The organism is Amycolatopsis sp. NPDC098790 (assembly GCF_044759945.1).
Lineage (GTDB): Bacteria > Actinomycetota > Actinomycetes > Mycobacteriales > Pseudonocardiaceae > Amycolatopsis.
In genome coordinates this window covers 625,044-680,536 of the sequence record NZ_JBIWAI010000005.1, presented here as the reverse complement: position 1 = coordinate 680,536, position 55,493 = coordinate 625,044, and the positions used below count along the sequence as shown (strand labels likewise).

Genomic DNA, 55,493 nt, shown 5'->3' with positions numbered 1-55,493 from the left:
GGCCGAGGAACGGGATGCCGATGACGGTGAGCCCGGCCAGCGCGATGATCACGGTGAGCCCGGCGAACACGACGGCCGAGCCGGCGGTGCCGGTGGCGCGGCCCGCGGCCTCTTCGGGATCGCGGCCGAGGCTCAGCTCGTGCCGGTAGCGCGACACGATGAACAGTGCGTAGTCGATGCCGACGGCCAGCCCGATCATCAGCGCGAGGATCGGCGTGTTCGAGTTCAGCTCCAGGAAGCCGGAGGCGAGGAAGATGCCGCCCATCCCGGTGCCGACGCCGATCAGCGCGGTGAGCAGCGGGATCCCGGCCGCGACCAGCGAGCCGAAGGTGATGATCAGTACGACGGCGGCGACCGCGACGCCCAGGCCCTCGGTCGCGCCGGTTTCGGGGATGCCCTGCACGGCGTCGCCGCCGAACTCGACGGTGAACCCGGCGTCGCGCGCCGCGTTCGCCGTGTTCAGCAGGGCCTGCCGGTCACCGTCGGTGAGCTCGTACGCCTTCGCGCCGTAGCTGACCTGGGCGAGCGCGACGTGCTTGTCGGGCGAGATCGACTGGGCCTGGAACGGGTCGACGACGGCGGCGACCTTCGGTGCCGTCTTCAGCTGCCCGACCAGCGCCTCGACCGCGGCCTTGCCCTTGGCGTCGGTGACCGTGGTGCCCGCGGGCGCCTCGATGACGACGCGCGCGGTCGCGCCACCCGCGTTGGCCTGCGGGAACTTCTCGGTCAGCTGGTCGACGGCCCGCTGCGACTCGGTGCCGGGGATCGTCACCGAGTTGGACAGCTGGCCGGACAGCGTGAGGGCGCCCAGCCCGAGTGCCACGAGGACGGCCGCCCAGACGGCGGCGACCAGCGCTCGCCGTCGGAAGGACAGCCGGCCGAGCCGGTACAGGAAGGTCGCCACGAGTCAGCTCCGTTTCGCCCGAACGGGGTCGGTTCACTCCATCTAGTTACTGACCAAGCTAGCCGATCGGCAAGGAGAGGTCCAAGCCGATCGGCAAGTATGTGACTTGCCGAACAGCAAGGTTTATCCCAGCCGATCGGCTAGTAGTCGGTTTGCCGATCGACAGGGAGTGACGTACGCTCCGACGGCTCGCTGAGGAGGAAGAATGACCGCCGGCCCGGACGGGGACACCCGGACCCGACTGCTGCAGACCGCGCTGCGGCTGTTCACCGAACACGGTGTCGAGGGCACGTCGCTGCAGATGATCGCCGACGCGCTGGGGGTCACCAAGGCCGCGGTCTACTACCACTTCAAGACGAAGGCGGAGATCACCGAGGCGGTGGCCGAGCCCGGCGTCCGCGACCTGGACGAGCTGGTGTTGCGCGCCGCCGCGCAGAAGCGCCGCGGCGCGCAGGTGGACCTGCTGCTGGAGGGGTTCGTCGACCTGGTGATCCGGCACCGCGCGCTGGTGGCGCTGTTCTCGAGCGACCCGGGCCTGGTGCGCGCGATCGAGAAGTCTGCGCACGGCGGCATGGAGGGCTTCGGCCAGGCGCTGCTGGGCATCCTGTCGGGCCCGGACCCGACGCCGTCGGCCCGGGTCAACGCGATGGTGACGCTGACGGGCATCGCGATGGCCGGCGGTTCCCCGGACCTGGCCCGGCTGGGCGACGAAGAGCTGCGCGCGGAGCTGCTGGACGTGGGCCGCCGCCTGCTGGGCCGCCCCCGCCGGCGCGGTCTGGCGCCGGTTTCGACGGCGTAGCCCTCAGCCGACGCGGTAGAGGTACTCCGGCGGCACCGCGGCCGTCAGCCACACGCCGTTCGCGCTGACCTGGAACGCGTGTCCCGCGGCGGCCATCCCCGCGGCGTCGACGCGCAGGATCACCGGCTTCCCGCGCCGGGCGCCGACGACGCGTGCCGTGTCGACCGTCGCCGACAGGTGGACGGCGTGGCGGTTCATCGGACGCAGTCCTTCGCGCAGGATCGCGTCGAGGAACTTCGCGACCGTGCCGTGGTAGAGGACGTCCGGCGGGACGGCGTCCGCCAGCCCGAGGTCGACGTCGACGCTGTGGCCCTGGCTGGCGCGGATGCGCGTACCGGTTTCGTCGAAGGCGAAGCGGCGCTTGTTGTTCGTCTCGACGACTTCGTCGAGCTGCTCGCGGGTGATCTTGAGTGCGCGCAGGAGCTGCTCGACCGGCGCCCAGCCGTCCGGGCTCAGCGTGAGGCCGATGGCGGCGGGATCGTGGCGCAGGTGGCGCGCCAGCCGTTTGGAGATGCGGATCGTTTCTTTCTCGTTCATTTCCTGCCCAGGATCCCGCGGCGGGCAAGCGATTTAGATGCCGCCTTCGACCGCCGGACGCAGTTTGCTCGCCCCCGGCCCGAAGCGGGCCAGCGCGTCGTCGTTGTTGTAGAGGGCGCAGCTGCGCAGCGAGAGGCACCCGCAGCCGACGCAGCCGGTGAGCCGGTCGCGCAGGCGTTGTAAGGCGTCGATCCGGGCGTCGAGCTCGTGCTGCCAGTCGCGGGACAGACGCGCCCAGTCGGCTTTCGTCGGGGCGTGGTCGGCGGGCAGCGTTTTCAGTGCGGAGCTGATGTCCTCCAGCGAGAGCCCGACCCGTTGCGCGGCGCGGATGAACGCGATCCGGCGCAGCACCGAGCGCGGGTAGCGGCGCTGGTTGCCCGCCGACCGCTCCGAGCTGATCAGCCCTTTTTCCTCGTAGAAGCGCAGCGCCGTGTGCGGCACCCCGCTGCGGTCGGCGACCTGTCCGATGCTGAGATGTTCAGCGAGCCTCGTCACCAGCTCAGGCTATCCTTGACTTCGAGTTTAGTCGAGGTTGCATCGTCGAAGACATGACGACTGCGACCGAACCGGGGTACGCGGATCTGCCGCGCCTGATTTCCCTGATGACCGGCGACGACAAGCACCACGCCGCCGCGGAGTCCACTGTGGACGTGTTGTGGGTGCTGTACGACCGCGTGCTCGACATCACCCCGGCGAACTTCCGGTCACCGGACCGCGACCGGTTCCTGCTGTCCAAAGGGCACGGTCCGATGGCCTACTACGCGGTGCTGACGGTGAAGGGGTTCCTGGAGGAGGCGGAGCTGCCGACGTGGTCGAACGCGCTGTCCCGCTTGGGCCACCACCCCGACCGCCGGCGCGTACCGGGCGTCGAGATCTCGAGCGGATCCTTGGGTCACGGCCTCCCAATCGCGCTGGGAACGGCCCTGGGCCTGCGGGCGCGCGGCTTGCGTTCAAAAGTCGTGACCCTGGTGGGCGACGCAGAGCTGGACGAGGGTTCGAACCACGAAGCGATCGTCGTCGCGGCGCGGTCGGGCTTGGAGAACCTGACAACGGTGGTGATCGACAACCAGTCGTCAACGCGAGGCTGGCCGGGAGGAATAGGGCGCCGCTTCGAGGTCGAGGGCTGGGAGACGCGCACGGTGTCCGGTCGCGACCATTCGGCGTTGTATTCGGCTTTTACATCTCCGCATCCGGGCCGGCCGTTGGCCGTGGTCGCCGTCGTCGAGCCGAAGGGTTTGTGATGAGGAAAGCGTTTTTGCGGACCACCGAGGAGATCCTGGACGCGGACCCGGAGGTGGCGGTGGTGCTGGCGGACATTTCGGCGGCCCAGTTGGCTGGTGCTGCCCAGCGTCACCCTGATCGCGTGATCAATGTCGGGATCCGGGAGCAGTTGTTGGTCAGCGCGGGGGCTGGGTTGGCGTTGGCGGGGTTGCGGCCGATTGTGCACACGTTTCCGTCGTTTTTGGTGGAGCGGGCGTTCGAGCAGATCAAGCTGGACTTTTCGCACCAGGAGGTGGGAGGGGTTCTGGTGTCGTACGGGGCTTCGTACGACATGTCGACCGAGGGGAGGACGCACCAGTCTCCGGGTGATGTGGCTTTGATCGATTCGTTGCCAGGATGGACGATCCACGTGCCGGGGCATGCTTCGGAGGCCCGCCGGTTGCTGCTGGAGTCAATCCCTGGGGATGGGCGGGTTTACTTGCGCCTCTCGGCGCAGTCGAATGCTTCGCCGCATCTCGGAGTGGGCTTCACGCGGCTGCGGTTCGGGTCTTCGGGGGTTGTTGTGGCGGTCGGTCCGGTGCTGGACCGGGTGCTGAGGGCGTGCGCTGGTCTGGACGTCACGGTGCTGTATGCGTCGACGATCCGGCCATTCGATTCGGCCGGTCTGCGGTCGGCGGTGCTTTCGGCTTCGCCTTCAGTGGTTCTCGTTGAGCCTTATCTGGCGGGGACTTCGGCACATTGGGTGGCTGAGGCGTTGTCGGATCTGCCGCATCGGTTGAAGTCACTGGGCGTGCGGCGGGATGCGGAGGTGCGGACGTACGGCGGGATCGCCGACCACGACTTGGCGCACGGGTTGGATGCCGGGTCGCTGAGGCTGTCGATCAAGGATTTCCTGGGGGAGTAGGCGACGCAGGGTGCTTGTAGCTCACATTCTCGTGCTTTCCGTTCAGGAGTTCTACAAGCGCGGCGCTATTCCGCTTTTCCTCGGCGGTGCTCACTGGCAGACGAACGTGGAGGCTCTCGTAGAGAGTAAACCTGTTCAGGTCAGTCAAGATCTTGACCGCAGTCGTGTATTCGTCCGCTGCTGCGATCGCTGCTCGATAGGCCAAGTAGGTCAGTGCATAGGGACCTAGAGCGACCAGTAGCCACCAGCCATCCGTAAGCAGGCAAGCGGTCGTCTCGAGCGTGGCCAACAATGAAACGACGCCCAGGCGGACCGTCGTATCGAGTTGCTGACGCGCGTCCTGAACGTGGTCGACGTGTCGTTCAGGAGCGGTGAGGAGTAGGTGCGGAAGCACCTTCAACACGTCGAGCCCGTACTGCTTGCCCACTCGGTCTTCTTCGCGGCGCAGGGCATTGCCGAGTCTCGTGGGCAATATCCGCGAAGGATCCGGAAATCTGCTCGCTGCGTACGCGAACACCTCGGCGTCGACGATCCGGTGAAGGAATTGCTCTCCGTCCTCGGAGTTCAGTAAGAATTTTTTGCGCTTCTCGAAAAGAGTACGTTCCCAGGGGGGAGGGTCTTCTGGTCTGATCGCAGTGAGCGCGGCGACTACCTCGGCCTCCAGAGCCGCGGCAGCCGCGTCGCGCGCATCCACTAACTTCTGTCGCCTCTTGCTGTAGTGTCGGATCCGCAGCAGCGCGGCTTTGCGTCCGAGGAAACTGGTGCCCCAGTAACCTTCGAGCACTTGCGTTGTCGCGAACTGCAGCGGGTGCACAAACAGCCCGGCAACCAGGCTCGCCAGCAAGATCCAGGCTATGCCTGTGGAGGTCCAGTGGGCGAAGGCCGAGAGCTGGCCAACTTTCGGTGCGCCCCGCCAAGCGTCGCTCACCGCGAGGGTGGCCGACCACAGGACCAAGAAGAGCGCGGGCAGCATACTGACAAGCCCGAAATAGCGACCGATCTTGCTGCCGATGGTAAGGGTGCTTTCGGCGAAGGACGGTGCTGTCACCGTTTCCTACCCGCAGGCGGCTCGTCAGGTGAGCGTTTGCACTTCGGGCAGTACTCGTCGCCGTCCGCGTCGAGTTGGAGGATGCCCGTGCAGTTCGGCTGCGGGCAGCGATCGCCGGGGCGGAACTGTCCGCGTCCCGGTCCGCGCAAGTCGCCCTTGTAGCCGAGACGGCCCTGTGTTCGGGTGAGCGCGAGGACGAGCCGAAGTCTTCGCATCCGCGTCACCCCGTCCTCCAGGATCCGACCATGTTAGGCCAGCATTCAGGCTTAGTCGACAAGGTGAGCGAGGTGGTGATGGGCTTCTCGCCCTGGGCGGTGCCCCCAGTGGGGATCGCTGTGGTCGCTGTTGCGGGGGTGTTCGGAGCAGGGTGGGCCTGGCTCGCTGTCGGGGTTCTCGTGGTCGTCGGTGTGGTTTGGCTCGGCTGGGCTGTGCTTCGGGAGCAGCGGTCCGATAGCGTGACCGACATGGGGTCGACTATCCGGCCGATCGCCTTGGGTGTGATCCGGCGCGGTGATGAGCTGCTCGTCTTCGAAGGGCGAGACGAAGTCAAAGGCGAAACCTACTACCGGCCGCTCGGGGGTGGGATCGAGTTCGGCGAGCGAGCAGTGGACGCACTGAAGCGTGAGCTAGTTGAGGAGCTCGATGCCGAGCTCATCGTGGGCGAGCGGCTGGGCGTACTTGAGAACGTCTTCATCTGGCAGGGCAAGCCGGGACACGAGATCGCCTTCGTGTTCGCCGCTGCTTTCAACGAGCACAGCTTCTACGTTCGCGAGGACCTCAAAATCCTCGACGACGACTCGGTAACCGTGCGTTGGATTGCCATGACCGACTTCCGAGCCGGCACAAAAATCCTTTACCCCAACGGGCTCACCGAACTGCTCTCATCGGAGTAACGACCGCGAAGTCGCCTCCAAAGACTCGGCTCCGGGAGACGCCGAACGGCTGAACGACACCGTGAACGGCCCGTCCGTCCGCACCGGCAACTGCGGGAAGTTGTTCGGCGACGGCTCCGTCTCGAACACCGCGAAAGCCGACGGCGACGCCTTCAGCGACACGTACACCCCCGCCCCCGGCGGCGGTGAAGCCAACCCGCGCACGACCGGACGCAGCAGCATTACGTTGTCCGAGTCCACCATCGTCGCGTTGGCCTCGTCCCGGAAACGCCGCCAGACCGGCCCGGAGTAGAACGCGGAAAGCGCATCAGCGCGAGCAGCGAGAGATGAGAACCCCCGCAGCCACACGAACTCGTCCGGGGACGCCGAGGTCCGGAACAGCCCGAACAGGTGCGCCCCCACGGCCTCCTGCGGCGCGACGAACTCGCGCTCGAACAACGAGATCAGCTCGTCACGGCGCCCCGGGTGCAGGGTGTAGCGGCGCAGCTCCAGCACCGTCTCGTACGAAGAAAAGTCCACGATGCAAAAGGTACTGCTCACCACCGACAAAAACGGATCAGCGGAACGCCGCCAGCCCCGTCACCGCCTGGCCGAGGGACAGCGCGTGCATCTCCTCCGTGCCCTCGTACGTCAGCACCGTCTCCAGGTTCGCCATGTGGCGCATCACCGGGTACTCCAGCGAAATCCCGTTCGCGCCCAGCATCGAACGCGCCGAGCGGGCCGCGTCCAAAGCCGACCGCACGTTCGCCATCTTGCCGAAGCTCACGTGGTTGTGGTGCAACGTCCCCGCGTCCTTCAGCCGGCCGATCTGCAGCGCCACCAGGCCGGCTCGGTTGACCTCCACCAGCAGGTCCGCGAGCTTGCGCTGCGTCAGCTGGAACCCGGCCAGTGGCTTGCCGAACTGCGACCGCGACAGCGTGTACTCCAACGCCGCCTCGTAGCACGCGCGCGCGGCGCCGACCACGCCGAACAAGATCCCGTACCGCGCCTCGTTCAAGCAGGACAACGGTCCGCGCAAGCCCCGGACCTCGGGGAACGCCGCCGACGAGGGCAGCCGGACGCCGTCCAGGACCAGTTCCGCCGTCAGCGACGCCCGCAGCGACAGCTTGTGCTTGACCTCGTTCGCCGTGAACCCCGGCGTCGACGTCGGGACGACGAAGCCGCGGATCCCGTCGTCCGTCTGGGCCCAGACCACCGCGACGTCCGCGACCGTTCCGTTCGTGATCCACATCTTCGTGCCCGACAGCACCCAGTCCGAGCCGTCGCGCACCGCGCGCGTCCGCATCGAGCCCGGGTCGCTGCCCGCGTCCGGCTCGGTCAGGCCGAAGCAGCCCAGCGCGTCGCCTGTGGCCATGCGCGGCAGCCACTCCTGCCGCTGCTCCTCGCTGCCCCACTTGTGGATCGCGTACATCGCCAGCGACCCCTGCACCGAGACGAAGCTCCGCAACCCCGAGTCGACGGCTTCGAGCTCCCGGCACGCGATGCCGTACGCGACCGCGCTGGTGCCGGCGCAGCCGTAGCCCTCCAGGTGCATGCCCAGCAGGCCCAGCGAGCCGAAGCCCTTGGCCAGCTCGGCGGCCGGCAGCGAGCCCGATTCGTACCAGTCCGCGACCTGGTCCAGCAGGTTGTCCTTCGCGTACGCGCGGACGGCGTCGCGGATGCCGCGCTCCTCCTCGGCGAGCCCGGCGTCGAGGTCGAGGAAGTCGTGCGGGTCAGGGGTGCGGCTGCTCATGAGGGCTCCCGGGGGACGCGTCGATGCGGCCCCCGCAGGAAACCACAGTCAGGCGTCTGTCCTCCGCGTGGCGTTCGTCACGCGGGCAACAGAAGAACTCGGCGTGCAGCGCGGCCGGACCTGCTGGCGGGGGATCAGCAGCTCGCTGAACTGCGGAAACGGCACGCTCTCGATGTCGTCACGCCAGGCGTGCAGCATCTGGGACAGCAGATCGTCCTCGGCCATCTTCGCCTCCCTGGCGTCCGGTCGCGCAGGCCGTGCCCACACGATCGTGTCGCTTGATACCCAGCGCGCGGGACGCCGAAACGTGCTTCTCCAAGATTCTTCCGGCGCGTGACCGACTTGTGGCAGGATCGCGGAGCCGCCGCCACCGCCTCAACTCCCGAGGAGCGCTTCGCCGCCGTGACGGACGTCTATTCGGTCGAGCGCCGCTGAGCCCTACGGCTACGCTGGGTGGCGTGTCTCGTGTGGTGATCCTCGACTACGGTTCCGGCAACCTCCGCTCCGCCGAACGCGCTGTGGCGCGCGCGGGAGCCGACGTCGAGGTCACCGCCGATCCCCATGCCGCCGTCGAGGCCGACGGCCTGGTCGTGCCCGGCGTCGGCGCCTACTCGGCGTGCATGGCCGGGCTGCTCGACGTCAAGGGCCACCGGATCATCGGCAAGCGGCTCGCCGGCGGCCGTCCGGTGCTCGGCATCTGCGTCGGCATGCAGATCCTCTTCTCCCGCGGCGTCGAACACGGCGAGGAGACCGAGGGCACGGGGGAGTGGCCGGGGGTCGTCGACCGGCTCGACGCCGACGTCCTGCCGCACATGGGCTGGAACACCGTGCGCGCGCCCGCCGATTCGCAGCTGTTCGCCGGGCTCGACCCGGACGAGCGGTTCTACTTCGTCCACTCCTACGCCGCGCGCAAGTGGGAGCTCGAATCCGGCATCGGCCAGGAGCCGAAGGTGACCTGGGCCAACCACGGCGAGGACTTCGTCGCGGCGGTCGAGAACGGGCCGCTCTGGGCCACCCAGTTCCACCCCGAGAAGTCCGGCGACGCCGGCGCGCGGCTGCTGAAGAACTGGCTCGCGACCCTCTGACCGGGTGACGCGCGTCTCCGCCCTAGAGTTACCGGCGTGACTTTCACGCTGCTTCCCGCCGTTGATGTGGCCGATGGCCAGGCCGTGCGACTCGTCCAGGGCGAGGCCGGCACCGAGACCTCCTATGGCAGCCCGCTCGAAGCGGCGCTGGCGTGGCAGCGCGACGGCGCCGAGTGGATCCACCTCGTCGACCTCGACGCCGCGTTCGGCAAGGGCAGCAACCGCGAGCTGCTCGCCGACGTCGTCGGCCGGCTCGACGTCCAGGTGGAACTGTCGGGCGGCATCCGCGACGACGCCTCCCTGAAGGCCGCGCTGGCCACCGGCGCCCGCCGCGTCAACCTCGGCACGGCCGCGCTCGAGGACCCGGAGTGGACCGCGCGCGTGATCGGCGAGTACGGCGACCGCGTGGCGATCGGCCTGGACGTCCGGATCACCGAGGCGGGTCACCGCCTGTCAGCCCGCGGCTGGACCTCCGACGGCGGCGACCTGTGGGAGGTCCTGGAGCGCCTGGACCGCGACGGCGCGTCCCGCTATGTGGTGACGGACGTGAGCAAGGACGGCACGTTGCGCGGCCCGAACCTGGAGCTGCTGCGGGACGTCGTCGCGCGCACGGACGCGCCGGTGATCGCTTCGGGCGGGGTGTCCAGTGTGGACGATCTCGTGGCGTTGGCGGGGTTGGCCGCCGATGGGGTCGAGGGGTCGATCGTGGGTAAGGCGCTTTACGCGGGGGCGTTCACGCTGCCGGAGGCTCTTGCGGCGGTCTCGAAGGTCTGACCGGGCACCCGTTACCTCCGGCGTAATCGACGCCGTACAGCTTCGTCGCCAAGATTCAGGGCATGACGAAGAACGCCTACGGACTAGCCCACCTCCGCCCGCTCGCCGTGCTGCACGAGGATGTTTTCGAGTACCTGGAACGCATCCAGGCGACGCTCGACCCGTACGGTGGCAGGTTCGTCGTGCACGGTGCGCAGCCGCAGGTGATGGAGGGGGAGTGGCCGGGAACGCTGGTGGTCATCGAGTTCCCGAGCCTCGCCGCCGCACACGAGTGGTACGCCTCGCCCGCCTACCGGGAGATCCTCGCCCTGCGAGCGGACCACATCCCGGGCGACCTGGTCATCGTCGAAGGCTGCGGCCCGGACCACGACTCGGCCGCACTCGGGGCCGCGTTGCGCGCGATGGCGTAACCACGCGCAAAAGGGGCTGACACCGAGCCCCGGGAGCCGTAGGTTGCCGCGGGTGGAAGAGATCGTCACCGAGCTCGAAATGACCGCCGCCGGGCAGCTCAACCCCGCGCCGGTCGTCGACGGCGTCACGCTGAGACCCGCCGAGCCCGGCCCGCTCATCCGGGACCTGCACCGAAGGATCGGCACCCCCTACCTCTGGCCGAGCGCGACCCGCAGCGACGAAGACTGGGAACACTGGCTCGCCGAACCACAACGTCAGTACCGACTCATCGAGTACCGCGGCGAAACAGCCGGTGCCGCCGACTTCGAGTCCCAAAACGACACCGACGTCGAAATCACCACCTTCGGCCTCCTGCCCGAATTCGTCGGCAAAGGACTCGGCGGCTACGCGCTCACCCTCGTCGTCGCCGACGCGTGGGCACTCCCCGGCACGGAAAGGGTCTGGCTGCACACCTCGACCCTCGACCACCCGAACGCGCTGCCGAACTACCTGCGCCGCGGGTTCCGCAGCTTCAGCCGTCCAGCTTGACCGCGATGCCAACCGTCCGGTCGGCCGGGCCGCGCAGCTTCGAGAAGAACATCGTGACGCGCCCGATGACGCCGTACTTGCGGGCGATCGCCTTGCGCACCCGCTCGGTCTCCGCGAGGTCCAGCAGCCGCGCCTGACCGCTGACCACCGCGCCGTGCGTCTTCTGCCCGCGCAGGTCGCACGCCTGGACCTCGACGCGCCCGCTGTTGCGGATGCGCTTGACCTTGCCCGCCTTGCGTTCCGACCAGAACACGAGCTCGCCCGCGTCGCCCGCCAGCCAGATCGGGGTCGGCACCGCGCGCCCGTCACGGCGGAACGTGGTCAGCAGGACGTAGCGCTCGGCGGCGAGCCGGTCCGTTTCGGAGGCCATGGCACCACGGTAGTCACGGCGTCCGCCGCCGGAGCGTCGCCGCGCCGAGCACCAGCGCCAGCAGCGCGCAGCACGCCACCACCACGAGGTTGCGCAGGATCACCGCGTCCACCGTCGACGACGCCGTGACGCGCGTCAGCGCCTCGACCGCGTACGACAGCGGCATGACGTCCGAGAGCCACCGCAGCAGCCACCCCATGTCGCCGCGCGGCACGAACAGCCCGCACAGCAGGATCTGCGGCAGCACGAACACCGGCATGAACTGGATCGCCTGGAACTCGGTGCGCGCGAACGCGCTCACGAACAGCCCGAGCGCCATGCCCAGCAGCGCGTCGAGGACGGCGATCACCAGCAGCATCCCGACCGACCCCGCGAGGTCGAGCCCGAGCCACCACAGCGAGACACCGGCCGCCAGCGAAACCTGGACGACGGCGATCGCGCCGAACGCCAGCGCGTAGCCGAAGAGCAGGTCGAGCCGGCCGATCGGCAGCGTCATCAGGCGTTCGAGGGTGGCCGTCGTCCGCTCGCGCAACGTCGTGATCGACGCGATCAGGAACATGATCAGAAACGGGAACACCCCGAGCAGCGCGGGCGCGACGCGGCTGAACACCAGCGTCGAGTTGAAGACGTACCGCAGCAGGATCATCAGCAGCGTCGGCACCAGAATCAGCATCACGACGGTGCGCGGGTCGTGCCGCAGCTGCGTCAGGATGCGCCGCGTGGTCGCGAGCGTCAGTGCCGGGTTCACGATGCCGTCCTCACCAGGTGCAGGAAGGCCCCTTCGAGGTCGGCGGCGCCGGTGCGCTCGCGCAGCACCGCGGGCGCGTCGTCGGCCAGGAGCGTGCCTTCGCGCATCAGCAGGAGCCGGTCGCAGCGCGCGGCTTCGTCCATGACGTGGCTGGACACCAGCAGCGTCGCGCCGCCGTCGGCGAGCCGGCGGAAGAGCGCCCACAGCTCGTCGCGCAGCACCGGGTCGAGCCCGACGGTCGGCTCGTCGAGCACCAGCAGCTCCGGCGTGCCGAGCAGCGCGACGGCCAGGTTCGCCCGGTTGTGCTGCCCACCGGACAGCGAGCCGACGAGCTTGCCGGCGTGGTCTTCCAGGCCGACCTCGGCGATCACTCTGTCCACATCGGACGCGGGCGCGCGCAGCACCGCAGCGAAGTACTTGAGCGCCTCGCGGACGGTCAGGTCGGCGTAGATCGCCGGATTCTGCGTCGCGTAGCCGATCCGCCGCCGCAGCGGCGGGCTGCCGGCGGGCAGACCGAGCACGGTCACCGTGCCACCTTCGACGATCTGAACGCCGACGATCGCGCGCATCAGCGTCGTCTTGCCGCAGCCGCTCGGGCCGAGCAGCCCGGTGACGGCCCCGCGCGGCACCGAAAAGCCCACGTCCCGCACCACGAGCCGGCCACCGCGCCGGACCCGCAGGCCGGTGACTTCGAGCGCTGAATTAGTCATACGTTTAATTCTGCGCGCGATGAGTTTCCGGAGTCAAGGGGCGAAGCGGCGCAACGCGATGGGGCATGACGGCAGAAGCGCGCCAAGCCCCGGTCTTGCGACGATTCATCGGTCGGGCCGCGCGCCCGCGTACTGGAGGGAACGTCGATGACCGTCAAGCACGAAGTCCCCGTTCATCCCCAAGCAGGCTTCTTCGGCGAAGGGCCGTACCCCGCCCGCCGCGCCGCGATCGCCGTCGTCGCGGTCCTGGCCGGCTTCGGGCTGACCGCGATCTGGTCGGCGCCCTTCGTGGACTCCGTGATCGGCGACAGCGTCGCCAACGGGCTCCTCGGCCACGACGCCAAAGCGACGCCGATCAGCGGCGCCCTCGCCGGGACGCTGTTCGCGTTCGTCTCCGGGCTCGCCGGCTCCTTCACCGCGTGCAACATCGCCGCGTTCGGGGCGGTCGCTCCGCTGGTCGGCGGCCAGGCGGGCGAGAAGCGCAGCCCGTTCAAGCCGCTCGGCTGGATCGCCGCCGGCATGCTGACCGTCTCGATCGTCTACGGCGTGATCGTCGCGCTCGTCGGCACGGGCATGCCGCAGTTCTCCACCGCGCAGACGACCGGGCTGAGCCCCCGCAGCATCCAGTCGATGGTCGCGTTCGGGATCGTCGGGCTCGTGTTCCTGCTGATGGGCCTGGTCGCGCTCGGCATCGTCCGCAACCCCTTCGCCGCGTTCGTCCGGCGGCACCCGGCGGCGCCGCACGTCCTGATGGGCGCGCTCATCGGCGGGTTCCTCATCGGGCGGCCCTACCCGCTGTTCCGGATCATGTTCCGCAGCGCCGCCGAGCAGCACAACGTCTTCTACGGCGCCGCCGCGTTCGCCCTGCAGTCGCTCGGCAACATCGTGATCATGGCGGTCCTGTTCCTGATCCTGACCTACGCCACGCGCGGGCGCCTGCAGCGCTGGTTCGCCGCGAAGCCGACCCGGATCGCCGCGGTGACCGGCGCCGCGTTGCTCGTCGGCGGGACGTTCACGCTGCTCTACTGGGACGTCCGCGTGCTCGGCAGGCTCGGGATCATCTGGTTCCCGATGATCAGCTGGTAGCCCGGCCGAGCCACCGGTAGTCGGGCGTGGGGTCGAGCTGGACGCCGTTCGCGACGGCGACCAGCTCGCTCTCCGGCCGCGCGCCCGACACCGTCAGCCAGCGCCCGGACGGCAGCCGCACGGCGACCGTGCCGTTCGCGAAGAACCCCTGGCCGCCGCGGACGGTGACGGGTGCGGCGCCGTTGACGCCGGGGGAGCCCGCGCTCGCCGTGACGCGGACAGCGGATTCCGCCGGCCGCGCCGGGTCGGCGGCGGTCAGCTCGGTGCTCGCGTCGCCCGGCCCGGTGCCCTTGACCGCGGCCGAACGCTCGGTCAGCCCCGCCGGGAGCGGGCCGAACCGCAGCTCACCGCGGACGCCGACCGGCGTGGCGGTGACCCCCTGGGCGATCCACAGCGCCACCACGCGGGCGTCCGGGACCCCGCCGACCCGCGCGGTCAGGACGTGGTCGTCGTCGGCGAGCCAGGTGATCAGCGCGGCCGTCCCGGTGTCGCCGGTGACCATGGCGACGCGGCCGTTCACCAGGACCTGGTCGCGGATCGAGGCGATCCGCAGCTCGGTCTGCGACCACTCGGGGTCGGCGGTCGAGTAGGCCGACAGCGTGACCTCCGCGGCGCCGGCGAACCACCGCCGGACCTGCGGCGTGGTGCCGGGGCCGCCCTCGCGGTACTGCTCGGTGAAGCCGTCCGGCAGCCAGCCGGGGCTGTAGCCGAGCACCGGGCGGCTCGCGGCCGGGGCGAGGTCCGGCCGGGTCAGCAGCTGCGTGCCGGCGACGACGCCGACGACCAGCACGACCACCGCCGCGGCCGCGAGGGCCAGGCGCGCCGACGGGCGCCGTTTCCGGTCGGCGCGCGCGAGCGCGTCGCGCACGGCGTAGCCGTCCGGGGCGCGGGCGGCGAGGCGCTCGAGGCTGTCCCGGATGAGCGTCTCGGTCTCGTGCTCGCTGCGGGTCATCCGTGGTCTCCGGTGGTGAGGACGTCGGTGCGCGGGGCGGCCCGCAGGGTGGTGAGGGCGCGCGAGATCTGGCTGCGCACGGTGGAGGTCCCGCAGCGCAGGACGGCGGCGATCTCGGCGTCGGAGTAGTTCTCGTAGTAGCGAAGGACGATCGCCGCGCGCTGCTTGCGGGGCAGCGTCGCGAGCAGGCCGAGCATGGCGTCCCGCTCGTCGAAGGCGGCCGAGGCGTCGGGTTCGGGCGGGCTCAGCGCGTCGAGGACGTCGTGGCTGCTCGGCACCATCCGCCGCACCGCCCGCCGGCGCCAGGAGAGGTACTCGTTGGTGACCATCCGGCGCACGTAGGTGGGCGGCGAGGCGATGCCGTCCCACCGCTGCTGGGCGCGCAAGAGCACGTCCTGGACGATGTCCTGCGCGAGGTGCGGGTCGTTCGTCAGGACGGTGGCGTAGCGCAGCAGCCCGTCCAGCCGCTCCGCCACGAAGTCTTCGAAACCCACCCCCTATGGACGCACGAGGTGGCCGAGGTGCTGCACGCTGGCGGAAAATCTTTTCCCGGACGAGTTCACCGGTTCGGCCCAGTCCGGGGTCGTCGCGGTCACACCCCGGCTTTCGCCGGCGGGTCGATCGTCGGTGCGGCGGCTCTCCGTTCACCGGTCCGGGTGAGCGTCGGCTCCGGTGCGTTCCCGGTTTTCCCGCGGTCATCCGGTTGCCCGGCGAAACCTGTCGGTGGCCCGTGCTTTCCTGGGATCCGGGAGGAACCGGCCCGGGAGGAGGGACGATGACGAGGGGGAAGGTGACGGCGAGCCTGGCCGTCGTGGCGGTGCTGGTGGCGGCTTTCGCGATCGGCCCGTTCGCGCTGGTCACGGGCGCGGTCTGGGGTCTGGTGGCGGGGTGCCGCGGGTACACGCGGCGGTTCGCGGGCGCCGGTTCGGGGCTGCGCTACCACCTGGCCGCGTTCGGGGTGCTGTACCTCGTGCCGGTCGGCGTGGCCGCGACGGCGTACCTGGGGCTGTCGGCGTACCTGCAGTGGTTCGCGGACACGTCGGACACCGGGTGGCTCATCTCCCTGCAACGGTTCTTCGAAACGGTGTCGCGGTTCTTTTCCGAGCACCTGAAGCTGAGCGAGTTCTCGGTGTTCGCGGTGCTGATCGGCGTGTACCTCCTGACGTGCCTGCTGCTCGCCCGCCGCGAAGACGGCCGGCGCGGGCGGATGGCGGCGGGCCTGGGCCGGACGGCCGACTTCTACACGAAGTACAGCGGGCCCGCGGCCGCCGGGCTCGCCACGCTGGCGTCGGTGTCGCTGTTCGGCATGCAGCTCGGCGTGCCGGCCACCGACCTGCAGGTGAAGTTCAAGGTCGCCCAGCAGGGCTACGCGGACGTGACCCGGAAGATCCAGCAGGACGTGACCCAGCGGGTGGCGGGGCAGCTGTACGGCAAGGTCGAAGCGGCCATGCCGCGGGCGTACCGGGACGCGCTCGCCGTGCGGCGCGGGGAACTGCCGGGGCTGGTCGACGCGGCGCGGAGCCAGGCCGAGACCGCCAGGGTGGGCTACGACGTGGTGGTGCCCGCGGTGGACGACGCCGTCCGCGCCGAAACGCTGCGCGGGGCGCAGGTCGAGGCGCTCCCGGCCGAGGTGCGGGTCGACGGCGCGCGGCCGGCCGAGGTGCCGTCCGGAGTCACCCCGGAACAGGTGGCGGCCGCCGACGCGGTCGTCGGCGCGCGGGGCGCCGAGCCGGGGATCGACCTCGTGTCGGACAGCCGCAAGAAAGTGACCCTGCAACTGGAAAAGGTCGGCAGCGAGCGGATCGTGGCGCTGACGAAGCCGGTGACGGACGCGGTCCCGATCCTGGAACCGCTGGTGCAGGCGTTCGCCGAGGCGGCCGACAAGACCCTGCAGGAGCGACTGGGCCGGCTCTACGACCGGCTGGTCCAGATCGCCCTGCGCACGCCGGCGGACTTCGGCCCGGCCGCCGACCGCGAGGCGGCGCGCCTGGTCGACACGATCGACGTCAGCCGCCCGGTGGCGGCCGCGGCACCCCGTGCGGAGGAAGCGGCCCGCGTGTTCCAGGCATCGGCGTCGGCCCTGCGGGCGGCGCCGGGGCAGCTCGACCGGAAGGTGACGGAGGCGATCGAGGCCAGGAGCCGGGCGGTGCCGCTCGACTCGACGGGCCGGCTCCCGCTGCTCGAGCCGCTGCGCTTGCCCCCGCCCGAGTACTACCGGCTGCCGTCGTACGACGCCTGGCGCTACGGCTACGGCTCACGCGGCTACACCCCACCGGAGCGGTTCTCGGTGCCCCCGGAGATCGCGCGGGTGCCGCGCATCCCGCCACCGCGGGTGAGCGTGCCGCGGGTGTTCTTCTGGTGACAGGACGGCTCGTGCGGCACCCGCGGCGGGTTCGCGGACAGGAACTCGCGCAGGGTCGGGAGTCGGCCGGCGCGGGCTGCGGCGGGTTTCGCGGACAGGAGCTCGCGCAGGGGCGGGAGCCGGCCGGCGCGGGCTGCGGCGGGTTCGTGCGGGTGCAGCCGGTCCGGGGGAGAACTCGCTCATGCGCACTTCGGTGCGCCCCGGCGCGAGCGGAGCTTCTGCCGGCGCGAGCGGGCCTTCCGGTCGGTAAGGGCGCAGGGCACCCTGCAGCCCCCGCCGAGCCGTCCCCTCGGCTCGGCGGATCAGCAGTTCGGCGTCACCCCGTCGAAGCTGGCGCAGTCGTCCTGGTTCCAGGGCTCGTTCTGCCACTGCTCCGGCGTCAAGCTGCGCGAAGTGTCACCCGCCACGAACACCCACGGGCCGAAGTAGTCGTTGCTGTACCAGTAGTTGTCCTGGTCGTGGGTGATCGCGTCCTGGACGAGCGTGCCGCGGTACGGGGACCACGACGGGTACGTGCCGTAGTTGCTCAGCACCGCCATCCGGCCGCACATGCCGTTGCAGCCCGGCCGGGCGGGGTCGAAGCGGAACGTGTTCGAGTGGATCTCCACCCGCTGGGTCTTCCAGCGGCAGTCGCCGTACAGCGGCTCGTCCTCGATGGCCGGCGCCGAACACCGGGTGCGGTCGGCGACCAGCTTGGTGCAGCTCTGGGTCGACGTGTTCGCCGGGCTGTTGCAGAAGCGGTCGGCGTTCTCCCACAGCGTGATCGCGGACCAGTTGTCCTCGAACGTGTTGCCGTAGATGTCGAGGACGTCGGTGCGGGCCGGGACACGGGGGTCGCCGCCGGACTCCGAGAGGTACACCGCCGCCGACGGGAAGTTGTCGCCGCGGGACGCGCGGCGGCTGCCGGCCACCACGTTGTTGCGGCGGATCGCGTTGTGGCGGATCACGGCGTTGTAGCTGATCTCGTAGAAGATCGCTTCGGCGTCGTTGTCCTCGATGACGTTGTCCTCGATCAGGAAATCGTTGTCGTTCGTGTCGGCCCAGAGCCCGGCGCCGTGGTTGTGGTGGATCCAGTTGCCGCGGACGTCGGCGCCGTCGACCGCCCAGAATTTGATTCCGCCGCTGCAGCCGCAGCCGGGGGAGTGCGTTTCCCAGTCGTCGACGTTGTTGCCGGAGATTTCGTTGCCCTCGACGAGCAAGCCGGTGATCGCGTTGTCGGGGCGGTAGGCGTTCATGCCGTACTGCCCGTTGTCGCGCAGGCAGTTGCCGCGCACTTCCTGGCGGGCGCCGGCCATCAGCGCGGCGCCGCGGTTGTACTGGATCGTGTTGTTCTCGATCACCCAGTGCGCGCCGGAGTCGTGGTTGACCACGCCCTGGTCCTGCGGGGCGACGAAGTTCTGGATGGTCAGGCCGCGGATCACGACGTCCTTGGCCTGCTGCGTGAAGGCGGCGCGGTTGACCGAACGGCCGTCGAGCACGGCGCCGGGCGCGCCGAGGTAGACGTCGCCGTCCTTCGGGATGACCTGGCCGAACTGGTCCGGGGCCAGCAGGTGCGTGCCCGGTGGCAGCCAGAAGGTGGTCCCCGGCGGCGAGGTCAGCGTTTTCACCGACAGGTCGCCCTCGACGCCCGCGTCGACGACCACGGCGCCGGCCGGTGGCTGCGGGTTCAGGGCGGGCTGGTGGTCGCAGACGGCGGCGGTCGCGGTGGGTGTGGCGGCCGGCGCGGCGGCCGGGAAAACGGGGGAGGCGAATGCGGCGACGAGCACGACGGCGAGCGCGGAATGGAGGCGCGGCATGCCGTGGAACCTACGCGAGATCGATGCCGGGAATACCGCCATCAGTGGACTATTTCGGCTGTTTGTGAAAGCGCCGGTCACGGTTAATCAATCACCGTGACCGGCGCGCCGGACAAATGCGGGACAATGGTGTGTCGGTAGAATTCCCCCTAGCGGGGGAGGACGTCCTCCAGTCGCACGAACGCGAATCCCGTGGTCGCGAGGTCGCCGGCGGCCGGGCGGCGCTCGCCGTCGTGGACCACCAGGAGGCCGTGCGGGAACCGCTTCCCGAGGTACGCGGTGCTGATCGCCGAGCCGTCGGAGTGCTCCACCGAGTCCGTGCCGCGACCCGCGACGATCCGCAGGTCACGCGTGCGCGGGCCGTAGACCACGAACCGCGAGTCGCCCTGGCTGGAGGCGAACAGCGTCCCGTGCGCGACGGCCAGGCCCTCGGCGTCGGCGGTCAGCCACCTGCCGCCGAAGCCGGGGTCGGCGCCGTCCGGCACGCACTCCTCGGCGGCCGCGTCCCACCGCTGCGGGACGCCGTACGAGCGCACGCGGTCGACGAGCTCGGGCCGGCCGAAGCCGCGGGTCGTGAGCGGGATCCGCCAGATCCCGACGTCCTCCTGCGCGGTGTAGAGCACCCGCCCGTCGAGGACCGAGCCCTCCAGCTGCGGGCCTTCGCCGGGTTCTTCGCAGGGCGACCACGTCGTGCCGTCCGGCAGGCGGAAGGAGGAGGGCAGGTCGACGGTGGCCAGCGGCGAGGTGCCGACGAAGCCGCCGGGCAGGTCGACGAGCTTCAGCAGCGCGACGCGCGTCTCGTGGCGCCGGGTCACCGCCACCCAGCGGGTCCCGGTGACCGGGTCGCGGCCCGCGGCCAGGCCGTAGGCGGTGCGCTGTTCGTCCACATCGGACTCCGGGAACACGCGCGCGGCGGCGGGGTCGGTGACGTCCCGCAGGACGTCCGCGCCGGCGGCGGCGCCCCGCGGGTCGATCCGGTAGACGCGGACGCGGTCCCGCCCCCGGTCGCTGACGACGGCGAGGTCCCCGACGACGTCGACGTTGTTGAACCGCCCGCCCTCGCCGGCCGGGACGAGCTGCAGGGTCCGCGCGTCGAGGTCGAACGCGGCGAGGCCGCCTTCCTTGAGCGTCCCGAGCACGACGCTGCGGGCGGGGTCGTGGGGGTGCACCCAGATGGCGGGGTCGTCGGCGTCGGCGGGTTCGGCGAAGGCCTGGGTCTGCGCGACGGGCGAGGGATCCCGAGGAGCGGCGGAGGCGGGGACGGCGGTCACCAGCGAGAGGGCGGCGACGGCCACCGGGAGGAGTCTGCGCACGCGGGGCAAAGTAGACGAATCGGGTGGCCGGAACGTGAACGAGCCCGGAACGCGAACGAGCGCTGTGGCGCCGCCCCCGGTCTCCAGTTTACCCGGGGGGACCGACACTTTCGCGGCCCTCGAGGTAGTACTGCGCCACCGGGGCCAGCAGCGCCACGATCTCCTCGTCGTCCGCCTCGGCCAACGGCGGCAGCTTGATCACGTACCGCAGCAACGCCACCCCCATCATCTGCGCCGCGATGCCCGTCACCCGGATCCGGGGCACCTCCAGGGCCCGGGCCACCTCGGCCAGGACCGTGCGCTCGATGAACTGGCGCATCATCAGCGCCACCTGCTCGTTCGTCGCCGCCGCTCGGAGCATTGCGATGAACGGGGTCCGGCCCGCTGGCGAAGCCCACACCGACAGGAACGCCCGCACCAGCCGCTCGCCGACGCTCGAACGGGGGCCGCTCAGGATCGCCGGGACCAACGTCGCCGGGTTCACCGGCAGGTTCATCGCCGCCGCGAACAGCGCCTGCTTGCTGCCGAAAAAATGGTGCAGCAGGGCCGCGTTCACGCCCGCGTCGGCGGCGATCCCGCGGACCGTCGCGCCGTCGTAGCCCAGCTCGGCGAACCGGTGGCGGGCCGCGTCGAGGATCTTCTCGCGCGTCTCCGTCTGTCCGGGCCGCCGCCCCGCCCGTGCCATCGTCCGAGCTTAGAACGCCCATGACTACGCTGGTGGGCATGTCTGTCGCGGTGCGGGTGATCCCCTGTCTCGACGTCGACGCGGGCCGGGTCGTGAAGGGTGTCAACTTCGCCGGCCTCCGCGACGCCGGCGACCCCGTCGAGCTGGCCCGGCGCTACGACGCCGAGGGGGCCGACGAGCTGACGTTCCTCGACGTCACGGCCTCCTCCGGCGACCGCGACACCACCTACGACGTCGTCCGCCGCACCGCCGAGCAGGTCTTCATCCCGCTCACCGTCGGGGGCGGCGTGCGCAGCAACGACGACGTCAACCGGCTCCTGCGCACCGGCGCCGACAAGGTGAGCATCAACACCGCCGCCATCGCCCGGCCCGAGTTCCTTCACGAGGCCTCGCGCCGGTTCGGCGCCCAGTGCATCGTCCTGTCGGTCGACGCGCGCCGCGTGCCCGAGGGCGGCGAGCCGACCGCGTCCGGCTTCGAGGTCACCACGCACGGCGGGCGCCGCGGCACCGGCATCGACGCCGTCGAGTGGGCCGCCCGCGGCGAGGAGCTGGGCGTCGGCGAGATCCTGCTCAACTCCATGGACGCCGACGGCACCAAGAACGGCTTCGACCTCGAGCTCATCGAGCTCGTCCGCAAGGCCGTGCGCGTCCCGGTGATCGCCAGCGGGGGAGCGGGCGCGGTCGAGCACTTCCTGCCCGCCGTGAAAACGGGCGCGGACGCGGTGCTCGCGGCCAGCGTGTTCCACTTCGGACAGCTGAAGATCGGCGACGTCAAGGACGCGCTGCGCGAAGGCGGGGTCGAGGTCCGGTGAAGTCCTGGCAGGCACCCGCCGAGGTGAAGGTCACCGCCGCGCTGCTGGTCGGGCTGCCGGTCGCGTGGGCGCTGCTCGACCTGATCCCGGTGCTGAGCGCCGGCTCGGGCCTCGAGATCTACCGGATGCCCGCGCTCGCGCTCATCCTCGGCGGCGTGGTGACGACGGGTCTCGTGCTGAAGATGGGCAGCGCCCGCATCGGCGGCCTGGTCGTCTCCGTGGTGTTCGCGCTGCTGCACGCGTTCCTCCTGCTCGGCGCCGCGCTCTGGTGGAACAAGCTGTTCTCCGGCCTCTCCTTCGCGGGCTACGGCTACGCGTTCGTCCTGTTGAATTCGATGCCGCTCAAGCGGCACATCCTGGGAGTACGGGCATGACCCTGGACGCGGCCGTTTCGGCGCGCATCAAGCGCAACGCCGACGGCCTGATCGCCGCGGTCGTCGTCGAGCACGCCACTTCGGACGTGCTGATGATGGCCTGGATGAACGACGACGCCCTCGCGGCGACCCTGGCCACCCGCCGCGGCACGTACTGGTCGCGCAGCCGGGGCAAGCTGTGGGTCAAGGGCGAGACGTCCGGCCACTACCAGCACGTCCGCGAGGTGCGGATCGACTGCGACGGCGATACGGTCCTGCTGCGCGTCGACCAGACCGGCCCGGCCTGTCACACCGGCACGCACACCTGTTTCGACACCGAGGAGCGCCTGCTCCTGGCCGACGAGAAAGAGCTCGCGTGACGATCGTCGCCGACGTGCTGATCGGGCTGGTCGCCCTGATCCACGTCTACATCGTGGTCCTGGAGATGTTCCTCTGGACGACGCCGCGCGCCCGCGCGGCCTTCGGCACCACGAAGGAGTTCGCGCAGGAGAGCAAGACCCTCGCCGCGAACCAGGGGCTGTACAACGGCTTCCTCGCGCTGGCGCTCGTCTGGGGCCTGGTCGCCGGCCAGTTCCAGCTCCAGCTGTACGGCCTGGTGTGCGTGATCATCGCCGGGCTCTACGGCGCGGCGACGGCCAGCAAGCGGATCCTCTTCGTCCAGGCGCTGCCGGCCGCGCTGGCCCTGGTCGCGTTGCTGATCGCCCGCTGACCCTGCCCCCTTGCACGCGCGGCGAGGCCGCCGGGTTGCCCCGGTGTGCGGTATCGCCGGAATGTCCCTTACCTGCGATTTCGCCCCCTAGGCTGCGCGCATGGACCTGGACGGTGAAGCTGTCGCCCGCCCCACCACAGCGTCGCGGACGGCGTGGGACTGGGCGGTCATCGGCTGCGCGTTGCTCTTCGTGGGCTTCGCGACCGGCGCGCTGATCTCGCTCGGCAACGGCACGGACGCGCTCCCGGCCTGGTCCGCGGCGACGATCGGTTCGGTGATGCTGGGGGTCCTGGGCGTGGTCCGGATCCTGGACGGCGACCGCCGGGCCGCGGCGCGGTCGGACTTCGATCCCTGGCTGCCCCCGGAGGAGCCGCTCGGCGGCGGGCGCGTGGTCGACTTCGCGGAGGAGACCGCGCGGCTGCGCCGCTCGGCCCGGCGGGCGGCGGTGTTCGCGGCGGTCTGGTGCGCGGTGATGGCTTTCTTCGTGGTCATCGGTGCGGCCGGCGGAAGCCGGGAAACGGGCACCAGCGCCACTGGTGAAGTCGTCGGCGTCGTGCAGCCGAACGGCGGCTCCGGCCCGCGGCTGGTCCGCGTGAAGATCCCCGTCGACGGCACGACCCGCACGGTGGACGTCGCCGTGGACGACGTCGGCGGCTACTCGGCCGGCCAGGTCGTGACGGTGGCCTACGACCCGCCCGGCCTGGGAAACGTGCGTCTCGCCGACGAGCACACCTCCAGCGGCCCGGCCCCCGTGGGGTTCATCGTCGTGGTGCTCGTGCTGCTCGCCTTCGTGGCCTCGATCGCGATGTTCGAGGCGTTGAGCTGGCGACGGCGGTACCTCGCGGTCCGGCAGGCCGGCTGGCGCCGGGCCGCCGTCACGGTGGTGGTCCCCGCTCCTTCGACGAACCACTACCTCCTGCCGGACATCAACGTCCGCTATTCCGACGGCTCGACGATCGTCCTGCGCGCGGCCATGTCCACCTTCCACGGCGCGGCGAAGATGAAGGACCCGCCGGAGCGCATCGCCTGGGTCGGCGGCTGGGGACGCGACATGGTGGTGCTGTTCCCGTACCGGCCGAAGGAGGAAAGGCCCTACGCGGTCCCGGCGTTCGCGCTGTCCGAGCGCGAGAACGGGTGAGCCAGGAGGGATTGCCAAGCCCGCGCGGAGACGGTCAGCTGACCCGCCCGCCGGGCCTTGGTGTCCCGCACCCCCACGACCGGCCCCAGCGCCACCTCCACACAGCTGTAGTTCTCGCCACTGTGGGATGACTTCCGCCATTCGGCCATGTGGTCGCCTCCGCTAGTGCGCAGCCTCCTCGAGCAGATCCCGGGAGGCGGCTTCGCTCAGTGCCCGCTCACCGAGCATCTTAGCAACCCGCTGGTGGGCAACGGTTTGCGTGCCTTCGTGGAGGAATGCGCTCGACTGCACGTGTTCCACGAAGGTGATCGGTGGCGTGTCGGCGAAATCGTAGATCTCGAACGGGCCCAGCAACCCTGCGTGGTAGCCGTTCCCGGCCGGCACGATCCGCACCGAAATGTTGTTCCGCCGCCCCATCGCGAGCAGGTGATCCACCTGGTCGGACATGATGTCCGCCCCGCCGATGGGCTCCTGGAGGGCTCGCTCGCCGATCAGGGCACTCAGCCGGACCGGTTCGGGCCGCGCGAGCACCTCCTGCCGCTTGAGCCGGATGCGCAGGCGCTTGTCCGCCTCCTCGACCGGGACCGAAGAGGCGTTCATGATCGCCCGGATGTAATCGGGGGTCTGCAGCAGCCCGGGAATGAGCAACGGTGACCAGGTGGTGATCGTCGTCGCCGTGCCCTCGAAGGTCAGCAATGCCGTGAGCGCGTGGGAAATGTCGGCGTTGCTGGATGCGAGCCAATTGGGTTCCCGCGCGTGCCGCGCGAGAGTCCGGATGCGATCCCGTTTCTCCCCCGTGACCCCGAGCAGCGCGAGAATCGCCGACACGTCCTCGACGCTCGGCAGGCGCTGCCCCTTCTCCCACAACGACAGCACCTGCGGCAGCACCCCCAACCTGTCCGCGAGCCGCCGAAGGCCGACTTTGCGTGCTTCGCGTTCTTCACGAAGTGCGGCGGCGAGCGTTCTCGCCGCCGGGCTCGAAGACGTTGGTTTCACGAACAAAGCATACGAATCGCGTCGATTCCCCGAATGTGCGAACGGTGTCAGCGAATGGTGACGCCTGCTCACTTGCACGCCGGGGAAGGCCGCCGGGTTGCCTCGTTGTCGTATGCCGTTTCTCGCAGCGCCCACACAGGTCAGCAGCCCTACGATCACCTTATGCGGGTGTTCTGGGTGGTCGTCACGGTCGTCTTTTCGCTCCTCGCCGCGCTCGCCGTCGTGGGCACGGCCCTCTCGCTCTTCGGGAACGACGACGAACTCGTGGCCAGTGCGGTCATCCTGGCCGGATCCCTCGCATTCGCCGCCGTCGGCTGGTACCGGCTGCGGGTCCTGGGCCGGCGCGCGCTCGCCGCCGCCCGGGACTTCGGCCGGTGGCTGCCCGCGGCGGGTCCCGGCGACGGTGACCACCCGGCACTGATCGCCCGCCTGCGCCGGGCTTCCCGCCGCGCGACGGGCTTCGCCGTGGGCTGGGCGGTGGTGTTCGCGGCCGGGGCCACCGTCGTCACCCTGGTCGGCTCGGCCGCCGACGACCTGCTCGCCACCGGCGTCCGCGAGCCCGGTGAGGTGGTCCGCCTGTTCGACCCGGTGAAGGGCGCCGCGCACATCTGGGTGCGCCACGGCGACCGGACCGACGAGATCGTCTGGGACTCCGGCCGCGACTACCACGTCGGCGACGAGGTGACCGTCGTCTACGACCCGGCCGACCCGGCGCGCGTGCGCACCACCGACGAGAAGAACGAAGACCGGGTGGAGCTCGGCTTCGGCGTGGTCCCGATGCTGGCCGCGCTGTTCGGCCTGCCGTTCTCGATCGCGGCGGCGGCCGGCTGGCGGCGCCGGCTCCGGGCGGTCACGCGCACGGGGTGGCGGCGGGCCGGCGTGAGCGTCGCGCCGGAACTCGCCCACGGCGTCACCCGCGGGAAAGCCGTGGTGCTGCACGCGGGGTTCCGCGACGGGACGGCGATCGCGCTCCGCCGTTCCGCGGCGATCCGCGCCCTGCCGGGGATGCCCGCCTGGGAGAACCGGCAGGGCTGGGTCGGCGGCTGGGGCGGGTCGATGGTCGTGGCGTTCGAGGACGGCCCGGCCGTGCTGCCCGCCTACGCGATCCGCGAGCGGGTCAGCCGATCTCGCCCGTGAGGTAGCGCTGCAGGTTCGGCGCCACCGCGCGCACCAGGACCTCGACCTCCTCGGTGGCGAACGGCTCGAACTTGGCCACGTACCGGATCATGCCCATGCCGACCATCTGGGACGCGCAGAGCGTCATGCGCAGCGACACGTCGTCCGAGCCGATCGAGGAGATCAGCGCGGTGAAGAACTTCTGGAAGAAGTCGCGCAGCACGTGCCCGGCCTGCTCGTGGCCGGTGACGCTGCGGATGAGCGCCACGAACACCCCGCCGCCGGCGCTGTCCCAGCGGGTGATGAAGGTGCGGACGATGCGTTCGCCGAGCTCGTCGTCGGGGCCGTCGCGCAGGATCTTCAACAGTTCCAGGGGGTCGAACGGCAGCTTGAGCACCGCTTGGGCGAACAGACCCTCCTTGCCGCCGAACCAGTGGTTGACCATCGCCGCGTCGACCCCCGCGCGGGTGGCGATCGCGCGGACGGTCGCGCCGTCGTAGCCGTTCTCGGCGAACACGGCCCGGGCGGCCTCGATCAGCGCCGTGCGGGTGTCCTGGCCGGCGGGCCGCCGCCCGCGGCGGCGCGAAGTAGGCTCGGTGGTGCTCACGCCTTCATCATGACGCACGCCCCCACTGAATTCAACACTCATTGAATTGAGGGGTCCAGGAGATCCCCCAACCGGGGGTGCAGCACAATGAGGGTCATGGTCAGCGCATCCACCGGCCCCGGCTCGGTCAGCCCGTCCCGCGAAGACTTCCGCGCCCTCGCCGAAAGCCGCCGCGTGATCCCGGTCGTGCGCCGGGTCCTCGCCGACGGCGAGACGCCGATCGGCGTCTACCGCAAGCTCGCCGCCGACCGGCCGGGCACGTTCCTCTTCGAATCGGCCGAGAACGGCGCCTCCTGGACGCGCTGGTCGTTCATCGGCGTCCGCAGCCCGGCCGCGCTGACCGTCCGCGCCGGCGAAGCGGTCTGGACCGGCACCCCGCCGGTCGGCCTGCCCACCGAGGGCAACCCGCTCGACGTCCTGCGCGAAACGATCGAAGCGTTGCACACCGAGCCCCTGCCCGGATTGCCGCCGCTGACCGGCGGCATGGTCGGCTACATCGGCTACGACTCCGTGCGCTGGCTGGAAAGGCTGCCCGAGCTGGCCGAGCGCGACCTCGACATCCCCGAGCTGACCATGCTGCTGGCCACCGACCTCGCGGCGTTCGACCACCACGAGGGCACGGTCACGCTCATCGCGAACGCCGTCAACTGGGACGACTCGCCCGAGCGCGTGGACGCGGCCTACGACGACGCCGTCGCCCGGCTGAGCGCGATGACCGAGCAGCTGCAGGTGGCCGCGCCGGCCACCGTCGCGGCGTTCGACCGGCCCGCGCCGGAGTTCGTCCGCAAGCGGTCCAAGGAGGACTTCCACGCGGCCGTCGAGAAGGCCGTCGAGGCGATCAAGGCCGGCGAAGCGTTCCAGATCGTGCCGTCGCAACGCTTTGAGATCCCGACCGCGGCCGACGCGCTCGACATCTACCGCGTGCTGCGGACGTCCAACCCGAGCCCGTACATGTACCTGCTGCGGCTCGAAGGCTTCGACATCGTCGGCTCCAGCCCCGAATCGCTCGTCACGGTGCGGGACGGCCGCGCGACCACGCACCCGATCGCGGGCACGCGCTGGCGCGGCGCCGACCCGGAGGAGGACGCCCAGCTGGCCAAGGACCTCCTGGCCGACGAGAAGGAGCGCGCCGAGCACCTGATGCTCGTCGACCTCGGGCGCAACGACCTCGGCAAGGTCTGCAAGCCGGGCAGCGTGCGCGTCGTCGACTTCTTCCAGATCGAGCGCTACAGCCACGTCATGCACATCGTGTCGACCGTCACCGGCGAGCTGGCCGAGGGCAAGACGGCGTTCGACGCGGTCACCGCGTGCTTCCCGGCCGGGACGCTCTCGGGCGCGCCGAAGGTCCGCGCGATGCAGCTGATCGAGGAGCTGGAGCCGGTCCGCCGCGCGCTGTACGGCGGGGTCGTCGGGTACCTCGACTTCGCCGGCGACGCCGACACGGCGATCGCGATCCGCACCGCGCTGGTCAAGGACGGGATCGCGCACGTCCAGGCCGGCGGCGGGGTGGTCGCCGACTCGGTGCCGGACTACGAGGACACCGAGTCGCTGAACAAGGCCCGGACCGTGCTTTCGGCCGTCGCCGCCGCGCAGACGATGGTGGCGGCGGGCGCGCTCGACCCGGCCGCGGACTCCGCGCATGTCTGAGCAGCCTTCGCGCCGTCCACTGTGGATGATCGTGGCCGGGCTCCTGCTCGGCGCGCTGGCGCTGTGGGGCGCGTCACGGCTGACGTGGTTCGCCGAGTTCCGCGACGGCGGCGTGCGCGGCACGGTGCTCTACCGCGAGACCGGCGAACAGCGCGCGACGGCGCTCGTGCCGCTGGCCCTGCTGTCGCTGGCCGGCGTGGCCGGGGTGATCGCGACCGGCGGCTGGGCGCGGCGCGTGCTGGGCGTCGTGCTGGCGCTGGCCGGCGTCGCCGCGGTCTGGGCCGGCGTGGCCGGGGTCAGGTTCTCGGGCTGGGCCGACGGCCTGCCCGTCACCCAGATGCTGCTGGGGCGCGGCCTGGCCGTGGTCGGGGGAATTCTCGTCGCGGCCGGCGGGTTGGCAGCCGTCAAGGGCGCGGCGAAGACGGCGCGGCTGGGCACCAAGTACGCGGCGCCGGCCACGCGGAAGAAGGCGCGGGATCCGGACGCCGAGCTGTGGGAAGCGCTGTCGGAAGGGGAGGACCCGACCGACGTCCGGGGGAGGCATTCGGAGTAACGCGCGCACCCGGAACCGGGCGCTCCAGATGCGGGGGTTAGCATCGTTTCGGCGGGAAGGGGAAGGTTTTTGTGAGCGACCTTGCGAAGGAAACCGTGAGCGCGTACCAGGGCGGGGGCGCCCGGTGACCGTGCTCGAAGACATCGTCGCCGGTGTGCGTGAAGACCTCGCGGCACGCGAGGCCGTGCTGCCGTTCGACGAGCTGAAGATCCGCGCGGCGGCCGCCCCGGCGCCCCGCGACGTGATGTCCGCGCTGCGCGAGTCCGGCATCGGCGTCATCGCCGAGGTCAAGCGGCGCAGCCCCTCCAAGGGCGACCTGGCCGACATCCCCGACCCGGCCGCGCTGGCGAAGGACTACGAAGACGGCGGCGCGCGCGTCATCAGCGTGCTCACCGAACAGCGCCGCTTCGGCGGTTCGCTGGCCGACCTCGACGCGGTCCGCGCGGCGGTCGACGTCCCGATCCTGCGCAAGGACTTCGTCGTCAGCCCCTACCAGGTGCACGAGGCCCGCCTGCACGGCGCCGACATGGTGCTGCTGATCGTCGCCGCGCTGGAGCAGAACGCGCTCGTCGCGCTGCTCGACCGCGTCGAGTCCCTGGGCATGACCGCGCTGGTGGAGATCCACAACGCCGAGGAGGCCGACAAGGCCCTCGAGGCGGGCGCCAAGGTCATCGGCGTCAACGCGCGCAACCTGCACACCCTCGAGGTGGACCGGGACGTCTTCTCGCGGCTGGCCCCCGGCCTGCCGATGGACGTCTACAAGGTCGCCGAATCGGGTGTCCGCGGCCCGGGCGACCTGATGTCCTACGCGGGCCACGGCGCCGACGCCGTGCTGGTCGGCGAGGGGCTCGTCGCTTCCGGCGACCCGAAGGGCGCCCTGGTCAAGCTGGTCACCGCCGGATCGCACCCCGCCTGCCCGAGGCCGTCCCGGTGACCGAACAGCACGACAAGCACGACCCGGACGAGCGCGGCTACTACGGCCCGTACGGCGGGCGGTTCATGCCGGAGGCGCTGATCGGCGTCGTCGACGAGGTCGCCACCGAGTACGACAAGGCCCGTCACGACCCGGAGTTCCTGAACGAGTTCAACCGCCTGCTGCGCGAGTACGCCGGCCGTCCGTCGCTGCTCACCGAGGCCAAGCGCTTCGGCGAGCACGCCGGCGGCGCGCGGGTGTTCCTCAAGCGCGAGGACCTGAACCACACCGGCTCCCACAAGATCAACAACGTGCTGGGCCAGGCGCTGCTCACCAAGCGGATGGGCAAGAAGCGCGTGATCGCCGAGACCGGCGCGGGCCAGCACGGCGTCGCGACGGCGACGGCGTGCGCGCTGCTCGACCTCGACTGCGTCGTCTACATGGGCGAGGTCGACACCGAGCGCCAGGCGCTGAACGTGGCCCGCATGCGGCTGCTCGGCGCCGAGGTCATCCCGGTCAAGACCGGGTCGCGGACGCTGAAGGACGCGATCAACGAGGCGCTGCGCGACTGGGTCACCAACTCCGACACCACGCACTACCTGTTCGGCACGGCCGCCGGGCCGGCGCCGTTCCCGGCGATGGTGCGCAACTTCCACCACGTCATCGGCACCGAGGCCCGTGAGCAGATCCTCGAGCAGGCCGGGCGCCTGCCCGACGTCGTCGCGGCGTGCGTCGGCGGCGGGTCGAACGCGATCGGCATCTTCTCGGGCTTCTACGACGACCCGTCGGTGCGGCTGGTCGGCCTGGAGCCGGGCGGCGAGGGCATCGAGGGCAACCGCCACGGCGCCACGCTGACCAAGGGCACGCCGGGCAACCTGCACGGCGCGATGACGTACCTGCTGCAGGACGAGGACGGCCAGACGGTCGAGTCGCACTCGATCTCGGCCGGGCTGGACTACCCGGGCGTCGGCCCGGAGCACGCGTGGCTGAAGGACACCGGCCGCGCCGAGTACCGGCCGGTCACCGACGCCGAGGCGATGGACGCGTTCAAGCTGCTGTCGCGCACCGAGGGCATCATCCCGGCGATCGAGTCGGCGCACGCGCTGGCCGGCGCGCTGGTGCTGGGCCGCGAGCTGGGTCCTGAAGGACTGATCGTGGTGAATCTCTCGGGTCGCGGCGACAAGGACATGGACACGGCGGCGAAGTGGTTCGGGTTGGTGGACAAGTGAGCGGGCTCGACGATCTCTTCGCGACCACGCGCGCGGAGGGCCGCGGCGCGCTGATCGGCTACCTCCCGGCCGGCTTCCCCACGGTCGACGGCTCGAAGGACCTGATCGCGGCCTGCGTCGACGGCGGCGCGGACCTGATCGAGGTCGGCGTCCCGTACTCGGACCCGGTGATGGACGGCCCGACGATCCAGGCGGCGTCCGTGACGGCGCTGGACAACGGCTTCCGGTTGAAGAACCTGTTCGAGGTGGTCGAGTCGGTGTCGGCCCGTGGCGGCCGCGCGGTCGTGATGACGTACTGGAACCCGGTGAACCGCTACGGCGTGGACCGCTTCGCGCGCGACCTCGCTTCGGCGGGCGGGCTCGGCTTGATCACGCCGGACCTGATCCCGGACGAAGCCGGTGCGTGGATGGCGGCTTCCTCTGAGCATGGTTTGGACCGGATCTTCCTGGTGGCGCCTTCGTCGTCGGAGGAGCGGTTGGCTCGCACGGTTTCGGCTTCTTCGGGGTTCGTGTACGCGACCGCGGTGATGGGCGTGACGGGCGCACGCGACCAGGTCGGCGCGGGAGCCTCGGAACTGGTGCGGCGCACCCGAGCGCACACGTCGCTGCCGATCGGCGTCGGTCTGGGCGTCCGGTCGGGCGACCAGGCGGCCCAGGTGGCGTCGTTCGCGGACGCGGTGATCGTGGGTTCGGCCCTGGTCACGGCGGCGGCAGAGGGTGCGTCGGGGGTCCAGGCGCTGTCGGCGGAACTGGCGGACGGCGTGCGCCGGGCGGTCGCCACCGCTTGACCTGGAGTGCGCTCCAGGTGCCACTCTGGGTGTCGTGACCTCCTACACCCCGGCCCAGGTGACCGAAAAGACCGGTTTCACGATCGACACGCTGCGCTATTACGAGCGCATCGGCTTGCTGCACGAGGTGGGCCGGACCGCCGGTGGACGGCGGTTCTTCACCGAGCAGGACGTGGAGTTCCTGCAGTTGCTGCGGTGCTTGCGGTACACGGGCATGCCGGTGGCGGAGATGCTGCGGTTCGTGGAGCTGCTGCGGTCGGGTGAAGCGACGCGTGAAGAGCGGGTGGACGTGTTGCGGGAGCACGAGGCCCGGGTGGCGTCCCAGATCGCGCGGCTGCAGGAGCACCAGGAGCACATCCAGTTCAAGATCCAGCTGTACAGCGGTGCGGGAGAACTGGCCTCGGCGGGCTAGAGCTGCGCTGTTCTGCCGGTGTGACCCCTTCACCTGATCAAGAACTGTCGGTGGCGGTCCGCATACTCCTCGTGTGATGATCCACAACGCTTTTCCCATGCAGCCGCGACCGGACGGCTGGACGGTTGACGACCTCCTCGCCTTGCCCGAGGAGCAAACCCTCCTCCAGCGGACCGAACTCGTCGACGGCGCACTCCTCGTGAGCCCGTGGCCGGGTCTGGAGCACCAACGGCTGCTGGGGAAGCTCCAATCCGCCTTCGCCGCCGCGATGCCAGCCGGCACCGAGCTGCTTCCCGGCGTGAACGTACGCCTCGGAGCGCAACGGTTGCTGACGCCCGACCTGGTGATCGTCAACTGTCCCGGCTCGGACACCGTCGCCTACGCCGCGAGTGATGTTCTGCTGGCGGCGGAGATCGTGTCGCCGTCGACGAAGATGCAGGACCGGATCCTCAAGCGCGCCCTCTACGCCGAGGCGCTGATCCCGTTCTACCTCCTGGTCGAGCCACGAGAGCCGGTCAGCGCCACGCTCTTCGCCCTCGAAGGCGAAGACTACGAGCCCATCGCCAAGAGCGACAACGGCGAACTCCACCTCACCCGCCCCTTCGAGGCCACCCTCCGCCTCTGAACCCCAGCTCAGGGCCGAAGTCTCAATGCAGGTAGCGCATGACCTCGCACAGCTCGCCGGGCGGCAGTGAGCCCAGCCGTGAGATCTCCCCGCGGCGCACGTCCATCAACGTCGTCGCGAACTCCGCGCCGAACGCCGACGTCAACGCCGGGTCCGCCTCGAACGCCGTCACCGCGTCCGCCAGTGACGTCGGCAGGCGGACCGCCGACGGGAGCGTCCCGGGGTCGACGTCCACCGGCTCCGGTAGCGAAGCCGACGCCGAAAGCCCCGCGAGGCCCGCGAACAGCAGCGCCGCCACCACCAGGTACGGGTTGGCCGTCAGGTCGAAGCACTTGACCTCGAAGTTCGCCGCCCGGTCGCGCTGGCCGGCCGGGCCCTGCACCAGCCGCAGCGGCGCTTCGCGGTTTTCCAAACCCCACACCGAAAACACGCCCGCCCAGTGGTGCGGCTCCAGGCGCAGGTAGCTGACCACCGACGGCGCGCCGATCGCCAGCAACGCCGGCAAGCGCGTGAAGATCCCCGCGCCGAACGCCTCCGCCGTCGGCGTCAGGCCGAACCGGCCGTCGCCGCCGGCGCACAGGTTGCGGTCGCCGTCCCAGAGGCTCAGGTGGACGTGGCCGCCGTTGCCGACGCCGTCCGGCGAGAACTTCGGCGTGAACGACGCCCGCAGCCCGTGCTGCTCGCTCACCATCCGGATCGTCTCGCGCGTCAGCACGGCGACGTCCGCCGCGCGCACCGGGTCGTCCGGTGCCACCGACAGCTCGAACTGCCCGGCCGCGTACTCGGGGTGGATCTGTTCCACCGTCACGCCTTGAGCGGACAAAGTGGACACCAGCGTGCGCAAGTACGACGCCTGCGCGGACAGCCGTGCGAAGCCGTAGGCCGGGCCCGCCGTGGCCGAGCGCGGGTCGTCCGGCGCGTCCGCCGCTGTGATCACCCACTCGATCTCGAACGCCGTCCGCACGTTGTAGCCGAGCGCCGCCACCTGCGCGGCCGCGGTCGCGGCCAGCGCCCGCGCGTCCTGCGGGTGCGGCTCGCCGTCGGTGTCGAACTTGCGGACCGGCGCCCACGCCCAGCCCGGCTGCGCGGCCAGCGGCACGAGCGCGTCGAGGTCCGGGTGCAGCCGCAGGTCGCCGACCGGGCCGCGCGAGTACTTGCCGTCGGTGATGTCGTCGGTGGCCAGGAAGAAGTCGAACGAGTTCGACGCGCCGACGCCCCACGCCGCCGCCGACCACAGCCGGTCCACCGGGACGGCCTTGACGCGCGCGATGCCGCTGTTGTCCACGAAGGTCAGCGCGACGAGCTCGACGCCGGCCGCGCGCAGGGCGTCGGCCCGCAGTGCGCCCTGTTGTGCGAGTTCTGCCCGATCGAGCTGGCTCATTCCGCTCCCGTGGAGGTTCACTGAACACTTCAGGAAAGAGGTGGAGATCGTGTCAGACACCGTCGAAACCCGTCCAGGGCTGCGCCGCTCCCTCTCCGTCTGGCAGGCCGTCGGCCTGTCGGTGGCGTTGATGGCCCCCAGCATGGCCGCCAACATCAACCCCCAGCAGACCGCGGCCGCCGCCGGCCGCGCCGTCCCGCTCGCCTTCCTGCTCTCCGCGGTCGGCGTGCTGCTGGTCGCGTACGGCTTCGTCAAGCTCTGCCAGTACTACCAGCACGCGGGATCGGTGTACGCGTTCGTCGGCGCGACGCTCGGTCCGCGCGCCGGCGTCGTCTCCGGCATCGGGCTCCTCGGCACGTACACGTTCTACGCCGTCGTCACGAGCTCGGCCGCGGGCACGCTCGGCACGGCCTTCCTGACGCAGGTGGGCATCTGGCCGGACCCGCCGTCCTGGGGACCGTTCGTGCTGACGGCGGTGGCGCTGATCGGCGCGTGGCTGCTGTCGGTGGTCCCGGCGCGCCGCGGCACGAGCACGCTGCTCGCCGTCGAAGGCGCGACGATCGCGGTGATCCTGCTGGTCACGGTCGTGATCCTGGTCCGGCTGCTGGCGGGGAACGCGCCCGACCAAGCACGGTTCACGCTGGACGTCTTCGTCCCGGAAACCGGCCTGTCCGGGGTGTTCCTCGGTGCGGTCTTCGGCTTCCTGTCGTTCGCCGGGTTCGAAGCCGCGGCGACGCTCGGCGAGGAGACCCACGACCCGAAGCGCAACATCCCGCGCGCGATCCTCGGCACGGCGATCTTCGGCGGCGTCTACTTCATCGTGGTGACGGCGGTCGAGATGATGGCGTTCGGCACGAACGCGACGGCGTTCCACGATTCGCCGTCCCTGCTGGGTGACCTGGGCAGCCGCTACGCGGGCGCGTGGGTCGGCGACGTGATCAGCGTCGGCGCGGCGATCAGCGCGTTCGGCTGCTGCCTGGCCTGCGTGGTCGGCGGGTCGAGGCTGCTCTACGCACTGGGCCGCGACGCGGGTGGCGCCCTCGGCCGGACGTCCTCGCGCGGAACGCCGGTGGCGGCGGTCAGCGCGGTGACGGCCGCGGCGGCGCTGATCATCCTGGTGTGCGCGCTGTTCTTCGGCGCGACGGCGTCGGACACGTTCGCGTGGAGCGGCTCGATCGGAACGCTGATCCTGCTGGTGATCTACCTGCTGACGACCGTCGGCGCGATCCTGCTGCTGTTCGTCAAGCGCCGGATGCGCGTGCCGGCGTGGCACCTGGTGTTCCCGATCGGCGCGCTGGCCGTGCTCGGGTACACGGTTTACGTCAACGTGGTGCCGTACCCGACCGAGGGCCCGGCGCGCTGGTTCCCGGTGGTGGCGGGCGCGGTGCTGGTGCTGGCGGTGATCTTGGTGCTGTCGGCGCCGGGGTTCGCTCGTAGGGTGGGGGAGAGGCTGACGAGTGTGGACGGAGGCGCATGACCGACCTGCTTCCGTTCGTCGCGGACCTGCCGCTGGTGGACCACCACTGCCACGGCGTCGTCACGCACGGCGTGGCCCGCGCGGACTTCGAGGCGATGCTCACCGAGGCCGACACGACGTCGCCGCTCGGCACGAGCCTCTTCGACTCGCTGATCGGGCTCGCGGTGCGCGCCCGCTGCGCCCCCGTGCTCGGCCTGCCCGCGCACGCAGCCGCCGACAGCTACCTCGAACGCCGCGCCGAGCTGGGCGCGGCCGAGGTGGCGCGGCGGTTCCTGCGTGCCACCGGCACGACCGACTTCCTGCTGGACGGCGGGTTCCTGCCCGACGCGCTGACCACCACCGGCGAGTTCGCCGAGCTGGCCGGCGCCCGCGCGCACGACGTCGTCCGGCTGGAACAGGTCGCCGAGCACGTCGTCCGCGGCAGCACGGCCGAAGGGTTCGCCGCGGCCTTCGCCGACGAGCTGGGGAAACGCGCGGCGACCGCCGTCGGGCTCAAGTCGATCGCGGCCTACCGCGTCGGCCTCGACCTCGAGGGGGAGCAGCCGTCGGCGTCCGAGGTGGCGGCCGCGGCGGAGCGCTGGCTGCGCTCCGGGAACCCCCGGCTGGCCGACGAGGTGTTGCACCGCTTCCTCGTCTTCACCGGGCTGGACCTGGGCCTGCCGGTCCAGTTCCACGTCGGCTACGGCGACTCCGACGTCGACCTGCACCGCTGCGACCCGCTGCGCCTGACCGGGCTGCTGCGCGCGACCCGCGACCTCGGCGTGCCGATCCTGCTGCTGCACAACTACCCGTTCCACCGCAACGCCGCGTATCTGGCGCAGGTCTTCGAGCACGTGTTCGTGGACGTCGGGCTCGCCACCCACAACGCGGGGTTCCGCGCCCCGGCGATCCTGGCCGAGCTGCTGGAGATCGCGCCCTTCGGGAAGGTCCTCTTCTCCACCGACGCGTTCGGCCTGGCCGAGCTGTACCACCTGGGCACGGCCCTGTTCCGGCAGGGACTTTCGGACTTCCTGCGCGCCGGGCTCGACGCCGGCGCGGTGTCCGAAGTGGACGCCGTCCGGCTGTGTGCTTTGGTGGGACACGAGAACGCGAAGAGGATCTACCGCTGGGAGCGTGCGTGAACGACCTGTGGGACGCCTGGACCGGGGCGATCGAGGACGAGCTGCCCGCCGCGATCGAGCTGCGGCACGCGGTGCACGCCGACCCGCGCGGTTCCGGTGACGAGGAGGACACCGCCCGGCTGGTGGCCGGCGCGCTCGGGGCCGGTGACGGCCTCCGCGTCGCCAAGACCGGCCGCGCGATCCTCCTGCCCGGTGGGGAGGGCCCGGCCGTGGCGCTGCGGGCCGAGCTCGACGCGCTCCCGGTGCTGGAGGGCACCGGCGTGCCGTGGGCGTCGGGCAACGAGTTCATGCACGCGTGCGGCCACGACGTCCACCTGGCCGCGCTGGTCGCCGTCTGCCGGGCGGCGCTGCGCGTCGGCGTCCCGCGGCCGATCCTGGCGCTGCTGCAGCCGCGCGAGGAGACGTCGCCGCCCGGCGCGCTCGACATCGTCGAGTCCGGGGTGCTGGCCGAAGCCGGGGTGGACGCGGTGATCGGCGCGCACGTCCAGCCGCGGATCGCGCACGGCGTCGTCGCGGCGGTGCCGGGCCCGGTGAACGCATCCACCGACGAGTTCGAGGTGACGTTGCACGGCCAAGGCGGCCACGCCGGCTACCCGCACCTGCTGCGCGACCCGATCCTGGCGCTGTCGCAGCTGGTCGTGAGCCTGCAGCAGCTCGCGTCGCGGCGGATCGACCCGGTGTTCGGCGCGGTCTGCTCGGTCGGCCGGATCCAGGCCGGCGCCGCGGCCAACGTCGTCCCGAACAGCGCGACGGCGTTCGGCTCGCTGCGCCTGATGCGCGCGAAGGACCGCGACCGGGCGCTGGAGGCTTTGGCGGACATCGTGCACGGCACCGCGCGGGCGCACGGCTGCACGGCCGAACTGGAGATCAGCCCGTGCGAGCCGGTCCTGGACAACGACCCGGCCCTGGCGCTGGGGGCGCAGCGCTGGCTGGGCCACGGCGGCTTCGTCGTCGACGACCAGTTCCGGTCCTTCGGCGCGGACGACTTCGCCCACTACTGCGGCGGCACGACCCGCGGGCTGATGCTCTTCGTCGGCCTCGGCGACACCGCCGGCGTGCCCAGCCTGCACGACGAACGGTTCCTCCCACGCGACCAGGCCGTCGTCCAAGTGGCGCACGCGCTGGTGGCGGGGTACCTGGCCGCCTTGGAGGCCCCGGCGCCTTAGCGCTACGGTGGCCGCGTGATGAGCGCCTACCTCGCGACGATCCCGAGCCCCGACCAGGGAGTCTGGCACCTGGGGCCGATCCCGCTCCGCGCGTACGCCCTGTGCATCATCGCCGGCATCATCGTGGCGATCTGGTGGGGCGAGCGGCGCTGGGCCGCGCGCGGCGGCACCAAGGGCACGGTCATCGACATCGCCGTGTTCGCCGTGCCGTTCGGCCTGGTCGGCGGGCGGTTGTACCACGTCATCACCGACCCCGAGCTGTACTTCACCGAGGGCAAGAACCCCTGGAACGCGTTCGCGATCTGGGACGGCGGCCTCGGCATCTGGGGCGCGATCGCCCTCGGCGCGGTGGGCGCGCTCATCGCGTGCCGCCGCAAGGGCGTCCCGCTGCCGGCGATGGCGGACGCGATCGCCCCGGGCATCGTCGTCGCGCAGGCCATCGGCCGCATCGGCAACTACTTCAACCAGGAGCTCTACGGCGCGCACACGGACCTGCCGTGGGGCCTCGAGGTCTACCAGCGCTTCAACCCGGAGGACCCGGACAACCTGCTGAACGGCGTCGCGACGGGCCACATTCCGCTGCCGGAGAGCCCGGTCCACCCGACGTTCCTGTACGAGCTGATCTGGAACCTGCTGGTCGCGCTGCTGGTGGTGTGGGCGGACCGGCGCTTCAAGCTCGGCCACGGGCGGGCGTTCGCGCTGTACGTCGCGGGCTACACGGTGGGCCGCGGGTGGATCGAGATGATGCGGACGGACACCGCGAACCACATCCTCGGGTTGAGGGTGAACGTGTGGACGTCGATCTTGCTGTTCGTGGGTGCGGTGGTGTACTTCGTGCTGGCCGGGAAGCGGGGGCCGCGGGAGGCGCCCGAGACGCTGGTGAGCAAGGACGCGGTCACACCGGACGAGCCTGCAGCGGCTTCTCCTGCGGAACCTTCGGAGCCTTCGGAGCCTTCGGAATCTTCGGCCGCGGAGGATTCGGCTTCGGAGGCCGAGCCCGCGGTGTCCGGCGAGCCCGAGCACGCGAAGGTGGCGGCCGCCGAGGCGCCGGCTTCGGAGAAGCCGTCCTCGGATGGCGCGGCCGAGGAGCCGAAGAAGACCGACGAGAGCTGACCGCTTTCCCGAAGGCCACCCCCGGCACCGCCGGCTGGTGGCCTTCGTCGTCTCCGGCTCCGCGATGGCCCGGGTCCCAAGCGCCCCAATGTGGCCTTGGTTGCGTCAGACGCACCGAAGGCCACATTGGGTGCGTGTGACGCACCGAAGGCCGCCTTGGGGCGCTGGCCGTTCGTCAACAGCGCGGCCGTCTCACCAAACGTCATGAAAGAGTCGTTCAGGACGTCTGGCGCCCTGAACGACTCTTTCATGACGTTTGAAGCCGGAGCGGGCGGCCATGATCGGCGCCGGGGCGGTCGAGGTGCTGGCCGCCGGCCAACAACGCCGGGCTTGGGCGCCGCCCCCCGGTTTCCACGCTACCGGGTGGCACCGACAGTTTCGGGTCAGGCGAGGTCGGGCAAGCCCAGGTCCAGGTTCGGCGCCTGCAACCCGCCATCCACCTCCAGGACCTTCCCCGTGATGTACCCGCCCGCCCGTGACGCCAAGAACACCACCGTCGCCGCGATGTCCTCCGCCTCGCCGATCCTTCCCAACGGCGTTGCCGATTCCATCTTCGACCGCAGCTCCGGGTTGCCCGCGACGATCTCCAGCGCCGACGTCAGCACCGAGCCCACCGAAATCGCGTTCACCCGCACGCGGGGCGCGAGATCGGCCGCCGCCAAGCGCGTGTAGTGGGCCAGGGCCGCCTTCGCCGTTCCGTACGCCGCGAAGCCTCGGCCCGACACCCGGCCCATCACCGACGAAATGTTGACGATCGAGCCGCCCGTCTCCACCAGCGACGGGGCCGCCGCCACCGTCAGCGCGTGCGCCGTCGCCACGTTGAAGCGGAACGCCTCCTCCATGAAGTCCACCGTCGACTCCAGGAGGGGCCGCGGGTACGTGCCGCCGACGTTGTTGACCACCAGGTCGAGGCGCCCGAACTCCGACACTGCCGTCGACGCCAGCTCCGCCGCGGCCTCCGGCGACGACAGGTCCACCGGCACCGGCACAGCCCGCCGTCCGGCCTCCGAAACGCGCGAAGCGATCTCGTCGAGCTGGGCGGATGTCCGGGACGCGATCACCACGTCCGCGCCCGCTTCGGCCAGGGCCACCGCCGTCGCCGCGCCGATTCCCCTTCCGGCGCCGGTGACCACCGCGACCTTGCCGTCCATGCGGAACCGCTCGAGGATCATGCGGCGAAATGTAACACGTTCTAGTGACCGGCGACACAATTCCGCGCTGCCGGGTCGGACCCGTCACGTTAGGCTTGACGGGAGTTTCCGAGCCGTATACTTAGCAGAACGAACTACCGGGAACCCATCAGGAACTACGTCGTTCCGCGCTGCCGGATCGTTACCGTCCGACGTCGTTCGGGGCGCTCTGAACAGGTGCTGGCATGTTTCCCAGGTGTTAAAGTCGCGCTAACAAGCGGGCCATCGTCGTCCCGTGCGCTCCCCGGCCGGTAGCCCGGCCCCGCACGACAAGACGACGAAGGAGGTCCCTTCATGATCTTCTCCGCCATTCCCGGCAAGCAGGGTCTCTACGACCCGGAGACCGAACAGGACTCCTGCGGTGTGGCCATGGTGGCCGACATCCGCGGGCGCCGTTCCCACGGCATCGTCACCGACGGCCTGGCCGCGTTGACCAACCTCGACCACCGCGGCGCCGCCGGCGCCGAACCCACCAGCGGCGACGGCGCCGGCATCCTGCTGCAGCTGCCCGACAAGCTGCTGCGCGCCGAAGCCGGCTTCGCGCTTCCCGAACCCGACGAGCACGGCCACCACGCCTACGCCGCCGGCATCGCGTTCCTGCCCGAAGACGCCGAGCAGCGCCGCAAGGCCGTCGGGCTGGCCGAACGCATCGCCGTCGAAGAGGGCCTGGAGGTCCTCGGCTGGCGCGAGGTCCCGGTCGACGCCGACCGCGCCGACATCGGCCCCACCGCCCGCTCGGTCATGCCGCACTTCGCCATGCTTTACGTGACGGCGGACGGAAAAACCGGTCTGGAGCTGGACAGGCTCGCGTTCTGCCTGCGCAAGCGCGTCGAGCACGAAAGCGCGAACTCCGGCTGCGGCACGTACTTCCCGTCGCTGTCCTCGCGGACGATCGTCTACAAGGGAATGGTGACGCCGGAGCAGCTGCCGGCGTTCTTCGACGACCTTCGCGACGAACGCCTGGAAAGCGCCATCGCGCTGGTGCACTCCCGCTTCTCCACCAACACTTTCCCGTCGTGGCCGCTGGCCCACCCGTTCCGGTTCGTGGCCCACAACGGCGAGATCAACACCATCCGCGGCAACCGCAACCGCATGCGGGCCCGCGAGGCGCTGCTGGAGTCCGAGCTCATCCCCGGCGACCTGTCCCGGCTGTTCCCGATCTGCTCGCCGGACGCGTCCGACTCCGCGTCCTTCGACGAGGTCCTCGAGCTGCTGCACCTGGGCGGCCGGTCGCTGCCGCACGCCGTGCTGATGATGATCCCGGAGGCGTGGGAAAACCACGCCACCATGAAGCCCGAGCGCCGCGCTTTCTACCAGTTCCACGCCAGTCTCATGGAGCCGTGGGACGGCCCGGCGTGCGTCACCTTCACCGACGGCACGCTCGTCGGGGCGGTCCTGGACCGCAACGGCCTGCGCCCGGCCCGATGGTGGCGCACCGCCGACGACCGCGTCGTCCTCGCCAGCGAAGCCGGCGTCCTCGACGTCGCCCCGAAGGACGTCGTGGCCAAGGGACGGCTCAAGCCCGGCCGGATGTTCCTGGTGGACACCGAAGCCGGCCGGATCGTGGACGACGAAGAGGTCAAGTCCGCGCTCGCCGGCAAGCTCCCGTACGAAGGCTGGCTGCACGCGGGCCTGCTGAAGATCGCCGAGCTGCCCGACCGCGACCACGTCGTGCAGAGCCACGACTCGGTGCTGCGCCGCCAGCTTTCCTTCGGCTACACCGAAGAAGAGCTCAAGATCCTGCTCGCGCCGATGGCCGAGAAGGGTGCCGAGCCGATCGGCTCGATGGGCTCCGACACCCCGCCCGCGGTGCTGTCCCAGCGATCTCGCCTGCTCTACGACTACTTCAAGCAGAACTTCGCGCAGGTGACCAACCCGCCGCTGGACGCGATCCGCGAAGAGCTCGTCACGTGCATGGCGCGGATCATGGGCCCGGAGCGCAACCTCCTGGCCCCCGGCCCGGCGTCCTGCCGGCACCTGAAGCTGCCGTACCCCGTCATCGACAACGACGAGCTCGCGAAGCTCATCCACATCAACGACGACGGCGACCTCCCCGGCTTCGCGTGCAGCGTCCTTTCCGGACTGTACGAAGTGGACGGCGGCGCCGAGGCGCTGGCCGGGGCGATCGAACGCGTCCGGCGTGAGGCGTCCGAGGCGATCGCGGCCGGCGCGCGCACGCTGGTGCTGTCCGATCGGGACTCCGACCACCGGATGGCGCCGATCCCGTCGCTGCTGCTGGTTTCCGCGGTGCACCACCACCTGGTCCGCACCAAGGAACGCCTGCGCGTCGCGCTGGTCGTCGAATCCGGCGACGCCCGCGAGGTGCACCACATCGCGCTGCTGCTCGGCTACGGCGCCGCCGCGGTCAACCCGTACCTGGCCTTCGAGACCATCGAGGACATGATCGGGCAGGGCGCGGTCACCGGCATCGAGCCCGGCAAGGCGATCCGGAACTACGTGCAGGCGCTGGTCAAGGGCGTCCTGAAGATCATGTCCAAAATGGGCATCTCGACGGTCGGCGCGTACACCGCCGCCCAGGTCTTCGAATCCCTCGGCCTGGCCCAGGACCTGCTCGACGAGTACTTCACCGGGACGTCGTCGAAGCTCGGCGGCGTCGGCCTGACCGTGCTCGCCGAAGAGGTGGCCGTGCGCCACCGCCGCGCGTACCCGGACAACCCGACCGAACGAGTCCACCGTGGACTCGACACCGGCGGCGAGTACGCCTACCGCCGCGAGGGCGAGCTGCACCTGTTCACGCCGGAGACGGTGTTCCTGCTGCAGCACGCGTCCAAGACCGGCCGTGACGAGGTGTACCGCAAGTACACCGACGAGGTGCACCGCCTCTACCGCGAAGGCGGCACGCTGCGCGGGCTGTTCTCCTTCCGCGACGGCGTCCGCGAGCCGATCCCGCTCGACGAGGTGGAGCCCGCCGAGGCGATCTTCAAGCGCTTCAACACCGGCGCGATGTCGTACGGCTCGATTTCGGCCGAGGCGCACGAAACCCTGGCCATCGCGATGAACCGCATCGGCGGCCGCTCCAACACCGGCGAGGGCGGCGAAGACCCCGAGCGGCTCTACGACCCCGAGCGCCGCAGCGCGATCAAGCAGGTCGCGAGTGGACGGTTCGGCGTCACGAGCGAGTACCTCGTCAACGCCGACGACATCCAGATCAAGATGGCGCAGGGAGCGAAGCCCGGCGAGGGCGGCCAGCTGCCGCCGAACAAGGTGTACCCGTGGATCGCGCGCACCCGGCACTCCACGCCGGGTGTCGGCCTCATCTCGCCGCCGCCGCACCACGACATCTACTCCATCGAGGACCTGGCCCAGCTGATCCACGACCTCAAGAACGCCAACGAGCACGCCCGCATCCACGTGAAGCTGGTGTCCTCGCTGGGCGTCGGCACCGTCGCGGCGGGAGTGTCCAAAGCGCACGCGGACGTCGTGCTCATCTCGGGTCACGACGGCGGCACCGGCGCGTCCCCGATGAACTCGCTCAAGCACGCGGGCACGCCGTGGGAGATCGGCCTCGCCGAGACCCAGCAGACGTTGCTGCTCAACGGTTTGCGCGACCGCATCACCGTGCAGGTCGACGGCGCCATGAAGACCGGGCGCGACGTCGTCATCGCGGCGCTGCTCGGCGCCGAGGAGTACGGCTTCGCGACGGCCCCCCTCGTCGTCGCGGGCTGCATCATGATGCGCGTCTGCCACCTCGACACCTGCCCGGTCGGCGTCGCCACGCAGAGCCCGGAACTGCGCAAGCGCTACACCGGCCAGGTTGACCACGTCGTCAACTTCTTCAAGTTCGTCGCCGAAGAAGTCCGGGAAACCCTTGCGACGCTGGGCTTCCGGACGCTCGACGAGGCCATCGGCCACGCCGAGCTGCTGAACACCGACGAGGCCGTCGACCACTGGAAGGCGTCCGGTTTGGACCTCGCGCCGATCTTCGAGATGCCTTCGGAGACCCCGTACGGCGGCGCGAAGCGGCGCACCCGCGGCCAGGACCACGGCCTCGAGCACGCGCTGGACCGCACGCTCATCCAGCTCGCCGAGGCGGCCCTGGAAGACGCGCACCACGTCAACATCGAGCTGCCGGTGCGCAACGTCAACCGGACCGTCGGCACGCTGCTCGGCTCGGAGATCACCCGCCGCTACGGCGGCGACGGCCTGCCCGAGGGCACGATCAACGTCACGCTCACCGGGTCGGCGGGCCAGTCGCTCGGCGCGTTCCTGCCGCGCGGCATCACCCTCGACATGGTCGGCGACGCGAACGACTACGTCGGCAAGGGCCTGTCCGGCGGCCGGATCGTCGTCCGGCCCGACCCGGACGCGGCGTTCGCGGCCGAGGCGCAGACGATCGCGGGCAACACGATCGCCTACGGCGCCACCGGCGGCGAGATCTTCCTGCGCGGCCAGGTCGGCGAACGCTTCTGCGTCCGCAACTCCGGCGCCACGGTCGTCGCCGAGGGCGTCGGCGACCACGCCTTCGAGTACATGACCGGCGGCCGCGCGGTGGTGCTCGGCCCGACCGGGCGGAACCTGGCGGCGGGCATGTCCGGCGGCATGGCGTTCGTGCTCGACGTCGACCGCAAGAAGGTCAACCAGGACATGGTGGACCTGCTCAAGCCGACCGCGGACGACCTGGCCTGGCTCAAGAAAACGGTGCAGCAGCACCACGATCTCACCCGCTCCGCGGTGGCGGCCTCGCTGCTCGGCGACTGGCCGCGCCGGTCCGTGGCGTTCACGAAGGTGATGCCGCGCGACTACCAGCGGGTCCTGGACGCGGCGAAGGCGGCCAAGGCCGCCGGCCGCGACGTCGACGAGGCGATCATGGAGGCCGCTCGTGGCTGACCCGACCGGTTTTCTCAAGTACGACCGCGAAGAGCCGAAGAAGAAGGCACGAGAGGACCGGCTGCACTCGTGGGGCGAGGTCTACGCGGACGTCGACCCGGGCGAGCGCAACGAAAAGGTGCGCAAGCAGGCGTCCCGCTGCATGGACTGCGGCATCCCGTTCTGCCACTCCGGCGGCTCCGGCTGCCCGCTGGGCAACCTGATCCCGGAGTGGAACGACCTGGTCCGCCGCGGCGACTGGGCCGCGGCGAGCGACCGGCTGCACGCCACCAACAACTTCCCCGAGTTCACCGGGAAGCTGTGCCCGGCGCCGTGCGAGGCCGGCTGCGTGCTGTCCGTCTCGCCGCTCTCGGGCGGCCCGGTGGCGATCAAGCGCGTCGAGCAGACGATCGCCGACCAGTCCTGGGAAGCGGGCTACGTCCAGCCGCAGGTGTCCGAAGTGTCCAGTGGGCAGCGCGTCGCCGTTGTCGGTTCGGGTCCCGCGGGCCTGGCCGCCGCCCAGCAGCTGACCCGCGCCGGCCACGAGGTCACGGTGTTCGAGCGCGACGACCGCCTCGGCGGCCTGCTGCGCTACGGCATCCCCGAGTTCAAGATGGAGAAGAAGGTCCTCGACCGGCGCCTCGCGCAGCTGCGCAAGGAGGGCACCCGGTTCGTCACCGGCTGCGAGGTCGGCGTCGACCTGACGGTGGAGGACCTGCGCGCGCAGTACGACGCCGTCGTGCTCGCGGTCGGCGCGCTGCGCGGCCGCGACGACACGACGACGCCGGGCCGCGAGCTGGCCGGCGTCCACCTGGCGATGGAACACCTGGTGCCGGCCAACAAGTTCGTGGAGGGCGACGGCCCGCCGTCGATCGACGCGAAGGGCAAGCACGTCCTGATCATCGGCGGCGGCGATACCGGCGCCGACTCCTACGGCACGGCCACCCGCCAGGGCGCGCTGTCGGTGACGCAGCTGGACCAGTACCCGATGCCACCGTCCACAAGGGACGACGAGCGGTCGCCGTGGCCGACGTGGCCGTACATCCTCCGCACCTACCCGGCGCACGAGGAGGCCGGCGAGCGCAAGTTCGCGGTGGCGGTCAAGCGGTTCGTCGGGACCGAAGGCCGCGTCACGGCGGTCGAGCTGCAGCAGGTGAAGGTCCAGAAGGACGCGGCGACCGGCCGCCGCGAGGTCATCCCGGTCAACGACGAGGTCGAGACGCTGCCGGCGGACCTGGTCCTGCTGGCGATCGGCTTCGAGGGCGTCGAGGAGATGCCGCTGCTGGACGGGCTCGGCCTGTCGCTGACCAAGCGCGGCACGCTCTCGTGCGGCGCGGACTGGCAGACGGAGACCCCGGGGGTGTTCGTCTGCGGCGACGCCCACCGCGGCGCGTCGCTGGTGGTGTGGGCGATCGCGGAGGGCCGCTCGGTGGCCAACGCGGTCGACGCGTTCCTGACGGGAGCCTCGGACCTCCCGGCGCCGGTCCACCCGACGGCGCTGCCCCTCGCCGTCGTCTGATTTCCCGGTCGAAGGCCCCCTCGCCGCTGGTGAGGGGCCTTCGACCGTTTCGAACCATTGCTCCGTCTGGTGGCTGTGCTCTGCGTACACGGCCAACTACTTTCGAGTAGCTGTGCCGCTTTTGCGACAATTCACTTCCGCGGAAGGTGGGGCGTCTTGAAGCACACGACTTTCCGAGCAGCGGTCGTCACCGCGATCCTCTCCCTCGCGTTCGCCCTGGCCGGCGCGCCCGCCCAGGCCGCGCCGAAACCCTTCTGGACGCCCGATGCCATGCGGGCGGCCGTCCCGATGGACAACCTCGTGAAAGCGCCCGCCTTCACGCCGAGAGACGTGGCGCGCGGGCAGAGCGCGATCATCCAGAGCATCCCGAACGGCGGGGGCGCCTGGACCGGCGGCGGCAAGGTCACCCAGACCGCGGGCCGCGTGTTCTTCCTCTTCAACGGCCAGAAAGCGTCCTGCTCCGGCGACGCCGTGACCAGCACCAACGGCAGCGTCGTCGTCACCGCCGGGCACTGCGTCAAGTACCAGGGCACCTGGCACACCGAATGGGTCTTCGTCCCCGGCTACAACAACGGCAACGCGCCCTACGGCCAGTGGGCCGCCAAGTCGACGTTGACGACGCCGCAGTGGGAAGCCAGTGAGGACATGAACTACGACGTCGGTATGGCCGTCGTGAACCCGCTCAACGGGCAGCGGCTCACCGACGTCGTCGGCGCGCAGGGCATCGCCTTCAACCAGCCGAAGAACCAGAGCATGTACACCTTCGGCTACCCGGCCGCGTCGCCCTACGACGGGACGAAGCTGATCTACTGCAGCGGCAGCACCTTCACCGACTTCCTGCTGACCCAGGACCACGGTATGCGGTGCAACATGACCGGCGGGTCGAGCGGCGGGCCGTGGTTCCTGTCGTTCACCGAGGGCACCGGGGCCGGCGTGCAGGCTTCGGTGAACAGCTTCGGGTACACGTTCCTGCCCGGGTACATGTTCGGGCCGTACTTCGGCGCCGACGCGCAGAACCTGTACAACCGCGCGCAAGCCGCGTGACCGCCGTCAGCCCAGGGGAGGACCTGCGGGTCCGGCCCCTGGGCTGACGCCCGCGTCCGCCCGCCGGGCCAGGCTCGGGGTATGCGGAAATCGTTGGTACTCCTGGCTTTCCTGCCCCTGCTCGCCGCGCCACCGGCGGACGCGTCCCCGAGTCTCAAGTGGACGATGCCGTGCCCGGACTACGGCATGTCGCCGTCACCCACGGCCGGGCTCGAATGCGCGACCCTGCGCGTCCCGCTTGACTACGCACACCCCGAGCGCACGATCGAGCTGACGCTCTCCCGGCACGCCGGTGTCCCCGGCAAGCGGCGCGGTGTCCTGCTGATGAACCCCGGCGGCCCGGGCAGTCCTGGGCTCGCCATGCCCGCCCAGCTGGTGCAGCGGACGGGCGGCTCCGGCCTGCCGGACGCCTACGACGTCATCGGGTTCGACCCGCGCGGCACCGCCTACAGCACGCCCGTCACGTGCGCGATGACGCCCGAGCAGCGCGGCGCCGTGCTCGGCCCGTACGCGGACGGCCCGCGGGACGTCGTCGCGACCGCGGCCAAAGCGCGGGTGGTGGCCCGGCAGTGCGGCGAAGCGTCCACAAAGGACCTGCTGCCGCACATGACGACCGCGAACACCGCGCGCGACCTCGACCGGATCCGGGAAGCGCTGGGGGAGCGGAAGATCTCCTACTACGGCGTCTCGTACGGCAGCTATCTGGGCGCCGCCTACACGTCGATGTTCCCGGACCGCAGCGACCGGATCGTGCTCGACAGCGTCCTCGGCCCGGCCGGCCTCGACGTCCGAGCCAACCAGCGTTTCGCCGAAGGGTTCGACGACCGGTTCCCGGACTTCGCCGCCTGGGCCGCCGCCCGCGACGACGTCTACCACCTGGGTCGGACGCCGGCGGCGGTGACGGCGAAGTTCTCCGAACTGGCCGCCGTGCGGGGTCCGGAGTTCCGCTCGGACACGTGGAACGGGCTCTACGACGACGAGCGGTTCCCCGCACTGGCCGCGGAATGGGCGGGTACCGCGCGCATCGCGGCGGGTCCGCTCGACGGCGACACCCGCGCCGCCCTCCAGCTGCAGGTGATCTGCAACGACTCCGACTGGCCCGAGCACGTCGGCTACTACCAGCACGCGGTCGAGCGCGAACGGCAGCGGAACCCGATGTTCGGCCCGGCGGCGGCGAACGTGAACCCGTGCGCGTTCTGGCCCGTCGAGCGAGCCGAACCCCCGGTGCGCATCGGCGGCCCGGGCCCGGCGGACGTGCTGCTGGTGCAGAACGAGCGCGACCCGGCGACCCCGCTGTCGGGCGCCCGCGAAACGCGAGCGGCATTCGGGAACCGGGCGCGGATGGTGACGGTCGACGCGGGCGGGCACGGGGTTTTCACGCGGGACAACGCTTGCGGGAACGCGGCGGTGCTGGGCTATCTGCGTGACGGGGTCTTCCCGGCGGCGGACGGTTCCTGCCAATCTGGGAACTGAGGGGGTGGTTTCCCCCTCACTGGGGAAATGAGGGGAAAAATCATGAAAAGAATGGTGTTCTTCACCGTGTCCGCGCTGGCCGCGCTGCTGCTGACGGCCCCGGCCGCGTCCGCGCGGACCACGGCTTGCATCCCGGAAAGCCTCGTCCTGGTGGGGTTCGGCACCACGTCGCTGTGCCTGGCGGCGCCGACCCCGTCGATCGCGCCGCCGTTTACCGCGGTCACCGAACAGAACGGGAGCCAGTACACCTGGTGCCTGTTCACCGGCGAGAAGTACACCGGCACGCTGCTGCGGGTGCCGGCGTTCTCGCGCACGAACGTGGTGGGAACGTTCGCGTCGGGACTTCCCTGCTGAAGGCCGTCCGCACGGCGGGTTCTCCCGCCGTGCGGACTTCCCGGGCGCCGGTGCAACGTGAGTCCCCAGCTCAACGGGGAAAACGGCGACCGTCCCGGACGAACTTCCAGCGGATTGCCAGCTCAGAGGCGAACCGGGCGAAGCGGAGCCGGGCGGGAACCCTATCCTGGTGTTCGTGAACTGGACTGTGGACGTCCCCGTCGACACCCTGCCCGAACTGCCGCCGCTGCCGCCGGAGCTGCGCGCGCGGCTCGACAAGGCCCTCGCCCTGCCCGCCGCGCAGCAGCCGGAGTGGCCCGACCCGGACGCGACCCGGCGGGTCCGCGGCGTGCTGGAGAGCGTGCCGCCGATCACCGTCCCGGCCGAAATCGACCGGCTCAAGAGCCGGCTCGCGATGGTCGCCCGCGGCGAGGCGTTCCTGCTGCAGGGCGGTGACTGCGCGGAGACGTTCGAGTCCAACACCGAGCCGCACATCCGCGCCAACCTGCGCACGCTGCTGCAGATGGCGGTCGTGCTGACCTACGGCGCGAGCCTGCCGGTGGTCAAGGTCGGCCGCATCGCCGGCCAGTACGCGAAGCCGCGCTCGGCGGGCACGGACGCGCTGGGCCTGCCGGTCTACCGCGGCGACATCATCAACTCCCTCGTCGCCAAGCCCGAGCTGCGCGTGCCCGACCCCGGCCGGATGATCCGCGCGTACGCGAACGCGGGCGCGGCGATGAACCTGGTCCGCGCCCTCACCGGCGCCGGCATGGCCGACCTGCACCAGGTGCACGACTGGAACAAGGACTTCGTCTCGGCGTCCCCGGCGGCGCAGCGCTTCGAGGCGCTGGCCAACGAGATCGACCGCGGCCTGCGGTTCATGTCGGCCTGCGGCGTCACGGACACCTCGCTGCAGTCCACCGAGATCTTCGCCAGCCACGAGGCGCTGCTGCTCGACTACGAGCGTTCGATGCTGCGGCTCGACAAGGCCGACGCGACGAACCCGAAGCTGTACAACCTGTCGTCGCACTTCCTGTGGATCGGTGAGCGGACCCGCCAGCTGGACGGCGCGCACATCGCGTTCGCCGAGCTGCTGGCCAACCCGATCGGGTTGAAGATCGGCCCGACGACCACGCCCGAGCAGGCACTGGAGTACGTCGAGCGGCTCGACCCGCGCTTCGAGCCGGGCCGCCTGACGCTCATCTCCCGGATGGGCAACGGCAAGGTCCGCGAGGTGCTGCCGGCGATCGTGGAGAAGGTCGAGGCCTCCGGCCACAAGATCATCTGGCAGTGCGACCCGATGCACGGCAACACGCACGAGTCGTCGACGGGCTACAAGACCCGCCACTTCGACCGGATCGTCGACGAGGTCCAGGGCTTCTTCGAGGTCCACAACCAGCTGGGCACCTACCCGGGCGGCATCCACGTGGAGCTGACGGGCGAGGACGTCACGGAGTGCCTCGGCGGGGCGCAGGAGATCTCGGACATCGACCTGTCCGGCCGGTACGAGACCGCCTGCGACCCGCGGCTGAACACGCAGCAGTCGCTGGAGCTGGCGTTCCTGGTCGCGGAGATGCTCCGCAGCTAGCTAGGCCCCGGCACCGCCGTCGACCGGCACGATCGCGCCGGTCACCATCGACGCGCGGTCGCTGAGCAGCCACGCGGCTGCTTCGGCGACCTCGCGAGGCTCGGCCATGCGGCCGAGCGGGACCGACGCGGTGATCCGCTCGACGATCCCGGGCGTCGCCGCTTCCCACGCGTCGATCATGTCCGTGGCGGTGCCGCCCGGGGTGAGGCCGTTGACCCGGATGCCGTGCGGGCCCCAGGTCACGGCGGCGGTCTCGGTGAGGCTGTTCAGCGCCCGCTTCATGGCGCCGTAGGCGGGCAGGGCGGGGTTGGCGCGGCGGCTGCCGATGCTGGACGTGTTCACGATCGCCCCGCCCGAGCCCCGGCGCATGAGCGCGGCCTCGGCGGTCATCGCGGTCCAGTGCGCGCGGAAGTTGACCGCGAACTGCTGGTCGATGTCCTCCGCGGTGGTCGTCTCCAGCGGACCGGGCTGCTGGATGGCCGCGCCGTTGTTGAACGCGCCGTCGAGGCGGCCGTGGAGCCGCTCGACGTGGTCGACGGCCGCCCGGATGCTCGCGGAGTCGGCCAGGTCCAGTGCGACGGCGTCGGCCGTGCCGCCCTCCGCGCGGATCTCGGCGGCGATGCGGTCGAGGGCTTCGGTGCCGCGCGAGGCCAGCACCACGGCCGCGCCTTCCTGGGCGAAGAGGCGGGCCGCGGCCGCGCCGATGCCGCGGCTGGCGCCGGTGATGAGGACGACCTTGCCGGTGAGCAGGCCGATCGAAGAAGTGTTCGTCATGGTTTCGACGCTGCCCCGGTCCGCGCCCCGGAGGCAGGCACAAGCCGTACCAGGATCCGGCGCCGGGGCCTCCGCATACTGGAGAGGTGGACAAGCAAGAGCTGGGGGCGTTCCTCCGCAGCCGTCGTGAGCGGCTTCGGCCGCAGGACGTCGGCCTGCCCGCCGGGCCGCGTCGGAGAACGCCGGGCCTGCGCCGCGAGGAGGTCGCGGTGCTCGCGCACATCTCCACCGAGTACTACGTCCGCCTGGAGCAGGGCCGGGCGCCGCGGCCGTCGGGCGAGGTCCTGGCCGGGATCGCCGAGGCCCTGCGGCTGACCGACGCCGAGGCCGAGCACCTGCACGTCGTGGCGGGCACCGCACCGATCCGGAACGACGTGCACCGCCGTGACGTGCGGCCCAGCATCCTCGCGCTGCTGCAGCGGCTGCCGCAGACGGCCGCGTTCGTCATCTCGGCGACGTTCGAGGTGCTGGCGTGGAACGACCTCGCGGCGGCGCTCATGGAGGACTTCGCCGTCGTCCCGCCCGAGCGGCGCAACCTCGCCCGCAAGGCGTTCCTCGGGCCGGCGCTGTACGGCGTGTCCGACGCCGCCGAGTTCCGGCTCACGGTCGTGATGGAGCTGCGCGCCACCCTGGCCCGCTACCCGGCCGACCCGGCGGTGCGCGGACTGGTCGACGAGCTGCGCGCGGGCAGCGCCGACTTCGCCCGGCTGTGGGAGCGGCACGACGTCCAGGCGACGCCGGTGCTGACCAAGACGTTCCGCCACCCGCAGGTGGGCGAGGTGACGGTCGACTGCGACTCGCTGGTGTTGCCCGACAGCGACCAGCACCTCGTGCTCTACACCGCGCCACCCGGCTCCCGCAGCGCCGAGGCGCTGGCGTTCCTCGAGGTGGTGGGGGTCACCCCCTGAGTCAGGAGGCGTCGACCAGCCGGGCCGCGGACTTCAGGACCGCGTCCCGCAGCGAACCCACGTCCGGGACCGCCGCGCCGTTGACCTGCAGTCCGATGTGGACCGAGTCGCGGTACGTCGCCACCGCGATGCCGACCGCGTGGCGCGGGGCCAGCGGGACGAACGGGTACACCTCCGCCAGCCGGGCGCCGCCCAGGGACAGCCGGGCCGGGGGCACCGGGACCGTCGTGATCACCAGGTCGAACAGCATCGGCGCGGCCAGGCCCGCCGTGCGCGTGCCCAGGCGGTGCAGCAGCGGCGGGACGCGGCCGGCCAGCAGCGGCAACGCTCCCGCGCCGCGGCTCGGGCCCGCCGCCTTGTTGCGCGTCATCGCGCGGCGGACCACCCGGAGCCGCTCGACCGGGTCGTCCTCGCCGACCGGCAGGTCGCACAGGTACCCCGACAGCTTGTTGCCGCCGAGCTGGTCCGCCGCCCGGCCGCGCACGCTCACCGGGATCAGCGCGCGCAGCGTGCGCCCGTCGGCGCGGTGGCCGCGGTTCACCAGCCATTCGCGCAGCGCGCCGGACAGCACCGCCAGCACGACGTCGTTGGTCGTGCCGCCGTGGGCCTTGCGCACGCGGCGCAGCTCCGGCAGCGGCAGCCGGACGAACCCGAGCCGACGCTCGGCCGACTGCGGCGCCGACACCGGCGACAGCGGCGGCCGCGCGGCCCGCACGAGCGACGACGCGATCCCGGCCGTCTCGTTCGCCTGGCCCCAGACCGTGCCCAGCGCGTCCTTCACCGTGTCCAAAGTGGACCTCGGGGCCGGGATCGGCCGGGACGGCGGGGAGATCCGCTCCGGCAGCTTGACGCCGTCGAGCAGGCCGGCCGCCACCGCGTACGCGCCGGCGCCGTCGGTGAGCGCGTGGTGGAGCTTCAGCAGCAGCGCGAACTTCCCGTCCGGCAGGCCGGTGACGAGGGTGAGGTGCCACAGCGGCCGGGACGTGTCGAGCGGCTCGGCGATCCACCGCGACGCGTACGCGGTCAGCGGGTCCGGTTCGTACAGCGAGCTGAGGGTCACGTGGTGGATGTGGTCCGCCGCAACGAAGTCCGGGTCTTCGGCCCAGCTGGCCGAGCCCGGCGGGAACAGCTCGGCGCGGGCGCGCTGGCGCAGCTTCGGCAGCCGGGCGGCGCGCTCGGCCAGCAACGCGGTCAGCGCGGCGGGGTCCACCGGGCCCCGGGCGGTGAAGGTGACCACCGCCCCCATGTGCATCGGGGAGTTTTCGCTTTCCAGGCACAGGAAAGCGACGTCGAGCGCGCTGAGCGGCGAGCCTGCCATGGGCGACCTTTCCGGGTTCGCGGGTGTGCACGGCCACGTGCGTTCGGAAGGGAGGGGAACCCACAACACCAGCCCGGCGTGACAGCCGGGTGGTCGAAGTGTTTCCACGACGCTAACTACTCACCCCGTTAATCCATTCGAGATACCCCAGGCTCCGGTGCCCGGGGTCACAGATCAAGAACGTTCACTCACCCGGGGCGGCGTCCGGGTGCTCCGGGACGACGGCGGGCCCCCATTCGGGGGTGAGCGCCACCTGCTTGCCGACGCGGCGCACCGGCAGGCCGTTCACCTGCCGCTTGCCCAGCCCCGGCCAGATTTCCGCGGCGTCCTTCGCCGCGGCCCGGATCGCGCCGCCGTCGAGCGTCGTGCGCGTCTCGGGGATGGAACGGTCGGTCCACTGGACGACCAGCTTCAGCGGGCCGGCCGGCGGGAGCGGCCACAGGAACACTTCGTGCTCGACGGCGAAGCGCGTGCCGCCGACGGGGTGCGCCCGCAGCACCGGTTCCTCCGGTTCGGACGCCGACGGCACCGAGACGGCCTCGGAGCTCGCCCGGCTGCCGTCGGCGTAGAGCACGCCGATGAGCAGCCCGTTGTAGTCGGGCTTGCGCCGGTGGTCGATGAGGCCCTCGGCGGGGTCGTCGACCAGGCTGTCGCGGGAGTAGACCGTGATGCGCAGCGTGAGCGCCTCCGGCCACACCTCGACGGCCCGCAGCGCGACGACCGTGCGCTCGGACCGGCCCAGCGGCTGCGAGAGCGGCAGCACGGCGGGGACGATGTACTCGCGCGGCGGATCGGTCCAGTGCCGGCCGTTGAACGCGTAGAGCTCCTGTTCCGGGACGGGGAACAGGGGACGCTCGCGGGGACCGCCGGTGAAGAAGCTGCTCATCGGGCGGCCCGCGACACGCTGTCCGGCACCATGCGCCCACGGTAGGACACCGGCCGGGGAATTGCCGCCCCCGAACGGGCGTACGGCCCTTGCCTCCCGTGATCCGGGACACCAGGGCCGTACGCAGCGTGATCCGCCGGTCGCTCAGCGAGCGAGCTCTAGTCGGTCAGCTTGAGCTCGCCGTTCGTCCGCGCGGACTCGTCGAGCTCCTTCTCGGCGGGCTTGCCCATCGCGTCCATCAGCTGCCGGGCCAACCCGAGGCCGGTCCCGCCCAGCGACAGCGCCTTGGCGAACATGTCCGACATCCCGTCCGCGCCGTTGAGCACGACCATGTGGTCGACGTTGCCGAACGCGCTCGCGCCCGCCTCGACGATCTCCGGCCAGCGCTCGGCCAGCTGCTGCGCCACCACCGCTTCCTGGTTGTCCGCCAGCGCCGCCGCGCGGGCCTTGATCGCGTCCGCCTCCGCGAGACCCTTCGCGCGTGCCGCCTCGGCCTCCGCCAGGCCGCGGGCCTTCGAAGCCTCCGCCTCGGCGAGACCGCGGGCCTTGGCCGCGGCCGCCTCCGCCTCACCGGTCGCCCGGGTCGCGCCCGCCGTCG

General features: G+C 71.1%; 58 protein-coding genes (2 of these 58 cut by a window edge). 34 read left to right on the top strand and 24 right to left on the bottom strand.

Going from position 1 to position 55,493, the window contains the following annotated elements:
• Positions 1-904, bottom strand: partial view of an MMPL family transporter gene (locus ACIQWX_RS36760; protein ID WP_400881233.1) — the 5' portion only. Its footprint begins 1,289 nt before the window's first position; only the first 904 of its 2,193 coding nucleotides appear in the window; it begins with the start codon at positions 902-904; its stop codon lies off the left edge, out of view.
• A 205-nt stretch (positions 905-1,109) separates the two neighbouring features.
• Between ACIQWX_RS36760 and ACIQWX_RS36755 the strand changes: the two genes are divergently transcribed.
• A complete protein-coding gene (locus ACIQWX_RS36755; RefSeq protein ID WP_400881231.1) occupies positions 1,110-1,703 on the top strand; it encodes a TetR/AcrR family transcriptional regulator in 594 nt (197 codons plus the stop codon).
• Between the two features lie 3 nt (positions 1,704-1,706).
• On the opposite strand, the gene ACIQWX_RS36750 is transcribed toward ACIQWX_RS36755, so the two are convergent.
• Together ACIQWX_RS36750 and soxR are read right to left on the bottom strand one after the other, a co-directional pair.
• Positions 1,707-2,240, bottom strand: coding sequence for an RNA 2'-phosphotransferase (locus ACIQWX_RS36750; RefSeq protein WP_400881229.1), 534 nt, complete (start codon positions 2,238-2,240; stop codon positions 1,707-1,709).
• A gap of 33 nt (positions 2,241-2,273) precedes the next feature.
• The gene (gene soxR / locus ACIQWX_RS36745) at positions 2,274-2,735 is read right to left on the bottom strand and encodes a redox-sensitive transcriptional activator SoxR (protein ID WP_400881227.1); all 462 of its coding nucleotides are present in this window, start codon (positions 2,733-2,735) and stop codon (positions 2,274-2,276) included.
• A 53-nt stretch (positions 2,736-2,788) separates the two neighbouring features.
• Between soxR and ACIQWX_RS36740 the strand changes: the two genes are divergently transcribed.
• On the top strand, positions 2,789-3,481 hold the full coding sequence (locus ACIQWX_RS36740) for a thiamine pyrophosphate-dependent enzyme (protein ID WP_400881225.1): 693 nt from the start codon (positions 2,789-2,791) through the stop codon (positions 3,479-3,481).
• Entirely contained in the window at positions 3,481-4,365 is an 885-nt protein-coding gene (locus ACIQWX_RS36735; RefSeq protein ID WP_400881223.1) for a transketolase family protein, read from the top strand. Before ACIQWX_RS36740 ends, ACIQWX_RS36735 begins: the two co-directional genes overlap by 1 nt.
• On the opposite strand, the gene ACIQWX_RS36730 is transcribed toward ACIQWX_RS36735, so the two are convergent.
• Entirely contained in the window at positions 4,343-5,413 is a 1,071-nt protein-coding gene (locus tag ACIQWX_RS36730) for a hypothetical protein (protein ID WP_400881221.1), read from the bottom strand. The two genes, ACIQWX_RS36735 and ACIQWX_RS36730, sit on opposite strands and share 23 nt — an antisense overlap.
• Before the next feature lie 278 nt (positions 5,414-5,691).
• Between ACIQWX_RS36730 and ACIQWX_RS36725 the strand changes: the two genes are divergently transcribed.
• A complete protein-coding gene (locus ACIQWX_RS36725) occupies positions 5,692-6,306 on the top strand; it encodes an NUDIX hydrolase (protein ID WP_400881219.1) in 615 nt (204 codons plus the stop codon).
• Here ACIQWX_RS36725 and ACIQWX_RS36720 read toward each other — a convergent pair.
• The 3 genes from ACIQWX_RS36720 to ACIQWX_RS36710 are packed head-to-tail and all read right to left on the bottom strand — an operon-like array spanning position 6,295 to position 8,263.
• A complete protein-coding gene (locus ACIQWX_RS36720; protein WP_400881217.1) occupies positions 6,295-6,825 on the bottom strand; it encodes an NIPSNAP family protein in 531 nt (176 codons plus the stop codon). The two genes, ACIQWX_RS36725 and ACIQWX_RS36720, sit on opposite strands and share 12 nt — an antisense overlap.
• 37 nt (positions 6,826-6,862) lie before the next feature.
• On the bottom strand, positions 6,863-8,038 hold the full coding sequence (locus ACIQWX_RS36715; protein WP_400881215.1) for an acyl-CoA dehydrogenase family protein: 1,176 nt from the start codon (positions 8,036-8,038) through the stop codon (positions 6,863-6,865).
• Between the two features lie 48 nt (positions 8,039-8,086).
• Positions 8,087-8,263 carry a hypothetical protein gene (locus ACIQWX_RS36710; protein WP_400881213.1) on the bottom strand — a complete coding sequence of 59 codons (177 nt, stop codon included), beginning with the start codon at positions 8,261-8,263 and terminating at the stop codon, positions 8,087-8,089.
• A gap of 242 nt (positions 8,264-8,505) precedes the next feature.
• On the opposite strand from ACIQWX_RS36710, the gene hisH reads away from it, so the two are divergent.
• The 4 genes from hisH to ACIQWX_RS36690 all read left to right on the top strand — a co-directional run bounded on the left by hisH (position 8,506) and on the right by ACIQWX_RS36690 (position 10,836).
• The gene (gene hisH / locus ACIQWX_RS36705; protein WP_400881467.1) at positions 8,506-9,123 is read left to right on the top strand and encodes an imidazole glycerol phosphate synthase subunit HisH; all 618 of its coding nucleotides are present in this window, start codon (positions 8,506-8,508) and stop codon (positions 9,121-9,123) included.
• 36 nt (positions 9,124-9,159) lie between these two features.
• Complete coding sequence (gene priA / locus ACIQWX_RS36700) at positions 9,160-9,897, top strand: bifunctional 1-(5-phosphoribosyl)-5-((5-phosphoribosylamino)methylideneamino)imidazole-4-carboxamide isomerase/phosphoribosylanthranilate isomerase PriA (RefSeq protein ID WP_400881211.1); 738 nt, start codon at positions 9,160-9,162, stop codon at positions 9,895-9,897.
• A 62-nt stretch (positions 9,898-9,959) separates the two neighbouring features.
• A complete protein-coding gene (locus ACIQWX_RS36695) occupies positions 9,960-10,307 on the top strand; it encodes a DUF1330 domain-containing protein (RefSeq protein ID WP_400881209.1) in 348 nt (115 codons plus the stop codon).
• 52 nt (positions 10,308-10,359) lie between these two features.
• Positions 10,360-10,836, top strand: coding sequence for a GNAT family N-acetyltransferase (locus tag ACIQWX_RS36690; protein ID WP_400881207.1), 477 nt, complete (start codon positions 10,360-10,362; stop codon positions 10,834-10,836).
• Here ACIQWX_RS36690 and ACIQWX_RS36685 read toward each other — a convergent pair.
• From ACIQWX_RS36685 to ACIQWX_RS36675, 3 genes are read right to left on the bottom strand one after another with little or no spacing between them, the layout of a single operon-like run.
• Positions 10,820-11,206, bottom strand: coding sequence for a PPOX class F420-dependent oxidoreductase (locus ACIQWX_RS36685; protein WP_400881205.1), 387 nt, complete (start codon positions 11,204-11,206; stop codon positions 10,820-10,822). The genes ACIQWX_RS36690 and ACIQWX_RS36685 overlap by 17 nt on opposite strands.
• A gap of 13 nt (positions 11,207-11,219) precedes the next feature.
• Complete coding sequence (locus ACIQWX_RS36680) at positions 11,220-11,954, bottom strand: ABC transporter permease (protein ID WP_400881203.1); 735 nt, start codon at positions 11,952-11,954, stop codon at positions 11,220-11,222.
• Positions 11,951-12,664, bottom strand: coding sequence for an ABC transporter ATP-binding protein (locus ACIQWX_RS36675; protein ID WP_400881201.1), 714 nt, complete (start codon positions 12,662-12,664; stop codon positions 11,951-11,953). Before ACIQWX_RS36675 ends, ACIQWX_RS36680 begins: the two co-directional genes overlap by 4 nt.
• Before the next feature lie 147 nt (positions 12,665-12,811).
• On the opposite strand from ACIQWX_RS36675, the gene ACIQWX_RS36670 reads away from it, so the two are divergent.
• Complete coding sequence (locus ACIQWX_RS36670) at positions 12,812-13,750, top strand: hypothetical protein (RefSeq protein ID WP_400881199.1); 939 nt, start codon at positions 12,812-12,814, stop codon at positions 13,748-13,750.
• On the opposite strand, the gene ACIQWX_RS36665 is transcribed toward ACIQWX_RS36670, so the two are convergent.
• Positions 13,740-14,702, bottom strand: coding sequence for a hypothetical protein (locus tag ACIQWX_RS36665; protein ID WP_400881197.1), 963 nt, complete (start codon positions 14,700-14,702; stop codon positions 13,740-13,742). The two genes, ACIQWX_RS36670 and ACIQWX_RS36665, sit on opposite strands and share 11 nt — an antisense overlap.
• Positions 14,699-15,196 carry an RNA polymerase sigma factor gene (locus tag ACIQWX_RS36660; protein ID WP_400881195.1) on the bottom strand — a complete coding sequence of 166 codons (498 nt, stop codon included), beginning with the start codon at positions 15,194-15,196 and terminating at the stop codon, positions 14,699-14,701. Before ACIQWX_RS36660 ends, ACIQWX_RS36665 begins: the two co-directional genes overlap by 4 nt.
• A 281-nt stretch (positions 15,197-15,477) precedes the next feature.
• On the opposite strand from ACIQWX_RS36660, the gene ACIQWX_RS36655 reads away from it, so the two are divergent.
• Positions 15,478-17,064: a hypothetical protein gene (locus ACIQWX_RS36655; RefSeq protein ID WP_400881193.1), complete on the top strand. Its 1,587-nt coding sequence runs from the start codon at positions 15,478-15,480 to the stop codon at positions 17,062-17,064.
• Positions 17,065-17,366: 302 nt separating this feature from the next.
• Here ACIQWX_RS36655 and ACIQWX_RS36650 read toward each other — a convergent pair whose 3' ends face one another.
• From ACIQWX_RS36650 to ACIQWX_RS36640, 3 genes are all read right to left on the bottom strand, one after another.
• Positions 17,367-18,860, bottom strand: a complete 1,494-nt coding sequence (locus tag ACIQWX_RS36650) for a right-handed parallel beta-helix repeat-containing protein (RefSeq protein WP_400881191.1) — start codon at positions 18,858-18,860, stop codon at positions 17,367-17,369.
• A gap of 149 nt (positions 18,861-19,009) precedes the next feature.
• Entirely contained in the window at positions 19,010-20,155 is a 1,146-nt protein-coding gene (locus ACIQWX_RS36645; RefSeq protein ID WP_400881465.1) for a phytase, read from the bottom strand.
• Between the two features lie 106 nt (positions 20,156-20,261).
• Positions 20,262-20,858: a TetR family transcriptional regulator gene (locus ACIQWX_RS36640; RefSeq protein WP_400881189.1), complete on the bottom strand. Its 597-nt coding sequence runs from the start codon at positions 20,856-20,858 to the stop codon at positions 20,262-20,264.
• A 38-nt stretch (positions 20,859-20,896) separates the two neighbouring features.
• On the opposite strand from ACIQWX_RS36640, the gene hisF reads away from it, so the two are divergent.
• The 5 genes from hisF to ACIQWX_RS36615 all read left to right on the top strand — a co-directional run bounded on the left by hisF (position 20,897) and on the right by ACIQWX_RS36615 (position 23,891).
• Positions 20,897-21,670 (top strand): imidazole glycerol phosphate synthase subunit HisF, encoded by a 774-nt coding sequence (gene hisF, locus ACIQWX_RS36635; RefSeq protein WP_400881187.1) that lies wholly within the window; start codon positions 20,897-20,899, stop codon positions 21,668-21,670.
• Positions 21,667-22,044: a hypothetical protein gene (locus ACIQWX_RS36630; RefSeq protein WP_400881185.1), complete on the top strand. Its 378-nt coding sequence runs from the start codon at positions 21,667-21,669 to the stop codon at positions 22,042-22,044. Before hisF ends, ACIQWX_RS36630 begins: the two co-directional genes overlap by 4 nt.
• Complete coding sequence (gene hisI / locus ACIQWX_RS36625) at positions 22,041-22,403, top strand: phosphoribosyl-AMP cyclohydrolase (protein ID WP_400881184.1); 363 nt, start codon at positions 22,041-22,043, stop codon at positions 22,401-22,403. The genes ACIQWX_RS36630 and hisI overlap by 4 nt, the downstream gene beginning before the upstream one ends.
• Positions 22,400-22,753, top strand: a complete 354-nt coding sequence (locus ACIQWX_RS36620) for a DUF1304 domain-containing protein (RefSeq protein ID WP_400881182.1) — start codon at positions 22,400-22,402, stop codon at positions 22,751-22,753. The genes hisI and ACIQWX_RS36620 overlap by 4 nt, the downstream gene beginning before the upstream one ends.
• A gap of 100 nt (positions 22,754-22,853) precedes the next feature.
• On the top strand, positions 22,854-23,891 hold the full coding sequence (locus ACIQWX_RS36615; RefSeq protein ID WP_400881180.1) for a DUF3592 domain-containing protein: 1,038 nt from the start codon (positions 22,854-22,856) through the stop codon (positions 23,889-23,891).
• Here ACIQWX_RS36615 and ACIQWX_RS36610 read toward each other — a convergent pair.
• Both ACIQWX_RS36610 and ACIQWX_RS36605 read right to left on the bottom strand, forming a co-directional pair.
• A complete protein-coding gene (locus tag ACIQWX_RS36610; RefSeq protein ID WP_400881178.1) occupies positions 23,846-24,040 on the bottom strand; it encodes a DUF397 domain-containing protein in 195 nt (64 codons plus the stop codon). The two genes, ACIQWX_RS36615 and ACIQWX_RS36610, sit on opposite strands and share 46 nt — an antisense overlap.
• Before the next feature lie 13 nt (positions 24,041-24,053).
• Positions 24,054-24,887 (bottom strand): helix-turn-helix domain-containing protein, encoded by an 834-nt coding sequence (locus tag ACIQWX_RS36605; protein ID WP_400881176.1) that lies wholly within the window; start codon positions 24,885-24,887, stop codon positions 24,054-24,056.
• Between the two features lie 162 nt (positions 24,888-25,049).
• On the opposite strand from ACIQWX_RS36605, the gene ACIQWX_RS36600 reads away from it, so the two are divergent.
• Positions 25,050-26,024, top strand: a complete 975-nt coding sequence (locus tag ACIQWX_RS36600; protein WP_400881174.1) for a DUF3592 domain-containing protein — start codon at positions 25,050-25,052, stop codon at positions 26,022-26,024.
• Here ACIQWX_RS36600 and ACIQWX_RS36595 read toward each other — a convergent pair.
• Positions 26,005-26,652, bottom strand: coding sequence for a TetR/AcrR family transcriptional regulator (locus ACIQWX_RS36595; RefSeq protein WP_400881172.1), 648 nt, complete (start codon positions 26,650-26,652; stop codon positions 26,005-26,007). The two genes, ACIQWX_RS36600 and ACIQWX_RS36595, sit on opposite strands and share 20 nt — an antisense overlap.
• Before the next feature lie 54 nt (positions 26,653-26,706).
• Here ACIQWX_RS36595 and ACIQWX_RS36590 point away from each other — a divergent pair, with 54 nt between their 5' ends.
• The 7 genes from ACIQWX_RS36590 to ACIQWX_RS36560 all read left to right on the top strand — a co-directional run bounded on the left by ACIQWX_RS36590 (position 26,707) and on the right by ACIQWX_RS36560 (position 32,777).
• On the top strand, positions 26,707-28,257 hold the full coding sequence (locus ACIQWX_RS36590; RefSeq protein ID WP_400881170.1) for an anthranilate synthase component I: 1,551 nt from the start codon (positions 26,707-26,709) through the stop codon (positions 28,255-28,257).
• Between the two features lie 25 nt (positions 28,258-28,282).
• A complete protein-coding gene (locus ACIQWX_RS36585; protein WP_400881463.1) occupies positions 28,283-28,810 on the top strand; it encodes a Trp biosynthesis-associated membrane protein in 528 nt (175 codons plus the stop codon).
• Between the two features lie 124 nt (positions 28,811-28,934).
• A complete protein-coding gene (trpC, locus tag ACIQWX_RS36580; RefSeq protein ID WP_400881168.1) occupies positions 28,935-29,744 on the top strand; it encodes an indole-3-glycerol phosphate synthase TrpC in 810 nt (269 codons plus the stop codon).
• Positions 29,723-30,952: a tryptophan synthase subunit beta gene (gene trpB, locus ACIQWX_RS36575; protein WP_400881462.1), complete on the top strand. Its 1,230-nt coding sequence runs from the start codon at positions 29,723-29,725 to the stop codon at positions 30,950-30,952. The genes trpC and trpB overlap by 22 nt, the downstream gene beginning before the upstream one ends.
• Positions 30,949-31,740, top strand: a complete 792-nt coding sequence (gene trpA, locus ACIQWX_RS36570; protein ID WP_400881166.1) for a tryptophan synthase subunit alpha — start codon at positions 30,949-30,951, stop codon at positions 31,738-31,740. The genes trpB and trpA overlap by 4 nt, the downstream gene beginning before the upstream one ends.
• Before the next feature lie 34 nt (positions 31,741-31,774).
• A complete protein-coding gene (locus ACIQWX_RS36565) occupies positions 31,775-32,152 on the top strand; it encodes a MerR family transcriptional regulator (protein ID WP_400881164.1) in 378 nt (125 codons plus the stop codon).
• A 97-nt stretch (positions 32,153-32,249) separates the two neighbouring features.
• The gene (locus ACIQWX_RS36560; RefSeq protein WP_400881162.1) at positions 32,250-32,777 is read left to right on the top strand and encodes a Uma2 family endonuclease; all 528 of its coding nucleotides are present in this window, start codon (positions 32,250-32,252) and stop codon (positions 32,775-32,777) included.
• A gap of 22 nt (positions 32,778-32,799) precedes the next feature.
• Here ACIQWX_RS36560 and ACIQWX_RS36555 read toward each other — a convergent pair whose 3' ends face one another.
• On the bottom strand, positions 32,800-34,158 hold the full coding sequence (locus tag ACIQWX_RS36555) for a glutamine synthetase (protein ID WP_400881160.1): 1,359 nt from the start codon (positions 34,156-34,158) through the stop codon (positions 32,800-32,802).
• A 49-nt stretch (positions 34,159-34,207) separates the two neighbouring features.
• Between ACIQWX_RS36555 and ACIQWX_RS36550 the strand changes: the two genes are divergently transcribed.
• From ACIQWX_RS36550 to lgt, 4 genes are read left to right on the top strand one after another with little or no spacing between them, the layout of a single operon-like run.
• The gene (locus ACIQWX_RS36550) at positions 34,208-35,635 is read left to right on the top strand and encodes an APC family permease (RefSeq protein WP_400881158.1); all 1,428 of its coding nucleotides are present in this window, start codon (positions 34,208-34,210) and stop codon (positions 35,633-35,635) included.
• Positions 35,632-36,756, top strand: coding sequence for an amidohydrolase family protein (locus tag ACIQWX_RS36545; protein WP_400881156.1), 1,125 nt, complete (start codon positions 35,632-35,634; stop codon positions 36,754-36,756). Before ACIQWX_RS36550 ends, ACIQWX_RS36545 begins: the two co-directional genes overlap by 4 nt.
• A complete protein-coding gene (locus ACIQWX_RS36540) occupies positions 36,753-37,922 on the top strand; it encodes a M20 family metallopeptidase (protein WP_400881154.1) in 1,170 nt (389 codons plus the stop codon). The genes ACIQWX_RS36545 and ACIQWX_RS36540 overlap by 4 nt, the downstream gene beginning before the upstream one ends.
• An 18-nt stretch (positions 37,923-37,940) precedes the next feature.
• The gene (gene lgt / locus ACIQWX_RS36535; RefSeq protein ID WP_400881152.1) at positions 37,941-39,035 is read left to right on the top strand and encodes a prolipoprotein diacylglyceryl transferase; all 1,095 of its coding nucleotides are present in this window, start codon (positions 37,941-37,943) and stop codon (positions 39,033-39,035) included.
• A 383-nt stretch (positions 39,036-39,418) separates the two neighbouring features.
• On the opposite strand, the gene ACIQWX_RS36530 is transcribed toward lgt, so the two are convergent.
• A complete protein-coding gene (locus ACIQWX_RS36530; RefSeq protein WP_400881150.1) occupies positions 39,419-40,207 on the bottom strand; it encodes an SDR family oxidoreductase in 789 nt (262 codons plus the stop codon).
• Between the two features lie 312 nt (positions 40,208-40,519).
• Between ACIQWX_RS36530 and gltB the strand changes: the two genes are divergently transcribed.
• From gltB to ACIQWX_RS36500, 6 genes are all read left to right on the top strand, one after another.
• Positions 40,520-45,073, top strand: coding sequence for a glutamate synthase large subunit (gene gltB / locus ACIQWX_RS36525; protein ID WP_400881148.1), 4,554 nt, complete (start codon positions 40,520-40,522; stop codon positions 45,071-45,073).
• Positions 45,066-46,571, top strand: a complete 1,506-nt coding sequence (locus tag ACIQWX_RS36520) for a glutamate synthase subunit beta (RefSeq protein WP_400881146.1) — start codon at positions 45,066-45,068, stop codon at positions 46,569-46,571. The genes gltB and ACIQWX_RS36520 overlap by 8 nt, the downstream gene beginning before the upstream one ends.
• Positions 46,572-46,727: 156 nt before the next feature.
• Positions 46,728-47,615 carry a trypsin-like serine peptidase gene (locus tag ACIQWX_RS36515; RefSeq protein WP_400881144.1) on the top strand — a complete coding sequence of 296 codons (888 nt, stop codon included), beginning with the start codon at positions 46,728-46,730 and terminating at the stop codon, positions 47,613-47,615.
• 81 nt (positions 47,616-47,696) lie between these two features.
• Positions 47,697-49,088: an alpha/beta hydrolase gene (locus tag ACIQWX_RS36510; RefSeq protein WP_400881142.1), complete on the top strand. Its 1,392-nt coding sequence runs from the start codon at positions 47,697-47,699 to the stop codon at positions 49,086-49,088.
• Positions 49,089-49,130: 42 nt separating this feature from the next.
• Entirely contained in the window at positions 49,131-49,442 is a 312-nt protein-coding gene (locus ACIQWX_RS36505; protein ID WP_400881140.1) for a hypothetical protein, read from the top strand.
• Positions 49,443-49,617: 175 nt separating this feature from the next.
• Positions 49,618-51,009 carry a class II 3-deoxy-7-phosphoheptulonate synthase gene (locus ACIQWX_RS36500; protein ID WP_400881138.1) on the top strand — a complete coding sequence of 464 codons (1,392 nt, stop codon included), beginning with the start codon at positions 49,618-49,620 and terminating at the stop codon, positions 51,007-51,009.
• On the opposite strand, the gene ACIQWX_RS36495 is transcribed toward ACIQWX_RS36500, so the two are convergent.
• Complete coding sequence (locus ACIQWX_RS36495; protein ID WP_400881136.1) at positions 51,010-51,783, bottom strand: SDR family NAD(P)-dependent oxidoreductase; 774 nt, start codon at positions 51,781-51,783, stop codon at positions 51,010-51,012. It lies immediately after the preceding gene.
• An 86-nt stretch (positions 51,784-51,869) separates the two neighbouring features.
• Here ACIQWX_RS36495 and ACIQWX_RS36490 point away from each other — a divergent pair, with 86 nt between their 5' ends.
• Entirely contained in the window at positions 51,870-52,691 is an 822-nt protein-coding gene (locus ACIQWX_RS36490) for a helix-turn-helix transcriptional regulator (protein WP_400881134.1), read from the top strand.
• Between the two features lies 1 nt (position 52,692).
• Here the strand turns inward: ACIQWX_RS36490 and ACIQWX_RS36485 are convergent, their stop codons facing one another.
• The 3 genes from ACIQWX_RS36485 to ACIQWX_RS36475 form a co-directional block, all read right to left on the bottom strand.
• Positions 52,693-54,009 carry a wax ester/triacylglycerol synthase family O-acyltransferase gene (locus tag ACIQWX_RS36485; protein WP_400881133.1) on the bottom strand — a complete coding sequence of 439 codons (1,317 nt, stop codon included), beginning with the start codon at positions 54,007-54,009 and terminating at the stop codon, positions 52,693-52,695.
• Positions 54,010-54,193: 184 nt separating this feature from the next.
• Positions 54,194-54,895, bottom strand: coding sequence for a hypothetical protein (locus ACIQWX_RS36480; RefSeq protein WP_400881131.1), 702 nt, complete (start codon positions 54,893-54,895; stop codon positions 54,194-54,196).
• A 158-nt stretch (positions 54,896-55,053) separates the two neighbouring features.
• Positions 55,054-55,493: the final stretch of an SPFH domain-containing protein gene (locus tag ACIQWX_RS36475; RefSeq protein ID WP_400881129.1), read on the bottom strand. 1,066 nt of this gene lie beyond the right edge of the window; only the last 440 of its 1,506 coding nucleotides appear in the window; its start codon lies beyond the right edge, outside the window; its stop codon occupies positions 55,054-55,056.

Coding starts and splice junctions, on each gene's coding strand:
- ACIQWX_RS36665 (WP_400881197.1), bottom strand. CDS start 14,702: ATGACCCGCAGCGAGCACGAGACCGAGACGCTCATCCGGGACAGCCTC.
- ACIQWX_RS36585 (WP_400881463.1), top strand. CDS start 28,283: ATGATCGTGGCCGGGCTCCTGCTCGGCGCGCTGGCGCTGTGGGGCGCG.
- lgt (WP_400881152.1), top strand. CDS start 37,941: ATGAGCGCCTACCTCGCGACGATCCCGAGCCCCGACCAGGGAGTCTGG.
- ACIQWX_RS36510 (WP_400881142.1), top strand. CDS start 47,697: ATGCGGAAATCGTTGGTACTCCTGGCTTTCCTGCCCCTGCTCGCCGCG.
- ACIQWX_RS36740 (WP_400881225.1), top strand. CDS start 2,789: ATGACGACTGCGACCGAACCGGGGTACGCGGATCTGCCGCGCCTGATT.
- ACIQWX_RS36650 (WP_400881191.1), bottom strand. CDS start 18,860: ATGCCGCGCCTCCATTCCGCGCTCGCCGTCGTGCTCGTCGCCGCATTC.
- hisI (WP_400881184.1), top strand. CDS start 22,041: ATGACCCTGGACGCGGCCGTTTCGGCGCGCATCAAGCGCAACGCCGAC.
- ACIQWX_RS36655 (WP_400881193.1), top strand. CDS start 15,478: ATGACGAGGGGGAAGGTGACGGCGAGCCTGGCCGTCGTGGCGGTGCTG.
- ACIQWX_RS36750 (WP_400881229.1), bottom strand. CDS start 2,240: ATGAACGAGAAAGAAACGATCCGCATCTCCAAACGGCTGGCGCGCCAC.
- ACIQWX_RS36685 (WP_400881205.1), bottom strand. CDS start 11,206: ATGGCCTCCGAAACGGACCGGCTCGCCGCCGAGCGCTACGTCCTGCTG.
- ACIQWX_RS36505 (WP_400881140.1), top strand. CDS start 49,131: ATGAAAAGAATGGTGTTCTTCACCGTGTCCGCGCTGGCCGCGCTGCTG.
- ACIQWX_RS36560 (WP_400881162.1), top strand. CDS start 32,250: ATGCAGCCGCGACCGGACGGCTGGACGGTTGACGACCTCCTCGCCTTG.
- ACIQWX_RS36735 (WP_400881223.1), top strand. CDS start 3,481: ATGAGGAAAGCGTTTTTGCGGACCACCGAGGAGATCCTGGACGCGGAC.
- ACIQWX_RS36555 (WP_400881160.1), bottom strand. CDS start 34,158: ATGAGCCAGCTCGATCGGGCAGAACTCGCACAACAGGGCGCACTGCGG.
- ACIQWX_RS36715 (WP_400881215.1), bottom strand. CDS start 8,038: ATGAGCAGCCGCACCCCTGACCCGCACGACTTCCTCGACCTCGACGCC.
- ACIQWX_RS36755 (WP_400881231.1), top strand. CDS start 1,110: ATGACCGCCGGCCCGGACGGGGACACCCGGACCCGACTGCTGCAGACC.
- ACIQWX_RS36495 (WP_400881136.1), bottom strand. CDS start 51,783: ATGACGAACACTTCTTCGATCGGCCTGCTCACCGGCAAGGTCGTCCTC.
- ACIQWX_RS36615 (WP_400881180.1), top strand. CDS start 22,854: ATGGACCTGGACGGTGAAGCTGTCGCCCGCCCCACCACAGCGTCGCGG.
- ACIQWX_RS36590 (WP_400881170.1), top strand. CDS start 26,707: ATGGTCAGCGCATCCACCGGCCCCGGCTCGGTCAGCCCGTCCCGCGAA.
- ACIQWX_RS36670 (WP_400881199.1), top strand. CDS start 12,812: ATGACCGTCAAGCACGAAGTCCCCGTTCATCCCCAAGCAGGCTTCTTC.
- ACIQWX_RS36480 (WP_400881131.1), bottom strand. CDS start 54,895: ATGAGCAGCTTCTTCACCGGCGGTCCCCGCGAGCGTCCCCTGTTCCCC.
- ACIQWX_RS36695 (WP_400881209.1), top strand. CDS start 9,960: ATGACGAAGAACGCCTACGGACTAGCCCACCTCCGCCCGCTCGCCGTG.
- hisF (WP_400881187.1), top strand. CDS start 20,897: ATGTCTGTCGCGGTGCGGGTGATCCCCTGTCTCGACGTCGACGCGGGC.
- ACIQWX_RS36600 (WP_400881174.1), top strand. CDS start 25,050: ATGCGGGTGTTCTGGGTGGTCGTCACGGTCGTCTTTTCGCTCCTCGCC.
- ACIQWX_RS36595 (WP_400881172.1), bottom strand. CDS start 26,652: ATGAGTGTTGAATTCAGTGGGGGCGTGCGTCATGATGAAGGCGTGAGC.
- ACIQWX_RS36485 (WP_400881133.1), bottom strand. CDS start 54,009: ATGGCAGGCTCGCCGCTCAGCGCGCTCGACGTCGCTTTCCTGTGCCTG.
- ACIQWX_RS36545 (WP_400881156.1), top strand. CDS start 35,632: ATGACCGACCTGCTTCCGTTCGTCGCGGACCTGCCGCTGGTGGACCAC.
- ACIQWX_RS36675 (WP_400881201.1), bottom strand. CDS start 12,664: ATGACTAATTCAGCGCTCGAAGTCACCGGCCTGCGGGTCCGGCGCGGT.
- gltB (WP_400881148.1), top strand. CDS start 40,520: ATGATCTTCTCCGCCATTCCCGGCAAGCAGGGTCTCTACGACCCGGAG.
- ACIQWX_RS36640 (WP_400881189.1), bottom strand. CDS start 20,858: ATGGCACGGGCGGGGCGGCGGCCCGGACAGACGGAGACGCGCGAGAAG.
- ACIQWX_RS36610 (WP_400881178.1), bottom strand. CDS start 24,040: ATGGCCGAATGGCGGAAGTCATCCCACAGTGGCGAGAACTACAGCTGT.
- ACIQWX_RS36710 (WP_400881213.1), bottom strand. CDS start 8,263: ATGGCCGAGGACGATCTGCTGTCCCAGATGCTGCACGCCTGGCGTGAC.
- ACIQWX_RS36530 (WP_400881150.1), bottom strand. CDS start 40,207: ATGATCCTCGAGCGGTTCCGCATGGACGGCAAGGTCGCGGTGGTCACC.